At 45.8% G+C, this 54,231-nt stretch carries 44 protein-coding genes, 2 tRNA genes and 4 pseudogenes; 23 read left to right on the plus strand and 27 right to left on the minus strand.

What is annotated here, in order from left to right; genetic code table 11:
- Positions 1–552: 552 nt before the first annotated feature.
- A pseudogene (locus HMPREF9446_RS19360) lies at positions 553–993 on the plus strand (GNAT family N-acetyltransferase); the annotation flags it as partial.
- Between the two features lie 102 nt (positions 994–1,095).
- Positions 1,096–1,479 (plus strand): annotated as a pseudogene (locus HMPREF9446_RS19365) (GNAT family N-acetyltransferase); the annotation flags it as partial.
- 40 nt (positions 1,480–1,519) lie between these two features.
- Here the strand turns inward: HMPREF9446_RS19365 and HMPREF9446_RS06600 are convergent.
- The 3 genes from HMPREF9446_RS06600 to aroB form a co-directional block, all read right to left on the minus strand.
- Positions 1,520–1,593, minus strand: a tRNA-Pro gene (locus HMPREF9446_RS06600).
- Positions 1,594–1,718: 125 nt separating this feature from the next.
- Positions 1,719–2,480: a NigD1/NigD2 family lipoprotein gene (locus HMPREF9446_RS06605; protein WP_009124701.1), complete on the minus strand. Its 762-nt coding sequence runs from the start codon at positions 2,478–2,480 to the stop codon at positions 1,719–1,721.
- A 138-nt stretch (positions 2,481–2,618) separates the two neighbouring features.
- Positions 2,619–3,680, minus strand: coding sequence for a 3-dehydroquinate synthase (gene aroB / locus HMPREF9446_RS06610; RefSeq protein WP_009124702.1), 1,062 nt, complete (start codon positions 3,678–3,680; stop codon positions 2,619–2,621).
- 200 nt (positions 3,681–3,880) lie between these two features.
- On the opposite strand from aroB, the gene HMPREF9446_RS06615 reads away from it, so the two are divergent.
- The 3 genes from HMPREF9446_RS06615 to cls all read left to right on the plus strand — a co-directional run bounded on the left by HMPREF9446_RS06615 (position 3,881) and on the right by cls (position 8,891).
- Positions 3,881–4,288, plus strand: coding sequence for a hypothetical protein (locus HMPREF9446_RS06615; protein ID WP_009124703.1), 408 nt, complete (start codon positions 3,881–3,883; stop codon positions 4,286–4,288).
- A gap of 116 nt (positions 4,289–4,404) precedes the next feature.
- On the plus strand, positions 4,405–7,323 hold the full coding sequence (locus tag HMPREF9446_RS06620; protein WP_009124705.1) for an outer membrane beta-barrel protein: 2,919 nt from the start codon (positions 4,405–4,407) through the stop codon (positions 7,321–7,323).
- A 128-nt stretch (positions 7,324–7,451) separates the two neighbouring features.
- On the plus strand, positions 7,452–8,891 hold the full coding sequence (cls, locus tag HMPREF9446_RS06625) for a cardiolipin synthase (protein ID WP_009124706.1): 1,440 nt from the start codon (positions 7,452–7,454) through the stop codon (positions 8,889–8,891).
- Here cls and rsmD read toward each other — a convergent pair.
- From rsmD to HMPREF9446_RS06640, 3 genes are read right to left on the minus strand one after another with little or no spacing between them, the layout of a single operon-like run.
- Entirely contained in the window at positions 8,888–9,421 is a 534-nt protein-coding gene (rsmD, locus tag HMPREF9446_RS06630) for a 16S rRNA (guanine(966)-N(2))-methyltransferase RsmD (RefSeq protein ID WP_009124707.1), read from the minus strand. The two genes, cls and rsmD, sit on opposite strands and share 4 nt — an antisense overlap.
- Positions 9,412–10,191 carry a DUF3822 family protein gene (locus HMPREF9446_RS06635; RefSeq protein ID WP_009124708.1) on the minus strand — a complete coding sequence of 260 codons (780 nt, stop codon included), beginning with the start codon at positions 10,189–10,191 and terminating at the stop codon, positions 9,412–9,414. Before HMPREF9446_RS06635 ends, rsmD begins: the two co-directional genes overlap by 10 nt.
- A gap of 18 nt (positions 10,192–10,209) precedes the next feature.
- The gene (locus HMPREF9446_RS06640; RefSeq protein ID WP_009124709.1) at positions 10,210–10,896 is read right to left on the minus strand and encodes a hypothetical protein; all 687 of its coding nucleotides are present in this window, start codon (positions 10,894–10,896) and stop codon (positions 10,210–10,212) included.
- 95 nt (positions 10,897–10,991) lie between these two features.
- Here HMPREF9446_RS06640 and HMPREF9446_RS06645 point away from each other — a divergent pair, with 95 nt between their 5' ends.
- From HMPREF9446_RS06645 to HMPREF9446_RS19065, 3 genes are all read left to right on the plus strand, one after another.
- Positions 10,992–12,410, plus strand: coding sequence for an ATP-dependent DNA helicase (locus tag HMPREF9446_RS06645; protein WP_009124710.1), 1,419 nt, complete (start codon positions 10,992–10,994; stop codon positions 12,408–12,410).
- Positions 12,411–12,486: 76 nt separating this feature from the next.
- Positions 12,487–12,675 carry a hypothetical protein gene (locus HMPREF9446_RS19060; RefSeq protein WP_245532249.1) on the plus strand — a complete coding sequence of 63 codons (189 nt, stop codon included), beginning with the start codon at positions 12,487–12,489 and terminating at the stop codon, positions 12,673–12,675.
- Positions 12,665–12,982: a hypothetical protein gene (locus HMPREF9446_RS19065; RefSeq protein ID WP_245532250.1), complete on the plus strand. Its 318-nt coding sequence runs from the start codon at positions 12,665–12,667 to the stop codon at positions 12,980–12,982. Before HMPREF9446_RS19060 ends, HMPREF9446_RS19065 begins: the two co-directional genes overlap by 11 nt.
- Positions 12,983–13,430: 448 nt before the next feature.
- Here HMPREF9446_RS19065 and alaS read toward each other — a convergent pair whose 3' ends face one another.
- Positions 13,431–16,052, minus strand: coding sequence for an alanine--tRNA ligase (gene alaS / locus HMPREF9446_RS06655; RefSeq protein WP_009124713.1), 2,622 nt, complete (start codon positions 16,050–16,052; stop codon positions 13,431–13,433).
- A gap of 232 nt (positions 16,053–16,284) precedes the next feature.
- On the opposite strand from alaS, the gene HMPREF9446_RS06660 reads away from it, so the two are divergent.
- Positions 16,285–17,253, plus strand: coding sequence for a M23 family metallopeptidase (locus HMPREF9446_RS06660; RefSeq protein ID WP_009124714.1), 969 nt, complete (start codon positions 16,285–16,287; stop codon positions 17,251–17,253).
- On the opposite strand, the pseudogene HMPREF9446_RS18665 reads toward HMPREF9446_RS06660, so the two are convergent.
- A pseudogene (locus tag HMPREF9446_RS18665) lies at positions 17,250–19,003 on the minus strand (AAA family ATPase). The gene HMPREF9446_RS06660 and the pseudogene HMPREF9446_RS18665 sit on opposite strands and share 4 nt — an antisense overlap.
- 44 nt (positions 19,004–19,047) lie before the next feature.
- Here HMPREF9446_RS18665 and HMPREF9446_RS19280 point away from each other — a divergent pair.
- Entirely contained in the window at positions 19,048–19,179 is a 132-nt protein-coding gene (locus HMPREF9446_RS19280) for a hypothetical protein (protein WP_009124722.1), read from the plus strand.
- A 330-nt stretch (positions 19,180–19,509) separates the two neighbouring features.
- Here HMPREF9446_RS19280 and HMPREF9446_RS06670 read toward each other — a convergent pair whose 3' ends face one another.
- On the minus strand, positions 19,510–19,719 hold the full coding sequence (locus tag HMPREF9446_RS06670; RefSeq protein WP_009124724.1) for a hypothetical protein: 210 nt from the start codon (positions 19,717–19,719) through the stop codon (positions 19,510–19,512).
- A gap of 264 nt (positions 19,720–19,983) precedes the next feature.
- On the opposite strand from HMPREF9446_RS06670, the pseudogene HMPREF9446_RS18230 reads away from it, so the two are divergent.
- Positions 19,984–20,422: pseudogene (locus tag HMPREF9446_RS18230) on the plus strand (helix-turn-helix domain-containing protein).
- A 47-nt stretch (positions 20,423–20,469) separates the two neighbouring features.
- Here HMPREF9446_RS18230 and HMPREF9446_RS06685 read toward each other — a convergent pair.
- Positions 20,470–22,362, minus strand: coding sequence for a glycoside hydrolase family 97 protein (locus HMPREF9446_RS06685; protein ID WP_009124726.1), 1,893 nt, complete (start codon positions 22,360–22,362; stop codon positions 20,470–20,472).
- 318 nt (positions 22,363–22,680) lie between these two features.
- On the opposite strand from HMPREF9446_RS06685, the gene HMPREF9446_RS06690 reads away from it, so the two are divergent.
- Entirely contained in the window at positions 22,681–23,223 is a 543-nt protein-coding gene (locus HMPREF9446_RS06690) for an LbetaH domain-containing protein (protein ID WP_009124729.1), read from the plus strand.
- Positions 23,224–23,639: 416 nt separating this feature from the next.
- Here the strand turns inward: HMPREF9446_RS06690 and HMPREF9446_RS06695 are convergent, their stop codons facing one another.
- From HMPREF9446_RS06695 to HMPREF9446_RS19285, 3 genes are read right to left on the minus strand one after another with little or no spacing between them, the layout of a single operon-like run.
- The gene (locus HMPREF9446_RS06695; RefSeq protein WP_009124731.1) at positions 23,640–23,891 is read right to left on the minus strand and encodes a hypothetical protein; all 252 of its coding nucleotides are present in this window, start codon (positions 23,889–23,891) and stop codon (positions 23,640–23,642) included.
- A 27-nt stretch (positions 23,892–23,918) separates the two neighbouring features.
- The gene (locus tag HMPREF9446_RS06700; RefSeq protein WP_009124732.1) at positions 23,919–24,665 is read right to left on the minus strand and encodes a helix-turn-helix transcriptional regulator; all 747 of its coding nucleotides are present in this window, start codon (positions 24,663–24,665) and stop codon (positions 23,919–23,921) included.
- An 8-nt stretch (positions 24,666–24,673) separates the two neighbouring features.
- Positions 24,674–24,808, minus strand: a complete 135-nt coding sequence (locus HMPREF9446_RS19285) for a hypothetical protein (protein WP_009124733.1) — start codon at positions 24,806–24,808, stop codon at positions 24,674–24,676.
- A gap of 151 nt (positions 24,809–24,959) precedes the next feature.
- On the opposite strand from HMPREF9446_RS19285, the gene HMPREF9446_RS06705 reads away from it, so the two are divergent.
- Positions 24,960–25,355 carry a MerR family transcriptional regulator gene (locus HMPREF9446_RS06705; protein ID WP_039968711.1) on the plus strand — a complete coding sequence of 132 codons (396 nt, stop codon included), beginning with the start codon at positions 24,960–24,962 and terminating at the stop codon, positions 25,353–25,355.
- 14 nt (positions 25,356–25,369) lie between these two features.
- Here the strand turns inward: HMPREF9446_RS06705 and HMPREF9446_RS06710 are convergent, their stop codons facing one another.
- The 6 genes from HMPREF9446_RS06710 to HMPREF9446_RS06735 form a co-directional block, all read right to left on the minus strand.
- Entirely contained in the window at positions 25,370–27,628 is a 2,259-nt protein-coding gene (locus HMPREF9446_RS06710) for a RelA/SpoT family protein (RefSeq protein WP_009124735.1), read from the minus strand.
- A gap of 74 nt (positions 27,629–27,702) precedes the next feature.
- The gene (locus HMPREF9446_RS06715; RefSeq protein ID WP_009124736.1) at positions 27,703–29,016 is read right to left on the minus strand and encodes a lytic transglycosylase domain-containing protein; all 1,314 of its coding nucleotides are present in this window, start codon (positions 29,014–29,016) and stop codon (positions 27,703–27,705) included.
- Positions 29,017–29,045: 29 nt separating this feature from the next.
- Positions 29,046–29,885, minus strand: coding sequence for a DUF5683 domain-containing protein (locus HMPREF9446_RS06720; RefSeq protein ID WP_009124737.1), 840 nt, complete (start codon positions 29,883–29,885; stop codon positions 29,046–29,048).
- Complete coding sequence (locus HMPREF9446_RS06725; RefSeq protein WP_009124738.1) at positions 29,886–30,770, minus strand: ParB/RepB/Spo0J family partition protein; 885 nt, start codon at positions 30,768–30,770, stop codon at positions 29,886–29,888. It lies immediately after the preceding gene.
- A 116-nt stretch (positions 30,771–30,886) separates the two neighbouring features.
- The gene (locus HMPREF9446_RS06730; protein ID WP_039968740.1) at positions 30,887–31,657 is read right to left on the minus strand and encodes a ParA family protein; all 771 of its coding nucleotides are present in this window, start codon (positions 31,655–31,657) and stop codon (positions 30,887–30,889) included.
- A 485-nt stretch (positions 31,658–32,142) separates the two neighbouring features.
- On the minus strand, positions 32,143–32,616 hold the full coding sequence (locus HMPREF9446_RS06735) for a DUF456 domain-containing protein (RefSeq protein WP_009124746.1): 474 nt from the start codon (positions 32,614–32,616) through the stop codon (positions 32,143–32,145).
- 159 nt (positions 32,617–32,775) lie between these two features.
- Between HMPREF9446_RS06735 and surE the strand changes: the two genes are divergently transcribed.
- The 3 genes from surE (at position 32,776) to HMPREF9446_RS06750 (ending at position 35,531) form a co-directional block, all read left to right on the plus strand.
- Positions 32,776–33,540, plus strand: coding sequence for a 5'/3'-nucleotidase SurE (gene surE / locus HMPREF9446_RS06740; RefSeq protein WP_009124747.1), 765 nt, complete (start codon positions 32,776–32,778; stop codon positions 33,538–33,540).
- A 5-nt stretch (positions 33,541–33,545) separates the two neighbouring features.
- Positions 33,546–34,697, plus strand: coding sequence for a lipid-A-disaccharide synthase (gene lpxB / locus HMPREF9446_RS06745; protein WP_009124748.1), 1,152 nt, complete (start codon positions 33,546–33,548; stop codon positions 34,695–34,697).
- A gap of 96 nt (positions 34,698–34,793) precedes the next feature.
- The gene (locus HMPREF9446_RS06750; protein ID WP_039968741.1) at positions 34,794–35,531 is read left to right on the plus strand and encodes a NigD1/NigD2 family lipoprotein; all 738 of its coding nucleotides are present in this window, start codon (positions 34,794–34,796) and stop codon (positions 35,529–35,531) included.
- An 82-nt stretch (positions 35,532–35,613) separates the two neighbouring features.
- On the opposite strand, the gene HMPREF9446_RS06755 is transcribed toward HMPREF9446_RS06750, so the two are convergent.
- The 3 genes from HMPREF9446_RS06755 to rsfS are packed head-to-tail and all read right to left on the minus strand — an operon-like array spanning position 35,614 to position 38,886.
- Positions 35,614–36,456: a phosphatidate cytidylyltransferase gene (locus tag HMPREF9446_RS06755; RefSeq protein WP_009124750.1), complete on the minus strand. Its 843-nt coding sequence runs from the start codon at positions 36,454–36,456 to the stop codon at positions 35,614–35,616.
- 12 nt (positions 36,457–36,468) lie between these two features.
- Positions 36,469–38,517: an ATP-dependent zinc metalloprotease FtsH gene (gene ftsH / locus HMPREF9446_RS06760; RefSeq protein WP_009124751.1), complete on the minus strand. Its 2,049-nt coding sequence runs from the start codon at positions 38,515–38,517 to the stop codon at positions 36,469–36,471.
- A gap of 9 nt (positions 38,518–38,526) precedes the next feature.
- A complete protein-coding gene (rsfS, locus tag HMPREF9446_RS06765) occupies positions 38,527–38,886 on the minus strand; it encodes a ribosome silencing factor (protein ID WP_009124754.1) in 360 nt (119 codons plus the stop codon).
- Between the two features lie 219 nt (positions 38,887–39,105).
- Here rsfS and HMPREF9446_RS06770 point away from each other — a divergent pair.
- Positions 39,106–39,176: transfer RNA gene (locus HMPREF9446_RS06770), tRNA-Gln, on the plus strand.
- Positions 39,177–39,358: 182 nt separating this feature from the next.
- On the opposite strand, the gene HMPREF9446_RS06775 is transcribed toward HMPREF9446_RS06770, so the two are convergent.
- The 3 genes from HMPREF9446_RS06775 to rsmA all read right to left on the minus strand — a co-directional run bounded on the left by HMPREF9446_RS06775 (position 39,359) and on the right by rsmA (position 43,545).
- Positions 39,359–41,212 carry a DUF349 domain-containing protein gene (locus tag HMPREF9446_RS06775; RefSeq protein ID WP_009124756.1) on the minus strand — a complete coding sequence of 618 codons (1,854 nt, stop codon included), beginning with the start codon at positions 41,210–41,212 and terminating at the stop codon, positions 39,359–39,361.
- Positions 41,213–41,320: 108 nt separating this feature from the next.
- On the minus strand, positions 41,321–42,667 hold the full coding sequence (gene mgtE / locus HMPREF9446_RS06780; protein WP_009124757.1) for a magnesium transporter: 1,347 nt from the start codon (positions 42,665–42,667) through the stop codon (positions 41,321–41,323).
- 83 nt (positions 42,668–42,750) lie between these two features.
- Positions 42,751–43,545 (minus strand): 16S rRNA (adenine(1518)-N(6)/adenine(1519)-N(6))-dimethyltransferase RsmA, encoded by a 795-nt coding sequence (gene rsmA, locus HMPREF9446_RS06785; protein ID WP_009124765.1) that lies wholly within the window; start codon positions 43,543–43,545, stop codon positions 42,751–42,753.
- Positions 43,546–43,696: 151 nt separating this feature from the next.
- Here rsmA and HMPREF9446_RS06790 point away from each other — a divergent pair, with 151 nt between their 5' ends.
- Positions 43,697–44,680, plus strand: coding sequence for a lysylphosphatidylglycerol synthase transmembrane domain-containing protein (locus HMPREF9446_RS06790; RefSeq protein ID WP_009124767.1), 984 nt, complete (start codon positions 43,697–43,699; stop codon positions 44,678–44,680).
- A 382-nt stretch (positions 44,681–45,062) separates the two neighbouring features.
- On the opposite strand, the gene HMPREF9446_RS06795 is transcribed toward HMPREF9446_RS06790, so the two are convergent.
- Together HMPREF9446_RS06795 and HMPREF9446_RS06800 are read right to left on the minus strand one after the other, a co-directional pair.
- Positions 45,063–45,308 carry a hypothetical protein gene (locus tag HMPREF9446_RS06795; protein ID WP_009124770.1) on the minus strand — a complete coding sequence of 82 codons (246 nt, stop codon included), beginning with the start codon at positions 45,306–45,308 and terminating at the stop codon, positions 45,063–45,065.
- A 284-nt stretch (positions 45,309–45,592) separates the two neighbouring features.
- The gene (locus HMPREF9446_RS06800) at positions 45,593–47,458 is read right to left on the minus strand and encodes a tetratricopeptide repeat protein (protein ID WP_009124774.1); all 1,866 of its coding nucleotides are present in this window, start codon (positions 47,456–47,458) and stop codon (positions 45,593–45,595) included.
- Between the two features lie 615 nt (positions 47,459–48,073).
- Between HMPREF9446_RS06800 and HMPREF9446_RS19290 the strand changes: the two genes are divergently transcribed.
- The 5 genes from HMPREF9446_RS19290 to HMPREF9446_RS06815 all read left to right on the plus strand — a co-directional run bounded on the left by HMPREF9446_RS19290 (position 48,074) and on the right by HMPREF9446_RS06815 (position 53,589).
- Positions 48,074–48,205 carry a hypothetical protein gene (locus HMPREF9446_RS19290; RefSeq protein WP_009124775.1) on the plus strand — a complete coding sequence of 44 codons (132 nt, stop codon included), beginning with the start codon at positions 48,074–48,076 and terminating at the stop codon, positions 48,203–48,205.
- Between the two features lie 99 nt (positions 48,206–48,304).
- Positions 48,305–48,427 carry a hypothetical protein gene (locus HMPREF9446_RS19295; protein WP_009124778.1) on the plus strand — a complete coding sequence of 41 codons (123 nt, stop codon included), beginning with the start codon at positions 48,305–48,307 and terminating at the stop codon, positions 48,425–48,427.
- Positions 48,428–48,429: 2 nt separating this feature from the next.
- Positions 48,430–49,653 (plus strand): radical SAM/SPASM domain-containing protein, encoded by a 1,224-nt coding sequence (locus HMPREF9446_RS06805; RefSeq protein WP_216593943.1) that lies wholly within the window; start codon positions 48,430–48,432, stop codon positions 49,651–49,653.
- Positions 49,654–49,673: 20 nt separating this feature from the next.
- The gene (locus HMPREF9446_RS06810; protein WP_009124781.1) at positions 49,674–51,998 is read left to right on the plus strand and encodes an outer membrane beta-barrel family protein; all 2,325 of its coding nucleotides are present in this window, start codon (positions 49,674–49,676) and stop codon (positions 51,996–51,998) included.
- Between the two features lie 130 nt (positions 51,999–52,128).
- A complete protein-coding gene (locus tag HMPREF9446_RS06815) occupies positions 52,129–53,589 on the plus strand; it encodes an aminoacyl-histidine dipeptidase (protein ID WP_039968712.1) in 1,461 nt (486 codons plus the stop codon).
- Positions 53,590–54,231: the final 642 nt, after the last annotated feature.

The raw sequence follows: 54,231 nt of genomic DNA on the forward strand, positions 1-54,231 counted from the left end.
ATTCTTGCATCCGGTGCCGTGCGTGCTCCTTGATGGGTGTGTAGTGTATCCGGATTCATCCTTTAGGGAATAGATGTTTTTTCTTTGCAGGGCTTATACTTAATGCGGAAAGGTATCATGTAGAATGCTTGCAGGCCTTATGTAACACTTCGTCCCACGTACGTGTGCCCGCCGGTTCAGGTACGTGGGCTCGCCGGTTTACATGCCTGAACCGGCGGGCCCACGTACCTGGGACGAAGTGTTGAATTAGCTGTAAGCATAAAATGTATAAGGCAGATAAGGATTTAGGGTTATTCTTTTTATGGAAATGAAGCTAATAAGTCAAGGGGCTAATTCAAAGCTTAAGTGAAGCCGTGTAGGGAACTGTTGCTGAAGTCGGCAGATTCTGTCCGGATTGTTACTAAAAACGAGGAGAGTTTTTTAGTGAGACAATCTGGTGAAAGTTTCCAATAAAAAGTGTATCTTGCCCCTTTTTCTATAGGTGGCATATCATGGTATGGAGTTTGGTAGCTTCCTGATAGGGATAAAATGTACAATAAAACACTTGAATGAATGATAATTTCTTTAATTACGGTTGATAAGAAACGCTACCTGGATTTGTTATTGCTGGGTGATGAACAGGAGTCTATGATAGACCGCTATCTGGAACGTGGCGAACTGTTTGTCCTTGAGGACAATGGTGTAAAGGCTGTTTGTGTGGTGACGGATGAAGGAAACGGAGTTTGTGAACTGAAGAACATAGCTGTGAGCCCTTCTTCACAACGGCAAGGATATGGCAGGAGGATGATAAACTATCTGATGGACTATTATTGGGACAAATATGGCCGGATGATAGTAGGTACGGGTGATGTGCCGGGTACATTGGGGTTTTATAAAAGCTGCGGTTTTGAGCTTTCCCACCGCATTGAAAACTTCTTTACCGATAATTATGACCATCCTATCATTGAAGAGGGGGTACTTTTAAAGGATATGGTATATTTAAAACGAAAGATGAAGACGGATTTTGTAATTAGGGAAGCGCAAAAGTGTGATGCTCCGGAATTGAGAGAATTGTACCGGAATACGGTTCTTACAGTAAATAAGCGTGATTATTCACAGGCTGAGGTTGAAGACTGGGCTTCATGCGGAGATGATCTTGCAAAGTGGGAAGCAATGATAGAAAACCACTATTTCGTGGTGGCGGTGAATTGGCAATTCCGGATAACCGGTTTTTCGTCCGTCACCCCGCAAGGATATTTGCATTCGATGTTTATTCATAAAGATTATCAAAGCCGAGGAATTGCGACTGTGCTTTTGGGAGAAATAGAACGATATGCCATGGAGCATCACATAACGCGGTTGACTTCTGAAGTGAGTCTGACCGCCCGTGGATTCTTTGAAAAACAGGGATATGTAGTGGAAAAGGAACAGAAGCGGAGAGCGAACCAACTGTTACTGACTAATTTCTGGATGACAAAGGACTTGTTTATAAAAAAATAAGGAGTTAAGTTTTATTTCTTAACTCCTTGATGCTCGGTAGTCGGGATGACAAGATTCGAACTTGCGACCACACGCCCCCCAGACGCGTACTCTACCGGGCTGAGCTACATCCCGAATTGCGGTTGCAAAAGTAGTGCTTTATTTTGAAATAGCAAATAAAATCTTTAGTTTTTTCTAAAAAACGCACCTTTCCTTCATTTTAGGAAGAGGTGCGATAAAGATGGAGTGAGGTTGGCGGATCAATTTAAAGACAGGTGTGCGTTACCTCTTGTCGCTGTGAGGGCAGGAGTGGGGGGCGTAACGGACTTCCTTGTACAATAATCAAATTCGGCAGATTTATCACCGCTGAATGATTTCCATTTTAGTTTCAATTTGACGGTTTTGCCTTCCGTATCGGGCAGCCCATCCAGCTTGAACGCTACCAAAGCATCTTGATTTTCTCCGTATGTATCGCCGTTGGCATTGTGGCGGAACTCTACTTCATAAGGATTATCCGGGTTCTGGCTTAATAACAGATTGACGAAATGTGTTTTGAAAGGGTCTCCCCATACGGTTCTGAAGCGAAGAGTCAGATAGCCGTCTTCCGCTATTGTCACCCAATCATTGACTATCTCTACAGGATCTGTGCCATATACTTTATCATTCTCTTCGCCCAAGTCTGCTGCGATAGGCTTTGTCAAGATACTGTCTATCCAGTTCACATGTACGGCCTTACTGTATTTACTGCTGGGGTTTTCTACTTCTGTATAGTTCACCAAGGCTCTCACTTCTTTGTCTCCGAAGGGAGAGGTGCTTAAATTGGTGGGCAATAATGTGGTTTCATCATCCAGTTGCAGGTAGAGAGTGTTGTCTGCATCTGCTTTTACTGTTACAAGTGCATTAGGTATTTTTCCGTAATAATAGTGGTTGTCATCGTCATCCAAGCAAGATTGGAAACTTACGGTGCAGACAACTGCAATGGCAATAAGCAGGCTGTTTTTAAAAAAGGAACTCATCTTCATAGTCTATTTCTTTATTAGTTGAACAATCGGAATAGGTTTTTATTCATAAATGAAATGAATATTCAGTCAAAAACCTGCATGCTATATTGTTAATTAATAATAATGCTTGAGTAGAAAGACGGTTCCCCGCATTCGGAATTATACGCCCATACACTCCCGATAGAAATCGAACATCTCGAAAATCATTTCCTTGTCTGCCGTCTGGTTGAGACAGATATCTCCGACTTCCTTCAATAAAGTGAAGTTAATGGTACCGGCAGTATTCTTTTTATCATGTTTCATCAACTCGTACAGTCGGTCATACTGTTTGCAGTTGAATGAGAATCCACCATAATTCTCCTTGATGAACTGAACGGTTTGGCGCATCTTTTCCTTGGGAAATCCAGTCTTGATATAAGAGAGGTATAATTCACAGACAATCCCCCATGCCACAGCGTAGCCGTGCAAGACCGGACGGCTTTCGGCGAGTGCAAGGCTTTCGAAAGCATGCCCCACGGTATGACCGAGGTTTAAGGCTTTGCGGATGCCGTGTTCCAGAGGGTCTTCTTCTACAATCTTTTCTTTGACCTGTACAGAACGGCCTACCATTGACTTCAATAAGGCATAGTTTATTTTCTCCGTATCAAATGCCAGAAGTTCGGCTAAGTGTTTCGGAGTACTGATGAGCCCGTGTTTTAACATTTCGGCGTAACCGGAGAAAAAGTTGTGGGCATCAAGGCTACGTAGAAACTCGGTTTCCAATAATACGCAGGCGGCAGGGGAAAAAACACCGATTTCATTCTTCAGCCCGTTGAAGTTGATGCCGGTTTTTCCTCCTACGGAAGCGTCCACCATGGCTAAAAGAGTAGTAGGTATATTGATATACGTGATTCCTCTTTTGAAAGTGGAAGCGGCAAACCCACCGAGATCGGTGACCATTCCACCACCTAGATTGATGAGTAACGAGTGGCGGGTAGCTCCTCTTTCACTCAAAGCTTGCCATACGGAAGCCAGTGTTTCCAGGTTCTTGTGTACATCTTCTGCACCTATGATAATTTCTTCAGCCTCTCTGAGGGCAGGGATACCGTCAAGTTGTGGCAGGCAAAGGCGGTGGGTATGCTCGTCGGTGAGAATGAAAAGTTTGTCATGGGGGCATTTATCAATGGCAAGTGTCAGGCTGTTTTCCAACTCTTCGCAAAGGATTACTTCTTGTTTACTCATCTTGTTGATTACGGATTACGAATTACTGATGTTACGGATCATGAAGAAATGGGAGTCTTCTTCATGATATTGTGGCACAAAGATAGCTCTTTTGGCAATAAAACGTTATCTTTGTTCCGTGAAATTCTATGGGTGGTAAGACGTTTCCTTCATCTGCTTCCCATCATTTGTAATTAGTAATTTGTAATTGATTGATAGAAATGAAAGCTTTACTGCCCCTATATTGTCGTCCTTTGGGATATTTTGTGATTGCCTTGGCTTTGTTCCTTCCTTTTATCATGTTGATGATGGGAAGAGTGACAGATGCGAACTTGTTGTTCTATAAGGAGTGTTCCAAGTTGCTGATGATGTTGGGTGCCTTGATGATCATTTTTGCTTTCAGCAAGAACGAAAGCCGTGATACGGAACAGATTCGTAACAAGGCTACCCGTAATGCCATGTTCCTGACGGTACTTTTTATTTTTGGCAGTATGCTCTACAGGGTGGCAAAAGGTGATTTCCTTTCTGTAGATTCTTCCACATTTCTCATTTTTCTGATTTTGAATGTTCTTTGCCTGGAATTTGGTATAAAAAAATCGACAGTTGATCGATTGTTTAAGCGGGATTAGTCGATAAATAAGACAAAACATCTTGTGCGGCATTAAACCTTTTGTCTATAAGTTTGTCAAATGAAACAGTGAATAAAAGACATTGTTCATTTAAAGAATAGACAAAGAATAGACACATGAAGAAAATTATGACAGGGATGGCGTTGTTGTTGCTGACAACGTTATCTGTTTTCTCACAAACTCAAAAGATTACGGTAAAGGGCCGTGTTCTGGAGGACACCAAGGAGCCTGCTATACAAGCTACCGTGCAGTTGCTTTCATTGCCCGACAGTGTTCAGGCATCAGGGGTGGCCACTTCCAGCATGGGATTCTTTTCCTTGCCTCCGGTAAAACCGGGAAAATATGTACTGAAGGTTTCCTATATCGGATTTAAAACTTTGTGGCAGCCCATGCAGCTTTCCGGTTCCACTCCGCAAAAGAATGTGGGGGTACTGACTTTGGAAACGGATGCAATAATGTTGGCGGAAGCCGTGATTACGGCTGAGGCTCCGCAAGTACAGGTCGTGGAAGATACACTGGTTTATAACTCTTCTGCCTATCGTACGCCGGAGGGGGCCATGCTTGAAGAGTTGGTAAAGAAGCTTCCCGGTGCCGAGGTTGATGATGAAGGTAATGTCAAAATCAATGGTAGGGATCTCTCGAAGATTATGGTGAACGGCAAGGAGTTCTTTGGCGGTGACGTGAAGACCGGTTTGAAAAATTTGCCGGTAGATATGATTGAAAAGTTGAAAACTTATGATAAGAAGTCGGACTTGGCACGTATCACGGGCATTGACGACGGTGAAGAGGAGACGGTGCTCGATTTGTCGGTAAAGAAGGGGATGAATCAGGGGTGGTTCGGCAATGCCGATGTTGCCGGTGGCACGGAAGACCGTTACATGGGCCGTCTTATGTTGAACGGCTTCATGGATGATACTCGAGTGTCTTTGATAGCCTCTGCCAATAATGTGAACGACCAGGGCTTTTCCGGGGGAGGAGGCGGACCGCGCTGGCGCCGTAACAATGGTTTGAATGCTTCGAAGGTAATTGGTCTTGACTTTGCCACCCAGACCTCCAAAATAGAGTTGGGAGGTAGCGCACGCTATAACTATAGGGATGCGGATATCATGAGTATCGGTTCTACGGAAGATTTTTTGCCGGACGGTAATTCTTATTCCAACTCAAACAGCAAGCAGCGTAACAGGAATAACAGTTTCAATGCGGATTTCCGTTTGGAATGGAAGCCGGATTCCATGACAAATATTATTTTCCGCCCTGATGTATCGTATGGCAAGACGGATAATCTCTCGAACTCGGAGAGCGGTACGTTCAGTTCCGATCCTTACAGCCTGGTGACCGATCCCAACAACTGGCTGACTTTGGAGAAGATTCTCAATCCGGATGATGATCCTTTGAGAAACATCCGTGTAAATGCCATCAATAGCGGTTCGTTGAGCGACAACAAAAGCCTTTCCACAAATGCGACTTTACAGCTGAACAGGAAGCTGAACAATAAAGGACGTAATATAACTTTCCGGGGCAGATTCGGTTACACGAACAATGACAACAACCAATATACGGAGTCGGAGACCCACTATTTCCAGTTGATGAATTACCTGGGAGGAGACTCTGTATTGATTCGTAACCAGTATATTACGACCCCTACCAAGAATTACAATTACAGTGCGCAGTTAACCTACAGTGAACCGATAGCCCGCGCCACTTTCCTTCAATTCAGCTATCAGTTCCAGTATAAATACAGTGAGAGTGACAAGACCACTTACGACCTGCAGGGGTTCCCGGATTGGGGATTGTCAACTCAGCTTCCTGCAGGTTATGAAGAGCATGCTGTAGATAGCTTGGGCAAGTATGCCGAGTACCGCTATTACAATCATGATGCTTCTGTCTCTTTGCGTTTCATTCGTGAGAAGTATCAGTTGAGTGCGGGAATGTCGTTCCAGCCGCAACATTCGGTGTTGTCTTACAAACGGGGTGATTATATGATTGATACTACCCGCAACGTGTTCAATTTTGCTCCGAACCTGGATTTGCGTGTGCGCTTTTCTAAAGTGAGCCAGTTGCGTCTGACTTATCGGGGACGAAGCAGCCAGCCGAGTATGGAGAACTTGTTGCCGATTGTCGATAACTCCAACCCGCAGAATATCCGTGTCGGTAACCCGGGGCTGAAGCCGGCCTTCACTCATAACATGCGTTTGTTCTACAATACTTATAATGCAGAGAAGCAACGGGGCGTCATGTCTCATTTTAATTTTTCGGCAACGCAGAACAGTATCAGCAACAGTAGGGTCTATAATTCTGAAACCGGTGGATGGACTACAACCCCGAAAAACATCAACGGAAACTGGAATGCTTTCGGTATGTTGGGTTTCAACACGGCGCTCAAGAACAAGAAATATACCATCAACTCTTTCTCGAATGCCAGCTACCAGAACAACGTGGCTTATCTGACGGACAGCAAGACAAAAATGGAGAATAAGAATACCACGACCAATCTCACGTTGGTTGAACGTCTGAATACCTCTTATCGTAATGATTGGTTTGAATTCGGGTTGAACGGAACCATTTCTTACTCCATAGAGAAGGATAAACTTACTCCGGATAACAATCAGGAACCTTATACCTTCTCTTATGGTGCCAATACTACCGTGAATATGCCGTGGAGTATGAGTGTTTCTACTAATATCGCTAATCAGAGCCGTCGTGGCTATACGGACAGCAGTATGAACCGCAATGAACTGATTTGGAACGCACAAATCTCACAAACTTTCTTGAAGGGGGCGGCTACTGTCAGTTTCGAGATGTATGATATCTTGAAGAGACAGAGCAATATCAGCCGTTCTTTGACGGCAAGTGGACGTTCTGTATATGAGTACAATGGTGTGAACAGCTATTGTATGCTGCACTTTATCTATCGTCTGAATATATTCGGAGGCAAGGCAGCCCGTGACAAGATGCAAAATAAGCGTGGATTCGGTGGTCCGGGATTCGGACCGGGCCACAGACCTGGCGGATTCGGAGGGGGAAGACGTTTCTGATAGGTATTAAGTGATTGACATGAAGTGCCTAAAGCGCACTTTATGTTAATCTCTGTAATCTCTGGTGAAAGTTTCTGTGTTTTTCCTACATTTGTTATAAACTTAATATCCCCAAACTTGTAGGAAATATGTTCGATTGGAACTACATAGCCAGCCTGATTGCTACAATAGCATTTGACATTGTTTATTTTGGTGCCATTATTGGAACGATTGTGGTCATTATCCTCGACAACCGCAATCCGGTGAAAACAATGGCATGGATCCTGATACTTATGTTCCTGCCGGTTGTCGGCCTGATATTCTACTTCTTTTTCGGAAGAAGCCACCGCCGTGAACGTATTATAGGAAAGAAGAGTTACAGCCATCTGCTGAAGAAACCGATGGCGGAATATATGGCGCAGAACTCCTGTACCTTGCCTATGGCTTACAGCCGTTTGATTTCTCTGTTCCGGCATACCAACCAAGCTTTTCCTTTTGACGGTAATCGCGTAGAGGTCTATACTTCGGGACTTTCTATGCTGCAATCCCTCTTGCGGGAGTTACAGAAAGCCAGGCGGCATATCCATTTGGAATTTTATATCTTCGAAGATGACGCTATCGGGCGTCTGGTCCGGGATGTCTTGATAGAAAAAGCCCGTGCAGGAGTAGAGGTACGTGTGATATACGATGATGTGGGCTGCTGGCATGTTCCTAACCGCTTTTTTGAAGAAATGCGGGAGGCCGGCGTAGAGGTAAGAAGTTTCTTGAAGGTTCGTTTCCCGCTTTTTACCAGTAAAGTGAATTATCGCAACCACCGGAAAATAGTGATTATCGACGGTCGTATCGGTTTTGTCGGTGGCATGAATCTGGCGGAACGTTATATGCGCGGTTTCTCATGGGGAATCTGGCGGGATACCCATTTGTTGCTGGAAGGCAAAGCGGTGCACGGGCTGCAAACCGCTTTCTTGCTCGACTGGTATTTTGTGGACCGTACTTTGATTACTTCCGCCCGTTATTTCCCGAAAATAGATGCCTGCGGTACTTCCTTGGCGCAAATTGTGACCAGTGAGCCTGTCGGCCCTTGGAAAGAGATTATGCAGGGGCTTGTCATGGCTATCAGTGGTGCGAAGAAGTACTTCTATATACAGACTCCCTATTTTTTGCCTACTGAGGCGGTGCTCATAGCTATGCAAACCGCTGCGTTGTCGGGAGTGGATGTGCGTTTGATGCTACCTTATCGTGCGGATAACTGGCTGACGCATTTGGGATCTTGCTCTTATCTGGCAGATGCCCTTCGTTCGGGCGTCAAAGTTTATTTCTATAAGAAGGGATTCCTGCATTCCAAACTGATGGTCTCGGATGACGAGTTATCTACGGTAGGTTCTACCAACGTGGATTTCCGCAGCTTTGAGCATAACTTTGAGGTGAATGCGTTTATCTATGATACGGAAACGGCACTCCAGATGCGTGAAATCTTCATGCTGGACCAACGGGATTGCGTACAAGTCTTTCTGAAGAACTGGGTCAAGAGACCGTGGTACCGGAAAGCGGCAGAAAGCGTTGTAAGGTTGATGGCACCGTTGCTTTAGCGGAAGAACGAAAAGTTCACGCTGCCATATACCCGTCTTTCCACAAAGTGCGGATTATCCTCAAAGTTGTTTTTCTTACCGTGTTCCAGTACAAACAGTCCGTCTTCTTTCAACAGGTTATTTTCAAAAATGAGGTCGGGAATTGTTTCCAGTCCGGTAAGCTCGTATGGAGGGTCGGCAAAGATAAAGTCAAATTGTTCCCGTCCGCTTTTAAGGTACTTGAATACATCACCGCGGACAGGCAGGCATTTGTCTGTCTTTACTTCCTGCATTATCTTGCAGATAAAAGAATGGTGGTCGCGGTCTTTCTCTATGCTGATGACTTGGTCACAGCCTCTGGAGACAAGTTCGATACTGATACTGCCTGTACCGGCAAAGAGGTCGAGGGCACGTACACCATCTTCAAAGTCCATGTAATTGGATAATACATTGAACAGATTCTCTTTGGCAAAATCCGTAGTCGGACGTGCCTTGAAGGAATGGGGCACATCAAAACGTCTTCTCTTATATATTCCACTGATTACTCGCATACGTTTATGGCTTGTAGGTCAAGATTGGCGGCGGGATTCATGATGAATACCTGCCGGATGAATTTTCTTAGTTCAGGCAATAGCTGCTCCTTATTGGATAGGGTGCCGGTAAGATGCAGTTCGTCGCGCTCCTGTTCAAAACCGAGCTTCTTCCATATATATAATAAGTAGTAGATGCGGTCTGCAGTCGTGTCGCATCCGAAAGAGTTGGCAAGCAGCAGCCGTCCGCGTTCGAATCCGTATATATCTACCGCGTCTTTTCGCAGATGGGCGTATATTTTCCGGCTGTTGCCTAAGCGGCTTTTGGCGGCGAAGAACTCGATAAACGGGCTGGACTGAGAATAAAATTTTACATTAGGGTATTGCTCGCGTAGAAAGGTACAGGCGCTTCTGTCCATTCCGAAGAGTACGACAATATTGTTCTTTTGCAGGATGTTGTACTGAACCAGTTCATTTTCCCGCTTCGGGTGATTGTGATAGAAAACAGTTTCCGCCTGTTCATCTTCAAAGAATTCCAGAGGAATGAAGGTGAAACGCTTGTCGGCCATCAGTATATTTACACGGCGGTAAGGGCGGCTTAACCATTCCATTTCGCGGAAAGTCTGCTTCAGGTTGGCGGTGAGGGAGAGGTTTTCGTCCACTTCATGGTCGTAAAAGGTAAGCTCACCTTCAGCCATAGGATTGAAGACAGAAAAAGAAAATCCATCCGTACTGAGACGGATGGATAATGTATATTGTTCCGATTTATTAAAATCAGTCGTTTCTATCATACGTATTTCATCGGGGGATTATTCCCAGTTACCAGCGTTGTTGTTGGCTGTTTCCAGGCTACCGATCATCAGACCGCAGTACTTGCCAAGTTTGGTTTGTACATCCTTGATGTTAGCAATTTCCTGTTGGTCCAGACCGTTCAGGTAAACTTCATACGGAGTCTTTACTTCGAGCAGACAGAAAGGAGCGCCGGATTTGGCGGTATCGTTTTTGATAGCCATTTCAAACTGTGCACCGTTTCCGAAAGGAACATATCTCATGGAGTCGGCATTGAATCCTCTCGGGAAGATTGTATCCAATACAGCTACCCACAAAGTGTCACGTTTGAAGTTTTCCAATCCCCATTTCTTGACTTCATCATATTTGCCGGTTTTTTTGGCTTTGTTGATGATGTTGACAGCTTTCTTTTCAGTCAGACCGTCTTCCAACTGTTTATCGTTCAGTTCACCTTGTTTGAAGATGAACGGTAATTTCTGGTTCTTGACGAAATCAATCAAAGAGTCAAAGCTGGCGGTGTACTGTTGGTTGTGCAAAGTACGATATTCCAACTGTGCCTTGCGAATGTCCATAAGACGTGCGATAACCGCTGCATCTCTGTGCTTCTTTGCTTTTTCAAAGTTAATAGGCCCCATAATGCTGGCATAGCAGATGTAAACCAAAGCCAGAGCACATAGGCCTAAAATGACATTAAATACTGTTTTCATGATAAATATGTTTTTTAGTTGTTATATTCGCACCGCAAAAATAAAAGAAATAAATTTAAAAACGATAGTTCCCTTTACTTTTTTCTGTTACAAAAATGATAAATAACTATTTAGAAAGGCAAATTAAGGAAAATTTTCCTTATCAACCAACTCCTGAACAAGAAATTGCAGTAAAAACTTTGTCGGAGTTTCTTCTGGCATCCCGTAACGAGAGGGTGTTTCTGCTCCGTGGTTATGCCGGAACGGGTAAAACCTCGTTGGTTGGCGCTTTGGTGCGAACGCTGGATAAGTTACAACAGAAGTCTGTATTGTTGGCTCCGACCGGGCGGGCTGCCAAGGTTTTTTCTGCATACGCGGGACATCCGGCATTTACAATTCATAAAAAAATCTATAGACAGCAATCTTTTTCTAATGAGACAGGTAATTTCTCGGTGAACGATAATTTGACAACCCATACTCTATATATAGTCGATGAGGCTTCGATGATTTCCAACGAGGGGCTGTCTGGAAGCATGTTCGGTACGGGGCGGTTGCTGGATGATTTGGTGCAGTTTGTCTATGCCGGACAGGGGTGCCGGCTTCTGCTGATGGGAGATACGGCCCAGTTGCCTCCGGTGGGGGAGGAGCAGAGCCCCGCGCTTTTTGCGGAGGCATTGAAAGGTTACGGACTGGAAGTGATGGAAGTTGATCTGACTCAGGTGGTACGCCAGGAGCAGCAGTCGGGTATCCTGTGGAACGCTACCCGCTTGCGCCGGCTGATTGCGGAAGATGTCTGCAACAGCCTTCCTAAAATAAAGATAACAGGTTTTGCTGATGTCAAGATGCTGCCTGGCAATGAGCTGATAGAGACTTTGTCTTCTTGTTACGACCATGACGGGATGGAGGATACCATCGTGATTTGCCGTTCCAACAAGCGTGCGAATATATACAACAAAGGTATCCGGGCTCAAATCCTCTGGCAGGAAGATGAATTGAATACGGGTGACTTGCTGATGGTAGCGAAAAATAATTATTTCTGGACAGAGAAGATGAAGGAAATGGACTTTATTGCCAATGGTGAGATAGCGGTGGTACGCCGTGTGCGCCGTACCCGTGAACTGTACGGTTTCCGTTTTGCGGATGTTACCTTGGCTTTTCCGGATTATGATGATTTCGAACTGGAGGTGAATCTTCTGTTGGATACCTTGCACACTGATGCTCCGGCATTGCCTAAAGCGGATAATGACCGCCTCTTTTATGCCGTGCTTGAAGATTATGCCGATATCGGCACTAAGCGTGAACGGATGAAGAAAATGAAGGCGGATCCTTTCTACAATGCCTTGCAGGTAAAATATGCGTATGCCGTTACTTGTCATAAGGCACAGGGCGGGCAGTGGAAAAATGTATTTCTCGACCAGGGGTATATGACGGATGAGTATCTGACACCGGATTATTTCCGTTGGCTCTACACTGCCTTTACCCGTGCCACGGGGACGCTTTATCTGGTCAACTACCCGCAGGAACAAATGTATTGAAAAAGAGATGGATACCGGTGCAGTATTCCGGCGTTTTTTGTATTTTTGTAGATAGAACAACTCAAATCGGACATTTATGAAAAAACTATATGCTCTCTTGGCGCTGACAGTGTTGCTGTTCACGATTTCCGGTTGCGAGGATGATTATCGCAGCATGGTGCTTTTCGAAGGGGCGGAACCTGTTTATGAGATTGGAACGTGTGACAATAGGGTATCCTCCCTGTCGTTCTATCTCTGTCCTTGGTTGGATATTGGTGCCGGATAAGGAATGCTCCAATTTTCTGGAGAAAGGTGTATTGGAAATCTACCGGACAGGAAAAGAAGATAAGCCTCTTGTGGGGCGTTATGACACGGTTCCCGTGGAGGATGAGGACGGAGATACATACGCATTGTGGCAGTTTACTTATAATGGAGAGCAGAGGCTTTTTACACGGACTGTCACAGGGAATGAAGGTAGCAGTGTGATTAAATGTGTACTTGCAGAAAATGTGACACCTTTCTGCTCTTCCGGTTTGCTGCCCGAGGGGGTACTGGTTATTTACCGCGAGCAGTTCACGGTTCGGATGGAGTGATGGTGGTTTAGTGGAAATTTTGTCAAGAGCAGATTTATGGAAGATTAACGGACGGGAGGTGTGGGGCTCCCGTTTTTGTTTCAGTAACGGATGATGTGTTTGCTCCGGATGCATCATCTATTCGCCTTGAACGTATGATGCATCTGTTCCGAACGCATCATCTGTTTCCATGCACTTCATACTCCGGAATTGCGCAGGTTATCTACCGGAATTACGCAGTTTTTTTGTTCAAATGCCAGTTGTTCAGACTGATGAGATGCGTTATTTCAGTATCCGACCTGCCTTGTAGGAGCAGAAAACGTGCGTCGTTTCAAATGGGAAGCTTTGAGGGGAAAAAAGAAACGGAGAAGCATTGCCTCTCCGTTTATCCTAGTTTAAAATTGAAGTATTTATAAATTGACTTTACAAATATACGACTTCTGAAGCGCGATGTCAAGCTTTCCGCCCATTAAATGGCGGCCAGTTCGATTACTTTATCTACCGCAGCCTTTATCCCGTCAGGATTCTTGCCACCGGCAGTTGCGAAGTGGGGCTGACCGCCGCCACCGCCTTGAATCAGCTTGGCGGCTTCTTTTACCAGCGCACCGGCTTTCAGTCCGCCGGCTACCAGATTGTCGCTCAGCATTACAGTCAGCATCGGTTTGCCTTCGAATACAGTTCCGGCAACGAAGAAGAGGTTCTCCGTGATTTCGCCGCGGAGCTGGAAAGCTATATTCTTGACAGCATCGGCCGGAACCATTGCCGAGCAGAACTTGATTACCTTCACTCCGTTGATTTCCTGGACGCTCTGCAATAACTTCTCCTTCAGCTGTGCTTCTTTCTCCTTCATGAAGTCTTCTACCTGCTTCTTCAGTCCGGCATTCTCGTCAATGTATTTGCGGATGGCAGCGGACAAGTCGGGAGCGTTGTTGAAGAGTGCCTTCAAATCGCGCATGGTATCTTGGAAGGTATCCAGCATTTCTTCTACACGTGCACCTGTGTAAGCTTCGATGCGGCGTATACCGGCAGCTACGGAACTTTCAGATACAATCTTCACCATACCGATGTTTCCGGTGGCGGCTACATGGGTACCTCCGCAGAACTCGATGGACGAGCCGAACTGGATGACACGCACATGGTCACCGTACTTTTCACCGAAAAGGGCGATGGCACCCAACTCCTTGGCTTCTTCGATAGGAATGTTGCGGTATTCCTTCAGAGGTATGTTGGCACGGATCTTGGCGTTGACGATGTGTTCCACCTGGCGGATTTCTTCATCGGTCACTTTCTGGAAGTGAGAGAAGTCGAAGCGCAGGGAGTCCGGAGTTACCAGAGAACCCTTCTGTTCCACATGGTCGCCGAGTACTTCGCGGAGTGCGGCGTCCAGCAAGTGGGTACATGAGTGATTGGCTGCACATGCGGCACGCTTGTCGGTGTCCACGCATGCCATCATGGGAGCTTCCAGGTGTTCGGGCAGCTTCTTGGTGATATGGATGGGAAGGTTGTTTTCCTTCTTTGTATCAATTACTTCAACGGTTTCAAACTCGTTTACCAATACCCCGGTGTCGCCCACTTGTCCACCGCTTTCAGCGTAGAACGGGGTCTTGTCCAGTACAATCTGATAAAGCGTCTGGTTTTTCTGTTTTACCTGGCGGTAGCGCAGGATACCGGTTTCGTATTCCGTATAGTCATACCCTACGAACTCGGTAGTGCCTTCTTTCAATGTAATCCAGTCCCCGGTTTCAACGGCAGCGGCGTTGCGGGCGCGTTGTTTCTGCTGCTGCATTTCGGCGTCAAACTCCTTGATGTCGGCAGTCATGCCGTTTTCGCGGAGAATCAGTTCGGTCAAGTCAAGCGGGAAACCGAACGTATCGTATAAAGTAAAGGCGTCTTTACCGCTGATTTCAGTCTTTCCGGCCGCCTTGGCATCTGCCATCGTCTTTTCCAGCAAACGGATGCCGGTTTCCAAAGTGCGGAGGAAGGAGTCTTCTTCTTCCTTGATAACTTTGGCAATCAAGTCCTTTTGGGCAATCAGTTCCGGATATGCACCGCCCATGTTCTCAATCAGTACAGGCAGCAGTTTGTACATGAACGCCTGTTTCTGTCCGAGGAATGTGTAGCCGTAGCGCACGGCACGGCGGAGGATACGGCGGATGACATAGCCAGCCTTGGCATTGCTCGGCAGCTGTCCGTCGGTGATGGAGAAGGCAATGGTACGGATATGGTCGGCAACCACACGCATGGCGATGTCCTGCTGCTGGTTGTTGCCGTAAGTGGTGCCTGCCATGTCGGCGATGGCTTTCAGTATCGGTTGGAATACGTCCGTGTCATAGTTGGAAGTCTTGCCCTGGAGGGTACGTACCAGACGTTCGAAGCCCATGCCTGTGTCAATCACTTTGGCGGGCAGCCCTTCCAGGCTTCCGTCGGCCTTACGGTTGAACTGCATGAACACGAGGTTCCAGATCTCGATTACCTGCGGATGGTCTTTGTTTACTAATTGGGAACCGGGTACTTTAGCTTTCTCTTCTTCCGAACGGGAATCTACATGTATCTCGGAACACGGGCCGCACGGACCCGTATCACCCATTTCCCAGAAGTTGTCGTGCTTGTTCCCGTTCAGGATATGGTCTTTCGGCAAGAATTGTTCCCAGTAGGATGCGGCTTCGTTGTCACGTTCCAGGCCTTCTTCGGGACTGCCTTCGAATACGGTGGCATAAAGGTCTTTAGGGTCCAGCTTCAATACATCTACCAGATATTCCCATGCCCAGGAGATGGCTTCTTTCTTGAAATAATCTCCGAAAGACCAGTTGCCCAGCATCTCGAACATGGTATGGTGATAGGTGTCATGACCTACTTCTTCCAAGTCATTGTGCTTTCCGCTTACGCGGAGGCATTTCTGTGAGTCCGCTACTCTTTTGTATTTCGCCGGGTGATTCCCCAAAATAATATCTTTAAACTGGTTCATTCCCGCGTTGGTAAACATCAGCGTGGGGTCATCCTTAATCACCATCGGAGCCGAGGGCACGATCTGGTGACCTTTGCTTTCAAAGAAACTCTTGAAAGACTCTCTGATTTCATTTGCAGTCAACATACGTCTGTTTATGATTTATGATTTTTTATTTATGATTTATAGCTTGAGACTTATGACCTGCACAATTTATGATTTAAAGAAAAAGCTGTCAGCCTTGTAGGTAATCCCCACCATCATCACTCTTATAAATCATAAATCATAAATCATAAATCTTATAATTCTTGAAAAAACTGCGCAAAGATAGCGTGTTTTTATTACTTTTGTGGCATTGACAAGCGAAATATTTCCTAAGATGCGCAAAGTTTACTACATTTATAATCCGCAGACGCAGACGTACGACCGTATTTATCCTACTGTCCGGCAGCGGGCAGTGAGCATTCTCCGCCGCCTGTTTATCGGCATGGGCTTGGGTGCGGGCAGTTTTATCGTGCTGTTGCTGATCTTCGGCTCACCGTCGGAGAAGGAGTTGCGGAAAGAAAACAGCCAACTTCAGGCGCAGTATAACGTGCTTTCCCGCCGGCTGGACGAGGCGATGGGCCTGTTGCAAGACATACAGCAACGTGATGATAACCTTTACCGGGTGATTTTCATGGCAGATCCCATTCCGTCGGCCATCCGCCAGGCAGGATACGGAGGTACCAACCGCTACGAGCATCTCATGGATATGGCCAACTCTGAACTCGTGATCAATACTACACAGAAACTGGACTTGCTGACCAAACAGCTTTATATCCAGTCCAATTCCTTTGACGATGTAGTGGAAATGTGCAAGGACCACGACGAGATGCTGCGTTGTATTCCTGCCATTCAGCCTATCTCCAACAAGGATTTGAAGAAGACCGCTTCGGGTTACGGAACCCGTATAGATCCTATTTATGGTACCACCAAGTTTCATGCGGGGATGGACTTTTCGGCCAATCCCGGTACGGATGTCTATGCTACGGGTGACGGTACGGTCATAAAGATGGGATGGGAAACCGGCTATGGCAATACGATTATTGTCGATCATGGCTTCGGTTATCAGACTTGGTACGCCCACCTGCGCGATTTCCGTACCAAAGTGGGCAAGCGGGTGGTACGCGGTGAAGTGATTGGCGGGGTAGGCAGTACCGGCAAGAGCACCGGACCGCATTTGCATTACGAGGTACACGTGAAGGGGCAGGTTGTGAACCCCGTCAACTACTACTTCATGGATTTGAGTGCCGAGGATTATGACCGCATGATACAGATTGCGGCGAACCACGGGAAGGTGCTTGATTAATCTGTCACTTCTTCGCAGACTGCCATTTCCATGCCTCGGTATACCACTACTATCCGGTGTAGCGTAGTATTACCTATGTTGTTTCGGACAGTTTCGCTGGCAGTATAGCGATTGGCTTGTTCAATGGCTTCACAGCGTAGTTGTTCCACCCGTTCGTTGCTATCTTTTCCTTTGGCATATTTCAGTTCGATGATGTAGCTGTGCTCCATGTCCTTGTAGATTTCGGTCAGCGGAAGAAGGAAGATGTCTGCATAGCCTGCTTGCGTGTCCTGTTCCGAAATCGGGCGGTAGAAGCGGTTCTGAGATGTCATGGCGAGAATGAAACCGTGTACGTAGGCTTCGCCTTTCTGCTTGTCGCGCTGGGAGGAGTAGCGGTGCAGGCAGTCGGCGATGTAACCGAAGTATGATTGCCAATCATTGTCATACGCAAGGCGAGAGGAAAGTTTACTCATTTCGTAGCTTTCGTATTGCAAATTATTCTCCCGGTAAGTATCCAGCAGGTAGTTGTACAACTGTTCGCGCACCACCTGGTTGGGGATGATTAGTTTTGTAGTACCTTTGTGCGTGCCGTCAATGGTGAGCATACCGAAATAGAACAACAAACTGATGAAATTGTCGGGATGGGTAATCTTTTCGGCAGGGAATCCTGCTTTCAATTCTCCGGTCACGAATCCTTGTTCCACCAGTTTCTGTATGATTGATGCGTCGTGGGAAAACTCCTTATCCTTACGGATGAGTATGCGTAGCTTATTGTAGTCCACACGGATATTTTCTTCCACCATGTTCTTCGGCAGTTTGCCTCCATTGCGTAGGTAGTTATCCACAAAGTAAAGCACCACATTAGAGTTGTACATCGTGGTGTGCCCATAGCTGTCTTCTGCAAAGCAGTAGTTGTCGTACCATGGTTTCATCAATGCTACTAGTTCATCCGTAGTATGGTGGAACTCGCAGGTAGTGGCATAATAGTTTAACATTTGGCGCACATCCTCTTCCGTAAATCCGGTCAGTTCATTGAACTCGGCAGACAGCGAGTAATTGGTTCCGATATTGAAGCCGCTTGTCAGGTCATCCATCGTGACGGGACTTGCACCGGTGACGAAGCAACGTTTGATGGAAGATTCCGTACCCGACTTCACGGTGTCAAAAAACTGCGTAGATAACCTGTGCCATGTGCTTCGCTTTTGTAGTCATTCAGGCAGGTTGGTTCCGATAAGATTTTGTTGGTGAAGTGGTCGTATTCATCAATAAAGAGGTAGATTTGCTGTCCGCATTCGGCGCAGCACTTGTAGAGGAAGTCCAATTGCTCTACGGCTCCATTCTTTTCGTGCATCTTCTCCTGAATGTTAGCAGGTAGACGGTCAGCATATCTCTCGCAAAAAAGGTCGAACTCCGTGCCGCAGTGTGCATCCAGCGATTGACGGTAGCAGCTCAATTCTGCATTAACCACAGCAAAGTTGAGGTAAATGATCAGATAGGAATTTTGTTCCACTGTGGGATGTTGCTCGATGTAAAGTCCACCGTATCACTTCTCGAAGTTATCTTTGTCGCGCACGTCATAATAATGGCGTAGCATGGAGACAGTCAGGCTCTTGCCAAAGCGACGTGGACGTATGTAGAAAAAGTATTTGTTGGCATCTTCTATCATAGGGATAAATACAGTTTTGTCCACGTAGTAGCAGTTGCTTTCGCGGACATCAATGAAGTTCATCATCCCGTATGGGATTCTCTTGCGTTTCGGTCTTTCGTACATGGCTTTTCCTTTTGTCAACACAAATATAGTGCAAAGAGTTCGGAATGAGAAGAGTACTTTTTCTGCTTTTGCAGGTCATTTATAAGCTCCTTGAGATAGAGGGTGAGGTTAAAGTATCTATCGATTACGCCAAACTTGAAGCTAGTGACAATACAGATGGCTTTGCCGCAGAATAGGCAGACTATCAATTGAACTATGCTCATGAAACGGCATCAACGTATTGCACCATTGTTTTCTGATGATTTTGGGGGTACGCATTGACGAAGTCAGGAAAAGCGTCGGCAGATTCTGAAAACATCACGTAGTTTTCAGAATCTGCCGACGCTTTTTTAAAATTTATCACCATCTTTTTCAGAAATGAGTGCATTGGGTTAGGTAGGGTTATTGGTAAATATCTTAAGACTTGACGTGGCTCTTTCCTGATTTTAATCTTTCACTCTTTTCTAAATGAGAACTTTGAAGTTATCCATTCTGTATAAACCTTTTGAATTTTTGACGTACAGTTTCTAAATCTTTTTCAGGATTGCGCATAATCCTTTTTTGCTATCAAAATTGAAATCATTATATGAAAGAATAGCTACTTCTATCCCGTGTTTAGGAAGGATTTTTTTACGACGTTCGTCGTAGATGCGACGTTGAATATCTCTTGTCACTACGCTCTTTTGGAGAGCGATTCTTGCTTTCTCTAATATTGCTTCTACTGTTTTATTGTTCATGATGATTGAATTGTTTATTCGCAATTATTGAAAACTGGTATATTGTGATATGAGTTCATCCAAACAAAACGTGATACTGCTTTTTGAAGAAAATTTAAACAGGGACTAAAACTTACGTTAGCTAAGTTTCATGTGCCCTACTCCATGTTCCTTTTTTACATTATTTCCATCTTTAAGATTGGCGAATGGAAGTATCGGACCTTTTTCTGACAAAGCAATATTCAAATTAAACCGCTAACTTTGCACCCAAAATAAACTGAGAATATGGAACAATTGGATGTTTTCGGCTGCTCGAATGTGTTTATAGCGAGCTATTTCACCAATGACCGTGATTGTGCCCACTACAATCGTGAGCATACCTTGATATATATCCATTCGGGAGAACTGTAAATCACCAAAGGGAGCCGGAAGACTATACTGCGTCCCGGCGATTGCGCGTTTATGAGACGTGACAATCTCATGTGGCTGCAAAAGCGGGTGAAGGAAGGTGAGTCTTTTCAAACGGGATTTCAGCCAGTATTGCGAATTGACGCCACAGAAATGGCTTATCCAACGCCGTCTTAAGGCAGTCCATGAACTTATCCGCAAAGGAGGCAGAACAGTTTCGGAAATATGCTATTCCGTAGGTTTCCGGAATCTGTCGCACTTCTCAAAGGTGTACAAGGAAGCCTTCGGAGTGGCGCCAACGGCACACGCACAGTAACCGCCGCCGGACAGGAATGTGTGCGTGGCGTGCAACAGTACCGTGCCTCACTTCTGTGGAGTAAGGCGGACCAGGAAGCCGCCACCCTGTTCCATACTGAAGGTTATCACGCTTTTGCGTGTATAGCCACCCTCTGTGAGGACGGAGCAGGCCTTCGCGTTACTGGCTGTGGGGCTGTCTGTCACGCGTGCGCATTCATATTTACCCTTGCCCAGGAATGTGAGAGGCACACTGATGTTCTTCTTGGGCTTGTCGGTCAGCGCCGCGATGTACCAGTCCCCGCCCTTGCGGTGCAGATACACCACGCAGTCCCCTATTTCGCTGGGCGGAAGCACCACGGTTTCGTCCCAGGTGGTAGGGATGGTGAGAAAAATATCGTGTGCGGGATGCCTGAGAAAATCCTCGGGGCGTCCGCCATAGCAGCGCAGCGGGCACAGGAAGATGGCACCGACTGCCACCTGATGTGCCTCCGTGGTATTGCCCATCATGGAGAAGGTCGTGGGCGTATAGTCGGCGTGCCCGGCCACAAAGCGGGTGAACGGGGTGACATTGTCCTGGTCTGCCCACGACTGTCCGAACTCCAGTCCCATGATACCCTCGCGTGCCACCTCGTTGGGGAAGGTGCGGTTGAGGCCTGTAGGCTTGTTGGAACCATGGAAGTTGATCATGAGCTGGTAGCGGGCGGCATCCTCAATGGCCTCGGCATAGTATTTGGTCACTGTCTGGCTCTCATTGTCGAAGAAGTCTATCTTCAGTCCGGCAACGCCCATGTCCTTGCACTTCCGGAAAAAACGTTGGCGGCGTTCAGCCGTCTGCAGTCCTTCTATGCCCTTGCGGTCGGGATAGGCCTTCCAGAGCAGAATCTTCACGTTCCGTTCGGCCGAGTAGTCCACCAGTTCCTTCACCATGTCCCAGCAGTCGCGGCCGTTGGCCTTGTCCTCCCAGTGGCTCCATCCCTCGTCCACCAGGTTGTAGGGTATTCCCAGTTCTGCGGCCCAGTCGGTGAAGCGTTTCATGTTTTCGAGCGTCACACTGTATCCGGCCAGCCAGCTCCATGCGCAATTGCCGGGTTTCACCCAGTCGGTATTACCTCCGAAGACTGGGGATAGAGGCGGATTTACGTCGGTGACAATGTCGTTGTTGACGATACTGTTCAGGTCGCCCGCCATTACTATGCGCCAGGGGGTAACAATGTCCCCGCCGAGCAGGGTTTCGCCTTCAAGTCTGGCACGGAAGTTGTCCGGAGAGGTGACCCTAAGGGACATTCCGCCGAAGTCGGCCAGATTGCCCTCGGTGATGCAGGAGTATATGCCCTCGGCATATCTGACGGTGACGGGAGGTCCGGCCACAGCCTTTTCGGGGAGCCTGCCCAGTTCATGGCGTCGGTAGGGAGCCTCGTAGCACTTGATGTTGTCCTGCATCCAGCATTCGGCTCCCGCAGGTATGGTGAAGTCGGTGAAGTCGTCCACCCTGACAGGCGCATTGCCGGCCTGGTATCTGTAGCGGAAAGCCACCCCCGTGTCGTATGCACGCAAGTCCATCCGGTAGGTGGTGCCTCCGGTCTCGGTGACATCCACGGTCACCTCCCTATAGGCGTTGCGTCCCACGGAATGGTTCCCCATGAGGGGATACGATGTTCTGAAGACCTTGGCCTTTGATGCCCTCATGGCTGTCACGTCATCGCCAAGACGTTCGCCGCCGACCTCCCAGAGCATCTGCGAGGGGCTGACCACCTCGGTGCCCTTGCTGGTAACGCTGTAGAGCACCCGGCCTTCATTACAGTCCACATCCAGACGGATGTTCTTCGAAGGTGACACCAGTCCGATGCGACCTTGGGCCCAAGCCCCCGTAGTCGCCGACATCAAGCTGATGCACAAGCAAATATTTTTCAAGTTCATAATGTTATGCATATATAATATGTGTTTAGATAGAAGGAACATGATACAGTGATTGGCAGGGGACGCCATTGCCCTTCACCGCCAAAGGCAGAGACATGCCGTTCACTCAATGAGGCAATCATCATACTCACCGGAACAAAATTACAATTTTCCTCTTTATATCCGATAGCTTTTACCGTTTTTTTCATTACTCGGCAGCAAAAGGAGCCAGATAAGGAAGCGGCGCAGTCATTCCTCCCCGTCAGGCCTACCGCCATTGAACTTTACGGCAAATAACATTGGGCCTCACAGCAAAACAGCTGTGAGGCTTTTGCTTTAACTTTGTACCCGGAAACAGAACACATTAAATTCAGAACAACAATGAATGACATTTTTTCAAAGGACTTGAGCTGTGAAACGGTCTCACCGGATGAACCGGGTTACGAAGCGCTTATCAACGGCACTTTCCACACAATGGAGACCGCACAGGAGCTTGCAGCGGTAAGCGTACGCGACCAGAAACGTGTACATGGACTTATGGACGTGTTTCTCGGCAAGGAACTGCCCGGGAGCACAACGATGCTGCCGCCGCTCTACATTGATTACGGCAAGCCTGTGAGCATCGGAGAGCGGTGCTTCATACAGCAGTGTTGCACCTTCTTCGGCCGCGGCGGCATAGAAATCGGCAACGATGTCTTTATCGGTCCGAAGGTCAACCTCATCATCATCAACCACGATGCCGACCCCGACAACCGCAGTGCCACCTACGGACGGCGCATAGTTATTGAGGGCAATGCATGGATTGGCATCAGCACCACCGTCTTGCCCGGCGTGAGAATCGGATACGGTGCCATCGTAGGTACGGGCAGTGTGGTCAAGAAGGATGTTGAACCGATGACTGTCGTGGCGGGAAATCCGGTCTGAAAACGGCAGCCACACGCTTCCCCACCGCACGCTCGGTAATGCCCGAATACGAATAGACAATATCTCCACACTTGTGATGTGTATAGCTTGAAAAGCATATACAGACAAGTGATGAGTGTGATTGCCGTCCTTCGTATTCTTAAAGTTTACCAGACTTTTTAGTGAAGGATAAAAGCTACACTTTCATCAATAAACTATGTAATGTGTCCTAACCAGTCATGTTGGGACTTTGCAAAGCTACAAAAAGCTTATTGATTATCAAACTCAAAGGGGGGAGATTGTTATTCACTTTTCACAAAACTACGGTATATATACAATGTCAAAATGTTGCTCTATAAAAGCAGTCCAATAAATGAATAATAGAATGTCAATTAGGCAGAAAGGATAATACCATTTGCTGTGTCTTCGTAATAGCCCTAAAAGAAGAATACCCAATATAGGACAAATTTATGAACCGCATTTCCATATGTGGCAGACGGACGTTCTTGCCGAGAAGACTCGTAGCTGAAGTCGCGTTGCGGTGGGGAGGCGTTTTCGTTCAGGCTTCTTTCTAACATGTTTCTGTTCATGGAGTCTTGATAAGTATAATATCCGCAAATGGCAAAGAGGCAAAGTGTACCTATGCCTTTCAGAAGGTTGCTTCTGCTCTTGTAAGGATTGTTGCTCATGGTCTTCTATTTTTAGGTGATTGTTATTTAGGGACGTTTTGCTGTCACGCATTTCTTTGTCAGTGCCTCCTCATAAACCTTCCTCCCCCGTTCCCGCAGGTGTAGCGGTCTGATGACCGTTAGCGAACGGCTTCTTGAAAGCAGTGCCATCACGAAATCGTTGGTGATACGTAGACGGATTCTAATTCTGAATTCAGTCTCGTTGTTTATCAAAATCTCCTGCGAGTGGTGAAGGGGAACCGATTTCAGGAAATTACCGTCCAGTGCATCATAGCTAAGCTCAATCTCTTCAACGGGAATGTCTGCTTGATTCCAGATGCCGTAGCTGTCTTTAAATAGTTCCTCCACATTGATATTCATGTTGCGTTTGAATGTCTCTTCGTAAAGGATTCTGGGATTTTTGATGCAATCTGCACTGAACGTTTTCAGTATTCCGTTATCGTAGGCAAGGAGATACCATCTTTGCTGGTCTTCTTTCAGATAATGAGGCAGGACTTTCTTTTCGCGCATTTTACCGCTTTCGTGTACATAGAGGTAATTGAAAGATACCGGATGGGAAAACTTGATAGCTTTTATCAATAATGGGAGATACTCGCAATTCATCGGGCGGTGATGTTCTGCCAGTACGTATGTGTGCAGGTTGGAAGTGCTGTCGATGGCGTTCAGCAAATCAAAGTTCAGCAGCAGTCGTTCATACTGCTTTTTCTTCTGTTCATCTTCTTCGTCAATATAGTAGCCGTTTCGCTTCTTGTCGAAGCGGATGTGGATGCCCAAAAGAGAATCTATCTCGTTTCTCGCTCTTCCATGCGAAGCGATACGTAGCGTTCAAGTTCTTTGCGCGATACATATCGTTGTAGGCCTTTCAACTTGTTGATGATGACCAACATGCGTTGTAGCCCTTCTATTTTCTTTCCCATATCTTGTTTTGAATTGCATTTTCTGTAGGCAAATATAATGAGGCTGGGCGACAAAACGTGTCGTTCAGTGGAAATCTTGATGATTTATTCTCATCGGTGTATGGCAATTCAAAAAAGAAGCCTATTTTTGCGTAGAAAAGAAAAAAGTGCCATGCTGAATACTGATAAAAACTTGAAATTATATTACTCCATCAGCGAGGTGGCCGCCATGTTCGATGTCAACGAATCGCTGCTTCGCTTTTGGGAGAAGGAGTTTCCGCAACTCAACCCCAAGAAAGGAGGGCGGGGCATACGCCAGTACCGCAAGGAAGATATTGAAACCGTCAAACTCATCTATCATTTGGTCAAGGAGCGCGGCATGACATTACCCGGCGCGCGCCAGCGTATGAAGGATAATAAAGAAGCCACTCTTCGGAATTTCGAGATCGTTGACCGATTGAAGACGATTCGTGAAGAACTGGTGGGGATGCGTGATGCACTCGATGCGTTTACTTACGGACAGGTAGAAACATTGAAGGAGAATCTTGACAATTCTCCTTCCTTATAGTTCGTTCCTTCTGCTTAATCTTCTATTCTCACCACCTGTTTGATGTTCTGTATCTGTTTCAGGTTGTTGCAGATAGTGCGTACATCCTCCACATCATGCACGTAAAGCTGTATCTTTCCTTCAAAGATACCGTCGATGGTCTCGATGGTCAGTTTGCGGATGTTGACATTGAGCTGGCGGGAAATGACTTGGGTTACTTCGTTCAGCAGTCCCATGCAGTCTATACCTTTTATATATATGGTGACGAGGAAAGAAAGATCCTTGTGGGTATCCCATTCAGTGGCAATGATACGGTTGCCGTAACTGCTTTTGAGGCGGGCGGCAACGGGACACTGGCGCTTGTGGATGATTACCCGGTTTTCCTCATCGATATATCCCAGAACATCGTCACCGGGAATAGGGTGGCAACAGTCTGCCATGATATAGTTCTTGGAGATGGTTTCTTCGGTCAGCTTCAGAATCTGTTTGGTATTGATTTTCTCCTGCGGAACTTTTTCTTCCGGCTGCTCTTTGTTTTCTTTATTGTCCTTGTTGCCAAATGAAAAGGTGAGATACTTTTTCCAGTTGCTGCTCTGCTTTTCCTTGAATACATTCTTGTCTGCGTCACCCAATACAACCTTCTTGCTGCCGACGGCTACAAGCAACTCGTCCAAGGTATGGAATTTATGCAGTCTGGTCAGCTTGTCCAATGCGGCATCGTCAATGCGGATGTCTTCATTTTTGAAGAAGTCGGCTATGATGGTTTCACCTTCTTTTTGGTAAGCTTTGGCTTCTTTACGCAGAATAGCAGCTATTTTGGTGCGGGCACGGGCGGTTGTGGCGTATGCTTCCCATTCCGGTTGCACGCGTTGCGACTTCGAGGTCAGGATTTCCACCTGGTCACCGCTTTGCAACTTGTGGCTCAACGGAACCAGTTTATGGTTGACCTGGGCTCCGATGCAATGGCTGCCGATATCCGTATGCAACGAAAAGGCAAAGTCCAGTGCGGTAGAGTTTTGCGGCATTGTCTTGAGGTCACCTTTCGGAGTGAACACGAATATTTCCGATGCAAACAGGTTCAGTTTGATGGTATCGAGGAAGTCGATGGCATCCGGTTGCGGGTCGTCCAGAATTTCCTTGATGGTACGCAGCCATTTCTCCAGTTCGCCTTCATCTTCACTGCCTCCGCCTTCTTTGTATTTCCAGTGGGCGGCAAACCCTTGTTCGGCCACATCATTCATGCGCTCACTGCGGATCTGGACTTCAATCCATTGTCCGTTGTTGCCCATCAGCGTGACGTGAAGAGCCTGGTAACCGTTGGCCTTGGGGTGGCTGACCCAGTCGCGCAGGCGGTCGGGGTGTGGTTTGTATATTTTGGAGATGGAGACATAGATGCCGAAGCAGTCGTTCAGCTCCTCTTCCATATTGCGCGGTTCAAAGATGATGCGTACGGCAAGCAGGTCATAGATTTCTTCGAAAGGCACATGCTTGGTCTGCATCTTGTTCCAGATGGAATAGATGGATTTCACCCGGGCGAGGATACGGTATTTCAGTCCCATCTTATCCAATTGGGCACGTATGGGGGCGGTGAAGTCCTTGAATACCTTGTCGCGCTCAACGGCGGTGGCTTCCAGTTTCTTTTCTATTTCGCGGTATTCCTCGGGATGCTCGTATTTGAAACTCAGATTCTCGAGTTCGGTCTTTATCTTGTATAATCCCAGCCGGTTGGCAAGCGGGGCGTAGATGTAAAGGGTCTCACCGGCTATCTTGAACTGCTTGTTGGGCAGCATGGAGCCAAGCGTGCGCATGTTGTGCAGGCGGTCGGCTATCTTGATAAGGATGACACGGATGTCGTCGGACATGGTAAGCAGCAGCTTCTTGAAGTTCTCTGCCTGTGCGGAAGCCCGGTCTCCGAAGATGCCGCCGGAAATCTTGGTCAGTCCGTCCACGATCTGGGCAATCTTCGGGCCGAAGATATTCTCGATATCTTCCACCGTATAATCGGTATCTTCCACCACATCGTGCAGCAGGGCGGAACAGATGGAAGTAGAACCCAGGCCAATCTCCGTGCAGACAATTCTGGCCACGGCAATGGGGTGGAGTATGTAGGGTTCTCCCGAACGGCGTTTGATACCCTTGTGTGCCTGGTTGGCGAAGTTGAATGCCTTGGTTATGATCTCGACACGTTTGCGGTGTTTGGTTGCCAAATAGTCGTTCAACAGTTCCTGGAATGCCTGTTCAATCATTTCTTCTTCGGCTCTCTCTTTCTCCTTCTGGCTTATATGTTCTTCCATATACTGTTCTCCTTATTTCAATTCACTTTTTGCAAAAATAAGCAAATTTCAACACCGGACAAACGTTTCTGGCTTTATTTATATATCTTCAAGCGCTTTCCTGCCGAGATTCTGGTGCTGCGCAGTCCGTTCCAACTTTTTAACTGATTGACGGTGACGCCATATTTACGGGCAATGCTTCCCAAGTTCTCTCCGCTACGGATTTTATGATAGGTGACATCGCCTGTGGCGGCACTTTTACCGGAACGTGATTTGGAGTAGCGTGTGTCGGAAACGGCTACCGTCCTGCGGTTCTTGAACAGTTCATCGCTGCGGTGTGCATAAATGGTATCTTGCCTGTCGATAAATGTACTGATGTAATTCATTGGGAGGCGTAGCGTCTGCGGCTTGCTGTCTCCCGGAATGATATTCCTTTTGTATTGCGGGTTCAGGCTCTTTATTTCGTCCATGTTGATACCGCAGATATCGGCTATCTGTTCAAAATGGAGATTACGGTTTACCTGTACGGTATCTGTTGCGTCCGGAATATTGGTCTCCATCGGGCAGATATTGTGCTTGCAATAATAAGTCATTACATAATTGGCTGCGATAAAGGCAGGTACGTAGCCGCGGGTTTCTTTGGGCAGGTAATTGTAGATTCCCCAATAGTCCGTTTTACCGCCGGAGCGGCGGATGGCCTTGTTGATAGTGCCCGGTCCGCAGTTGTAGGCGGCAATCACCAAGTTCCAGTCTTTGTAGATTTCGTACATGTCCCGCAGGTAACGGGCTGCTGCCCAAGTTGCTTTAATGGGGTCGCGGCGTTCGTCCACGAGGCTGTTGCTTTCCAGTCCGTAAATCTTGCCTGTACCGATCATGAACTGCCAAAGCCCGGAAGCTCCGGCACGGGATATGGCGGAAGGGTTGAGGGCAGACTCGATGATGGGAAGATATTTCAGTTCGAGCGGCAGATTGTAGGCGTCCAAAGCTTCTTCGAAGATGGGCATATAGAAGTTGCATGCGCTCAGCATGAAGGCTACGTGGTTGCGCAGGCGTCCGGCATACATGTCGATGAACTTGCGTACGATTTCGTTGTATGGCATTTCCATGACGGTCGGCATGCGTGACAGACGGTCTATATAGACGGAATCACTGAACTGGGGGTTCTCGGTGGAAGTGCTGCAGTCTTTTCCCAAGTCAATGTAGTTCTTGGCTTTCCAGTCCGTGAACAGGCTGTCCAGAGGATACGTCATGCTTTTGGGCAGGTCGATGGTTTCCTTGCGCTCCGTTCCGTTTTCATGGATAAGTACATCTACGCTTTCTTGCGCCTGTGTCAGCGGCGCGAGAAAACTGCAGAACAGCAATGAGGAACTTATGATGATTTTCTTCATATAGGCGGGGTTATTGGTCATGAGTAATTATGCTTTAAGTTTGGTTGGTTTTAAAATCTGAAACTGCATTGCACACCTACGGATTTGTTGGAACTGCCGGTCATCTGATTGTTGATAACCGCAGGCTCCACCCTCATGCTGAGATCCGGGGTGATATCGAAATTGGACAATTCCGCATCTACGTAAGCATCTACGACGGACAGCAGATAGACACCGATGAAGGCGAAAATGCTCAAGTCGCGGTAACGGCGGTACGTGTCTTTTCGCTTCCGCAGGGTTTCGGTGAGTTGGGTTTTGGAAACTTTGTCCACGTATCCGGGAGGCAATAAATCGGTGATGCTGCTCGAATCCCATTTCTCATTGACGGCATCCTTATAGGCTTGCGAATAGTCCTTATACATCTTTCCGTTCCAGGTAAGGGCGTAGGCGCAACCGGCAAATCCTCCGTAGAAAATGGGTAATTTCCAATACTTGCGGTTGTAGATCTGTCCTCCACCGGGAATCACGAGTGCGAGCCAGGTTGCCTTGGTGGGATTCGGAACCCATACCTTGGGGTTTATGGCCTTTCTCAACGTATCTGCCGGAACGGGCTGTTCCTTTATTTCCGGACTGGCGGTCATCTCAAGCAATTTTTTCTTGTTCTCGGCCGCAATGCTGTCTGCCAAGGCGATACTGCCCGGTTGGGACTTCGGCGAGATTTCTGCATTCAGACTGTCGGTCTGCGGGTGCAAGGGTTGGCGTGCGGTTACAAGGGTGTCCGGTTGCAGACGGTGTATGCGTTTGGCGGCAGCACGCGGGCGGTTTTGGCCATACATAGCAATCCCTGTCGTCTGTAGGATACAGAGCAACAGGGCTATACTGATCTGGTATATTCTTCTTCTCTTCGTCATTTATTTCTTCAGCGTATCAAGAATACCGATGATACGTTCCAATTCTTCTTCGTTACTGAACGGGATACTGATTTTACCTTTACCTTTCTCCGAGCAAGTGAGCTGTACTTTCGTGTTGAAGAACCCCGAAAGCTGTTGTTTCAGCATATTGAACTCTTCGGGCAGCTTGGCACGCTTGGGGGCGATTTTGCGGCTGCCGCTTTTTACGGTTTCACCTTCGCTGAGGGATTTTACAATCTCTTCCACTTTGCGGACGGAATAACCGTGTTCCAGGATTTCCTCGTATATTTTTACCTGTAGCTTAGGGTCTCCCAAGGTTACCAAGGCACGGGCATGCCCCATGTCTATCTGCTTGTTTTGCAGTCCCATCTGTACGGGCGCAGGCAGTTTCAATAACCGCAGGTAGTTGGCGATGGTGGTGCGCTTCTTGCCCACACGCTCGCTAAGGCGCTCTTGCGTAAGTCCGTATTGCTCCAGCAGGTGCTGGTAGGCGAGGGCTATTTCCACGGAATTCAAGTCTTCGCGCTGTATGTTTTCAATAAGCGCCATTTCCATGACATTTTCGTCATCGGCGGTGCGTATATAGGCAGGGATACTTGTCAGCCCGGCAAGTTGTGAAGCGCGGAAACGGCGTTCTCCTGCGATGATCTGATATTCTTCGTTGTCCAGCTTGCGTAAAGTGATGGGCTGGATAATTCCTATTTCTGCGATAGAGTCGGCAAGTTCCTGCAGCGCCGTCTGGTCGAATTCACGGCGGGGCTGGTTAGGATTGACGATGATTTTCGACAATTCTATTTCATTGATGGAGGAAGAGCCTTCAGTACGGACTTCGTCCATGGAAAACAGGGCATCCAACCCACGTCCTAATGCATTTCTTTGTGCCATCTATTTTATTTACTGTTTATTCCCTACGGTCATGACACATCTCTTATCTTTGACACATAGGTACGTTGACGATTTACAATTTACAATTTGGTTGCACATGAATCATTGGCTGTCAATCACCGCTTTTCATTCCTGCTGATCAGTTCCTTGGCAAGCGCCATGTGATTCTTGGCTCCCGTGGAGTCCGCATCGTAAAGGATGGTAGGCAGGCCATAGCTGGGAGCCTCACTGAGTTTCACGTTACGCTGGATGACGGTACTGAACACCAGCTCCTGGAAGTGGCGTTTCACTTCGTCATAAATCTGGTTGGCCTGTCGCAGGCGTGAGTCGTACATGGTCAGCAGAAAACCTTCGATTTCGAGTGCCGGGTTCAGTTTGGACTTGATGATTTTAATGGTGTTCAACAATTTGCTGATCCCTTCCAATGCAAAATATTCCGCTTGGACAGGGATGATAACGGAGTCGGCGGCGGTCAGTGCATTGACTGTAATCAGCCCTAGCGAGGGAGAGCAGTCTATCAAGATATAATCAAACTCTTCTTTCAGCGGGGCAAGTACTTCTTTCAGTATCTTCTCGCGGTTCTTGAGGTTGAGCATCTCTATTTCGGCGCCTACTAAATTGATGTGGGAGGAGATTACTTTCAGCGTTTCTATCTCCGTGTCATGAAGAGCGTTGCGCACGTCTGCACGGTCGATAATGCACTCATAAATAGTACATTCCGACTGCTTGATGTCCACACCTAAGCCTGACGAAGCATTGGCCTGGGGATCTGCATCTACAACGAGCACTTTCTTTTCAAGCGTGGCGAGTGAGGCTGCGAGGTTGATTGTCGTCGTAGTCTTGCCTACACCACCCTTTTGGTTTGCCATAGCAATTATTTTTCCCATAATTTCCATATTTTATCGGCAGCGAAATAAGTGATAATTCCGTATAGCACCTACTAAAAAAGAGAAAGATTGCAAAAACGGTTGATAAGTCGGCTATTTTGTTAATAACTCCACGGGGTAGTAGCGCGTCGTGTGGCATTATTGTAACCGCTTGGGGCTATCTTCCTCTATATTAGCGGACAAATATACATATTAATATTGAAATGCAGTAGCTTTTTTGCCTCGCTTGCGGAAGATTAAGATTTATTTTCCCTCTCTGCCGGGGGGCTTCCATCATTTATCAAACTCTGTTCACAGGCTGCGAATATATATTCAGAGGTTGCGGATATATGTTCTAAGGTTGTGAATATGTATTCGCAGCCTGTGAACAGAGAATACTCTTAACTCCTACGACCTTTAGTACCTGTAGAAAAAAAGTTTTCTGCCACTACCTTGCAATTTTTCAGTTGATGTCTGGGCCGTCGTTCCGCTATACCGTCGTTCCGCTATACCAGAGTTTCAATGAATAGCCAGCTGAAGTAACCGCATACCACGAATTTGAGTACCGTGCCGAAAAGGAATCCCACCAGGGAGCCGAATCCCGATTTCAACGCTTCCCCGGTTTCTCTGCCACCCAGTAACTCTCCGAAGAAAGCACCGAGGAAAGGTCCGAGGATGATTCCCCAAGGCATGAAGAACAGTCCGGCAACAGTGCCTATGAGGCATCCGCGGGTGCCCCACCGGCTGCCTCCGCTGTATTTGCTGCTCAGCATGGGGATGAAGTAGTCGAGTACCTGCAGAAGAATGACGACGAACAGCCAGGTAAGTAGTTGGGCGGTGGTGAATGAGGCCTTGTCCGTGAAGTGCAGGAGCAGCAGGCCGGCATAGGCTACCGGGGGGCCGGGGATTACCGGCAAGATGCATCCCGCCAGTCCTGCGGCCAGGCAGAGAATGCCAAGGATGATGAGAAGTATATCCATGAGGTTGATATTTTGGTTTGAAAACAAAAATACTGACTATAAGGTTTTATAAGATGAATTATGGTTGAAAATCTGTCTTTATTAACTATTTTTGCCTCAAAAGTGAAGATGGACTGAGGTTTGCGCTATCTTTGCACAACAATAATAAAGAATCATGTTATGGAAAATCAGAGACCTTTGATATTGATTTCCAATGATGACGGCATCATTGCGAAAGGCATTAGCGAGTTGATCAAGTTCCTCCGTCCATTGGGGGAGATTGTGGTAATGGCACCGGATACCCCGCGTTCCGGCAGTGCTTCTGCGCTGACGGTCACGGAACCGATTCATTATCATTTGCTCCGTAAGGATGTGGGGCTGACGGTTTATAAATGTTCCGGTACCCCGGCTGATTGTGTGAAACTGGCTTTTCATACCGTACTTGACCGCAAGCCCGACCTGGTGGTGGGCGGCATCAATCATGGGGACAATTCATCCGTCAACGTACATTATTCCGGTACGATGGGGGTGGTGATTGAAGGCTGTTTGAAAGGGGTACCTTCCATCGGCTTTTCGCTCTGCAGCCATGAACCGAATGCCGACTTCGAACCGGCCGGTCCCTATATCCGCGAGATAGCCCGCCAGGTATTGGAAAAAGGGTTGCCTCCGTTGACTTGCTTGAATGTGAATATTCCGGATACCAAAGAACTGAAAGGTATTAAGGTCTGTGAGCAGACCAAGGGACAATGGATCAATGAATGGGAAAACTTTGCCCATAGGGGAGACGCTCACTATTATTGGTTGACGGGCGAGTTTGAGAACAATGATGCGGAAAACGAGAAGAATGACCATTGGGCGCTTGAAAACGGCTATGTGGCAATCACTCCGACTACTGTGGATGTCACCGCCTATGGTCTGGTGGAAGAACTCAAAACCTGGTTTTAAAGCACATGAAGTATTACTTGATTGTCGGTGAGGCTTCCGGTGATTTGCATGCCTCCCATCTGATGGCCGCCTTGAAAGGGGAAGATCCGCAGGCGGAATTCCGTTTCTTCGGCGGAGATATGATGGCGGCTGTCGGCGGGACGATGGTGAAGCATTACAAGGAGCTGGCCTATATGGGCTTTATTCCTGTGTTGCTGCATCTGCGTACTATTTTTGCCAATATGAAACGTTGCAAGGAGGACATTGTGGCATGGCAGCCGGATGTGCTGATCTTGGTGGATTATCCGGGGTTTAACCTGAATATAGCCAAATTCGTGCATGCCGAAACGCAAATCCCCGTCTTTTATTATATCTCTCCCAAGATATGGGCATGGAAAGAGTACCGCATCAAGAATATCAAACGGGATGTAGATGAATTGTTTTCAATCCTCCCTTTCGAAGTGGAGTTCTTTGAAGGAAAGCACCGGTATCCGATACATTATGTCGGTAATCCGACCATGGATGAAGTGACGGCTTTTCTTTCTTCCGCTCCGGAGGAGGCCTTTGAAGATTTTGTACGGGCTGACGGACTGCCTTCAAAGCCTGTCATTGCCATACTGGCGGGTAGCCGTAAGCAGGAGATCAAGGATAATCTGCCCGACATGCTCCGGGCGGCTTCTGCTTTTACCGGGTATCAGCTGGTGTTGGCGGGCGCTCCGGGTATTGCTCCTGAATATTATGAACAATATATGGGAGGTGCGGACGTGAAAATCATCTTTAACCGGACGTTCCCTTTGTTGCGGCAAGCTACGGCCGCATTGGTCACTTCGGGGACCGCCACGCTGGAAACGGCTCTGTTCCGTGTGCCGCAGGCGGTTTGTTACCATACTCCGATGGGAAAAGTAATCGCTTTTCTGAAGCGCCATGTGCTGAAAGTGAAATACATCTCTTTGGTCAATCTCATTGCCGGCCGGGAGGTGGTGAAGGAGTTGGTTGCCGACACGATGACGGTAGAGCAGGTGCGCTCGGAATTGGGACGTATCTTGTATGATGAGGAGTATCGCAGGCAGATGCTGGAAGGTTATGAATACATGGCATCCCGGCTGGGAGAAGCGGGGGCGCCGAAGCATGCCGCGCACGAAATGGTGACGTTGCTTCGGGAACGTTACGGGAAATAACCGTATTTTAAGAATTTGTTAAAAAGGATAGAGCCGGTGCAGTAAATGCCCGGCTTTTGTATTTTCTATACAGAAATAAACGAAAAGACTTTGATTATGAAAAAACTGCATGGCTTGTTTATGGCAATATGCCTGGCCGTGATACCGGCATTGCAATCGTGTGACGATGTTGAGGGTTATTCCCTTGGGGATATGACGCCTCCTTTATGGGCTACTGTACGTGTAACCGGAAGTGCTTTTTATTTGGATTGTGACGTGTGGGGAACCCTTTGGCCTGTGAATACAAACATGGGCTGGTATAACCCGGCAGACGGACAGCGGGTGATTACCACATTCAATCCTTTGTGGGATAATTACGAGGGTTTTGACCATGCCGTGAAAATTCTTACTTTGGAGCAGGTGCTGACTAAGGAAGTGGAAACTTTGACTCCGGAGAATGACGGGGATTTTGGCAATGATCCTGTCTATGGGGCAAGTATGGGGATAAGCGGTGGATATATGAATCTGTATTTTACTCAGAACTTACCTGCCAAGACCCGGCATCGCATCAGCCTGGTACGTCCGGCTGATGACAAGGAACTGTATGGTGAAGATGGCTATATTCACCTGGAACTGCGTTACAATACTTATGATGATGTGACCGGAATTCCCCAACCTGCTGTCGTGTCGTACAATCTGAATAGTTTGGACATGACTTCCGAGACCAAAGGTATCAAGCTGAAACTGAATTCGGGAGAGGACGGAGAGACGGAAGTTGTCTTCGAACGGGAAAGTCCGGATGATAATACGGAGAAGATGCGCAACCTGGATTTGTCAAAAGTGCAATTGAAATAAGTGTGTTATGTAATAGTAGTGCGGAGGGCATGGATACTTTTGACGGTTCCGTGCCCTCCTTTTATTTTGACGGTCCAAAGTCTTATTGGAATATAGTCAGGATGTACAGGTAAACTACTGCAGCGGGAATTGCCATCAAGGCACTGTCGAAACGGTCGAGCATGCCTCCGTGTCCCGGCAGGATATTGCCGGAATCCTTAATGCCCAGTTGGCGTTTCATCAATGATTCGGTCAAGTCTCCCCAGGTACCGAAGATGACGACGGTTACTGCCAGTCCTGCCCATTGCCATACGGGCATGAATGGGAAGAAATGGGCGAATGCAAAAGAGGAAGCTATGGAAAAAATACCGCCGCCGATACTGCCTTCCCATGATTTCTTAGGTGAGATACGTTCGAAAAGACGATGTTTGCCTATCATTGACCCCACACAATATGCACCTGTATCGCTCAGCCAGATGAACACGAAAATGGAAAGGGGGAGGATCGGATTGTACGTTACGCTGCTGATCTCCGGCGTGTTCTGGAAAGCCAGTACATTCAGCAGGGCAAAGGGCAAGGCTACGTATAGCTGGCTGAGCATGGAGAATGCCCAGTTGCCTATCGGGTTCTTTTTCTTCAGATACAGTTCGGTAATCATCAGATAGAGCAGTAATGCCAGGTAGGGAAGAAATACGCGTGCGTCTGTTGCCTGCGTACAGAATCCCATTAAGGCAAGGAACAGATAGGCGCCTCCCAGGCCGGCGATGGCTTTGTTGATGCTGACTTCTCCGCTTTGGTTCATCAGATGGGTGAATTCATAGACGCTCAGCGCACTGATCAAGGTAAACAATATACCGAATGAAAGGGGGCTGTAAAGAATACAGCCCACCAATACTACTACAAATAACACACCTGTAACGGCGCGTTGGATAAAGTTGTTTTTCACGGTGTTTCCGTTTTAATTTTTAGAATCTTTATGCTCTTTCTCTTCTTTTGTCACCTCTTTCTCTTCGTCCTTCACTTCTTTCTCTGCTTCTGCAGCAATCTTGGCCTCCTTTTCTTCCGCCTTTTTCAGTTCATCGGATACCTTGGTTGCACTGATGATTTCTTCTGAACGGGAAGCCCACGGGCGTTTTCCGAAGATTTGTTCAACGTCCTCTGCGAAGATAACTTCTTTGTCTATCAGCAATTGCGCCAGTTTGTTGTGTCCTTCGCTGTTGTCGGCAAGGATTTGCTTGGCGCGCTGGTATTGTTCATTTACCATCTTCTTCACTTCTTCGTCAATCAGCTCGGCGGTCTTTTCGCTGTACGGACGGTTGAAAGAGTATTCGTCATTGTTATAATAGCAGAGATTGGGCAGTTTTTCGCTCATGCCTAAATAAGCGATCATGCCGTATGCCTGTTTGGTTACGCGTTCCAGGTCGTTCATGGCTCCGGTGGAGATTCGGCCCAGGAATAAGTCTTCGGCTGCGCGTCCGCCTAAAGTGGCGCACATCTCGTCCAGCATTTGTTCCTTAGTGGTGATCTGGCGTTCTTCCGGAAGATACCAGGCAGCGCCTAAGGCACGTCCACGGGGCACGATGGTTACTTTAATCAGCGGATTGGCATATTCCAGCAACCAAGAGATGCTGGCATGGCCCGCCTCATGGATGGCGATGGAACGGCGTTCCTCTTCCGTGGTGATTTTGGTCTTCTTTTCCAGGCCGCCTACAATTCTATCTACAGCATCCAGGAAGTCTTGTTTGCCGACAAATTTCTTGCCGTGGCGTGCCGCGATCAGTGCGGCTTCATTGCAGACGTTTGCGATGTCCGCGCCGGAGAAACCGGGAGTCTGGCGGGCCAGCAAATCAACATCTACCGTATCATCTATCTTGATGGGGCGCAGATGTACGCCGAACACCTCTTTGCGTTCGTTGAGGTCGGGCAGATCCACATGTATCTGGCGGTCAAAACGTCCGGCACGTAACAGGGCCTTGTCCAGAACATCTACACGGTTGGTGGCGGCAAGGATGATTACACCGCTGTTGGAGCCGAATCCGTCCATTTCTGTCAATAGCTGGTTCAGCGTATTTTCACGTTCGTCATTACCACCCATGGCGGCAGCTTTGGCACGGGCACGTCCTACCGCGTCAATTTCGTCAATGAACACGATGCAGGGAGCTTTTTCTTTAGCCTGGCGGAAGAGGTCACGGACACGGGAAGCACCCACGCCGACAAACATTTCCACAAAATCGGAACCGGCCAGTGAAAAGAACGGTACATTGGCTTCTCCGGCTACGGCTTTGGCGAGCAAGGTCTTACCTGTTCCCGGAGGGCCTACGAGCAAGGCTCCCTTAGGTATCTTGCCTCCCAGGTCCGTGTATTTCTGGGGCTCTTTCAGGAACTCTACAATTTCTTCCACTTCTTGTTTGGCACCCGCCAGTCCGGCAACGTCCTTGAACGTGACTCTGACCGGAGAGCCTTTTTCGAACAGCTGGGCCTTGGATTTTCCTACGCTGAAGATACCTCCGCCTCCGCCCATGCCGCCTCCGCTCATACGGCGGGACATGAAAATCCAGAAACCTATAAGGAATGCGAATGGCAAGATTTGCCAGAGGATAGCGGTGAAGTAGTTACGCTTCTTTTCGTAGCTGATGGAACCGTCAAAACGTGCTTCGTCCTTTTCTTTCTGTATGAAGTTGCCTAAACTTTCACGCGAAGGCGCTTCGGTGGTAATGAGAGGATTCTTGCCGACACGGGCGGAATCCTGGCGGAATACATTCTTCACGTATTGCGGTTTGATATACGCTTCCACCGAGTTGTCATCATAACCGATGACTTTACTGACATAGCCATCTTTTACATATTGTTGGAACTCGTCATAAGAGATGTTCTTGGCAGCTGTGCCGTTTTCGTTGGTGAGATACAATCCCAAAAGCATCATGGCTATGATCATATACAGCCAGTTCAGGTTGAACTTGGGCATATTTACTTTATTGGGTTTCTTATTGCTGGTATTATTATCCATATGTCTAAATTAATCAAGGTCGGGGATTTGAGTTAGTTTGGCGTCGGCCCAAAGGTGTTCCAGGTTATAGAATTCCCTTGCTTCCGGCAAGAATACATGCACTAAAACGTCGGAATAGTCCATGGCTACCCATTCGGCGTTGCGCAGCCCGTCAATGGCAAAGGGTTTGCTGTCGGCGCCTTTGCGGGCGAAATCTTTTACGGATTCAACGATGGCTGTCACTTGGCTGGGGGAATTTCCTTGGCAGATGACGAAATAGTTGCATATTGTATCGTCTATTTGGGTGAGATCGGCAATGACGATCTTCTTTCCTTTTTTATCTTGAATACCTTCTGTTATTTGTTGAATAAGTTTTTTTGCGTCGTTCATTATACATTATTATATTAAAACTGTTGACAAATATACGTTGATTTCTCATATCAAACACGTAAAAGAGGAAAAGTCTTTCAATTTTTGATTTTTTTTAGGTATCTAATTCTTTGGAAAACGGTGTCTTATTAGTTTTTTAGAAAAAAAACACTGATTTTTGTTTTGAATTATAGAAAACTTTGTATCTTTGCAACCGCAAAACAGAAATGAACTTGTCATTGGGCTATGGTGTAATGGTAACACTACAGATTCTGGTCCTGTCATTCCTGGTTCGAATCCAGGTAGCCCAACAAACTTACAGTTTATTTAAGTCAAAAACCCACTAAAATCGCAAGTTTTAGTGGGTTTTTTATTCTTTGGGCAAGGCGGGGCTGTACGTGGAGTCAAGGATCAATGTAAAAACTAAATAAAAGAATCCGCCTCTCTAAACAATGTCGTAGAGAGGCGGATTCTTTTTTATGACCCTTGGACGTTATTCTTCGTTCTTGATATTTTCATCAATCACTTTGATTTTCTCTTTTACCAATTCTATATCTGCTTTCAGCTTTTCAACTTTACGGTTAATTTCGGTCAGCAGGCTGTTGCCCTTCTTTGAAGAAGTAGTCAGGAAGCCGAGATTGTTCTCATAGGTCTGTAACTCGTTTTTCATGTTTTCAAAGGCACGGACCAATTTCTCGCGTTCCCTGTAGAGTGCTTGCGGACTACCTTCTTGAATGGAACTGATGGAAGATTTGAAATTACTTAGCTTTTTATTGGAGGCGCTGATATTGAAACGCTCAAACAGTTTGTCCACTTGGCTATGGTATTGCTTGTAAATCTTGTCTTTCTCTTTGAAGGGGACATGGCCTGTGCCGTTCCATTCTTTCATCAGTTCACGTACCAACTGTGTGGCTTCTTCCGTTTCTATATCCTCACTGATGCCGTTCAGTTTTTCGATGATGGCCTTCTTCTTCTCTAAATTCTCCTGCTCGATGGAACGTTGTGAGGAAGTGGCTTTATTCTTTTGTTCAAAGAAATAGTCGCAGGCGGAGATGAAACGTTTCCATACGGCATCTGAATATTTCTTGGCTACCGGACCGACGGTTTTCCATTCTTTTTGCAACTTGGTCAGCTCGTCAGAGGTCGCTTTCCAATCAGTGCTGTCTTTCAGAGCTTCCGCCTTTTCACACAAGGCACGTTTCTTCTCCAGGTTTTCGTTCATGCCTTCTTTCAAGGCCTTGAAGAACTCTCCTTTCTTGCGGAAGAAATCATCGCATGCTTTACGGAAACGTTCGAAGATTTTCACGTTCATTTTCTGCGGTGCGAAACCGATGGTTTTCCATTTGTTCTGCAAGGCTATGATTTCTTGTGTCTTGTTTTCCCAAGAAGCAAAATTGGTCAGTTCACCGTAATCTATGGCTTCAATGATTTCACAAATCACTGTCTTCTGGTCAAGATTATGTTGTTCCGCCTCCTTTAATGCCTCGAAGTGCTGTTGGTGGCGGCGGTTTACGGTAGTGGATGCGGCCTTGAAGCGCGTCCAGATTTCATCCCGTAGTTCCTTGGCTACCGGTCCTGTATCGCGGAACTCCTGGTGCAGTTTCTGTAACTGGTGGAATGCGGATACTACATCCGGCTCATCTGCCAGCTTTTCGGCTGCTTCACAAAGGTGGTTCTTTATTTCCAGATTCTTCTTGAAGTCGTATTCACGGAATTCATTGTTCAGCTTCAAAAGGTCGTAGAACTTCTCTACATACAGCTGGTAATTTTTCCAAAGTTCGTTTACTTTGGCTTGTGGCACAAGTTTCACTTCGTTCCATTGCTGCTGTAGTTTCTTGAATTCCGTGTAGCTTTTGTTGGCGTCATCCGGAGATTCTACCAGCTCTTTCAGTTCCTCAATGATGGAGAGCTTGATTTGCAGGTTCATCTCTTTCTGCTTTTCCAACTCGGCGGTAAGCGTATTTCTTTTATCTTTGATGACGGACATGATATTCTTGAATTCCTCTTCCACACTGTCAGTCTGGGGGATGAATTCTTCTGCGGCGCCTCCATTTTCAATGAATAGCTTCTTGGCCGCTTCCAGCTCAGTATTGTGTAGCTTGTAGAAAGCTTGTTTCAGACCGTCGATTTCAGCTTTGGCTGCATTTTCCACGTCTGCGGCAATTTCTTTCAGCTTGACAAGGATATCTTCCTTGGTGAATTTCTGAGCAGGCTCTACCGGCTTTTCCGAAATTGTTTCCTCAGCCGAAGTTTCTGTTGTTGCCGGTTCAGAAACCTCTGCTGCCTTCTTTTCTTCTTCTAATTCCACCGGCTTTTGGGGGAGATTAGTGTCATGAGTGTCCGTCATTGTATTTACTTTTTAGAAACGGGATACCCCGTTTGGGTTACATTAAGCTACAAATTAATGAAATAAATTAATTACTTCATACTTTTTTCCTGTTTTTTTTCTGTCTACCTAAGATAATAGTACGGTGATGCCCATATACAACATCATGCCTATGATGTCATTGGTAATGGAGATGAACGGGCCGGTTGCAATGGCAGGGTCAACTTTCAGCTTTTCCAGAGTCATGGGCACCAGCGTGCCGAATATGGAAGCAAACATGACTACGGCGAACAAGCTGATGGATACGGAGTAAGTGACAGTGGCCGCACCGCCGAACCGGATAAAATTATAGATATATACCAACAGGGAAATAATGGTGGCATTGATGATCGCTACAACGGATTCCTTGGCTATTTGCTTGAAAGTGTCCTTGGCGTCCAGCGAACTGTTGGCAAGCCCTTGTACGATGATGGCGGAGGATTGTGTCCCCACGTTTCCCCCTGTGCCGCCAATCAGCGGAATGTATAGTGCCATTTCAGGATGTGCGGCAAAGGTTGCGTCGAAATTGCCCAATATCATGGAGTTGCCGATGCCTCCCAGCATTCCGATGAGCAGCCACGGAAGGCGGGCGGAAGTCTGGCGCATTACGTTGTCGTCCGTTTCTACGTCTTGTGACAAACCGGATGCCAATTGGTAGTCGCGTTCCGACTGCTCACGTACTTCATCCATGACGTCGTCCACGGTAATCTGTCCCACCAAGCGCCCGATACTATCAACTACAGGAACGGCTACCAAGTCGTATTTTTCGATAATCTGCGCCACTTCGTCAATAGAAGTATCTACGTGGACGGAGATGGGTTCTTTTCTCATGACATGCTTCACTTTGGAGACGGACGGTGAAGTGATCATCTTTTTCAGTGGAAAAACACCTTGGAGGCGTTCCTCGTCGTCAATGACATATACGTAATAGATCTCGTCCAGTTTCTCGGCTTGCAGGCGCATCTCTTTCAGACATTCCGGCATACTCCAGTTCTCGTTGACGGTCACCATTTCTGTACCCATCAAACCACCGGCAGTGTCTTCGTCGTATTTCAATAGGTCAACGATGTCGCCTGCCTGCTCTATGTCTTCAATATGGGAGAGGATTTCTTCCTGCTTGTCCTCATCGAGCTCACGCATCAGGTCAACGGCATCGTCCGTGTCCATATAGTCCACGAAACGTTTGGCAATGGTTTCGGACGGGAGTATTTCCAGAAACTCTTTCCGGACGTCCTCGTCCATTTCCACCAGTACGTCTGCTGCTGTTTCATTATCGAGGAGACGATAAACGAAGCGGGCTTCTTCCGGATCCAGATCATTGCATAGTTCTGCGATATCCGCCGGGTGAAGGTCTGTCAGAAGTGACTTGACGTTATCTGCGTCCTTTTGCTCAATGAGGCTTTTGACCTTGTCAATGTATTCTTCGTTTATTTCCATATTATAATTGAGTTAAAGCTTCACCCCCGGCCCTCTCCGAAAAGGGGGAGAGATTGGGTTGTGGGGTTATTGTTCGGTACTAATTAGACCGGAAGATTCTTAATGGCCTCTTCCACCCGATTGGTCAAATCAATGAATTCCTGTACCGAAAGTTGTTCGGGACGTTTGTTGAACAGAATGTCTTCCGTCAATGGACAATCTTTACCGAGTATCGGTTTGATGGAATTCCGGAGAGTCTTGCGACGCTGGTTGAAAGTAGTCTTCACTACCTGTTTGAATAATTTCTCGTCGCATCCCAATTGCCGGGTGTCGTTGCGTGTCATGCGGATGACGGCGCTTTTCACCTTGGGGGGCGGATTGAATACGTGTTCGTGGACGGTGAACAGGTATTCCACTTTATACCACGCCTGTATCAGTACGCTCAGTATGCCGTAAGTCTTACTTCCGGGACCGGCGGCGATGCGTTCGGCAACTTCTTTTTGGATCATGCCAGTACAGCAGGGGATAAGATCTTTGTTTTCCAGCATTTTAAAGAATATCTGGCTGGATATGTTATAAGGATAGTTTCCCGTCAGCACGAAAGGGTTTCCGTCGAACAACCGTTGCAGGTTCATTTTGAGGAAATCGTCCTCGATAATCTTGTCTTCCAGTTCGGGATAGGCCTCCCGCAGATAGGCTACCGATTCAAAATCGACTTCCACGACCTTGACGGGGCGTTCTTTCTTTACCAGAAACTGGGTCAATACCCCCATGCCCGGACCTACTTCCAATACGGGAAGTCCGGGACACGCATCTACCGTGTCGGCTATATCCTGTGCCACTTTGAGGTCTTTCAGGAAATGTTGGCCGAGAAACTTTTTAGGTTTAACTAATCTCATGTATCAACTAAATCGTTACTTTTGCAGCGCGAATACGGGTTACCGATGCCTTCCCTCTCCGTTCTGCGGAGCAAAGGTAATTCTTTTCAATGAAGAATGAAGAATGAAGAATGAAGAATTTGGCCGGGTGCCCTGAATAAACCGTGACGGGATGAATAAATTGCTAAAAAAGACACTGAAAATCGTCTTGCCTATTTTTTTAGGTGGCTTTATCCTCTATTGGGTGTATCGTGATTTTGACTTCGCGCGGGCGGAGGAAATATTGCTGCATGGTACAAACTGGGGATGGATGTTGTTGTCGTTGCTTTTCGGTGTGATGAGCCACGTGTTTCGCGGTTGGCGTTGGAAACAGACTCTGAAGCCGTTGGATGCTTATCCTAAAACGAGTGATTGTGTAGATGCCATCTTTGTCTCATACGCCACGAATTTGATATTGCCCCGTGTAGGTGAAGTTTCCCGTTGTGGGGTACTCGCCAAATACGATCATGTTTCTTTTGCCAAATCTTTGGGGACGGTTGTTACCGAACGTCTGGTCGATGCACTTTGTATCCTTCTGATTACAGGGCTCACTTTCCTGATGCAGATGCCTGTATTCCTTCGTTTCTTTGAAGAAACAGGAACCAAGATACCCTCGCTGATGCACTTGCTGGTTTCCCCCTGGTTTTACGTCTCTTTGTTCAGTGTCATCGGGGTGTTGGTACTTCTGTATTATCTTCTGCGCATGCTTTCCTTTTTCGAGAAAGTGAAGGGGGTGGTACTGAATATCTGGGAAGGTGTGATGTCGCTCCGCAATGTAAAGAATGTCCCTTTGTTCATCCTTTATACTTTGCTTATTTGGGCTTGTTATTTTTATCACTTCTATATTACTTTCTATTGCTTCCAGTTTACGGAACACCTCAGTTTCCTTGCCGGTCTGGTCATGTTTGTCGGCGGAACTTTTGCAGTGATAGTTCCCACTCCCAATGGAGCGGGACCTTGGCATTTTGCAGTTATCACCATGATGATGCTCTATGGGGTGGATGCTACGGATGCCGGTGTCTTTGCATTGATTGTGCATGGCATACAGACGCTGTTGGTTATTGTGTTGGGTATCTATGGTTGGTTGCATCTTTCATTGGTGAACCGGTCGAAATAGTGGAACTTACCAGCGGGATAGTGGAATGTTTCCTATTGACAGATGCTCCCTCCATTGGTCTAACTTCCGTTTCCATTTTTTTACTCCAACTATATAACTCTATGAGGTAATTCCAGTTGTTCAGTGTGTCTTTTATATCTTCGGTTATCAATGTTTGGTTACATAGAGGTAGTAGCGTTTGTAAGTCCTGCGGACGATAAACGGCGCAATTATCGGAAAGTACAATCTGCCGTTCCATGATTGGTCAATACTATGAATTGATGTTCTGGATGGTCTATGCTGTACCTTTTTATGACTTTGTATATTTGCGGATAGTAACCCGTACCCGACCTGTTTCCGGCCTTATGTCAAAAAGAAGTTCAAATATTTGCAGAAGTTGGTTTTAGTTGTTGCTCTCTGGGGTTAATCCTAATGCTGTATAGAGATTTGTGCCATCATAATGGTACGTACATTGATATTTGTCATAAAGAATATCTATACCTAAGTCGTAGCGTAAATAAGCAAGGTATTCAAAAAGCACAGAACGGGAGAGTTCCAGCTTTTTTGCAAATTCTACGGGAGTGCCTGTACATCGGTGTTGAATCATGAAGTCCATGCGAAGTACTTTCTTTAAATCAATTCGTTTCATGATAGTTAATTTTAGAGTTGGATTTTGAATCTTACATGCTGAAGTGCCCTTCCAGATGCCTTGTCTTCAAGTCTGTTAATTCTAATAATACACGTACAAGTTGTGTTTTTGTTTCTTTAGTTTTCATAATCTTAATTATTTTTGATTTGTTACGAAGATAGGGCATATTTGAATAATATTTATAGACATAGCATGGACTTGATATAGACATGATAAAAAGGTAATGAATTGTAACACAATTTATTGCCTTTGATGCGAAAATGGAAAAATGGACAAGGTATTCTTTAGAAGTCCCAAATCCATAAATCTAGGGTGTAGCCTTCTTTAAAAACATCAACTTGTTGTGCAATGCGCTCCTTTAACCGATATTTTTGCTTGGATACAGAAGCAGGAGATATACCCAAGGCAGTGGCGATATTTGTATTGCCCATGCTGAGTTTGATTAGGCAGCAAAGATGTAGATCGTATTCAGTGAGTGCAGGTACTTTTTTAGATAGTCTTTCCGTGAAATTGTCGAATATGGCATTGATTGTTTTTTCTATGTCATTCCATTGCGCGGTATCTATGTATTTGGGAGTTATTATGAGATTATTTAATATTTTACTGTTCTTCACCAACTGATTGGATAGCGTTTTTTCCCTATCGTGCAGGCGCTGGCTTTCCTCAGCCAATTCACTCAACTTTTTCAATTCTTCAGATTGTGCGTTGAGCGAAGAAGAGTATTGCTCTATGTTTTCTTGAAGCACTTGATTTTCACTAGTCAACACTTCATTCTGTTGCTGTATTTCTGAATATGTTTTGCTGAGCTCTTTTAGTTGCTCCTGCATATCCTTATTGGCTTCTATTTGTGCCATAAGTTCTCCCATTCGTAGCTGATTGCGCTTGATAAGGAGCTCGTTCTCGCTTATCTTGATTGTATTTCTACGTAAGTCCTCTTCTTTCTTTTGTATAGTACGCTCTTTTTTCATCAATTTGCGTTGATAAATATAGATGAGGGTAGCTATCAGACAAATCAGTATAACAAGTCCTATGAGTGCGTTGCGGGTACTTTTATCTTTCTCTATTTTCAACTGATTCTTTTCATTAATGAGTTTCTGTTGATTATACCTTTCTTGCATTTCGGCTAATTCTTGGCTTCTATACGAACTGTATAATGAATCCAAACCGTTCAACAGTTTGTCACTATAAAACAAAGCTTCTTTGTATTTTTGTTTTTTCTTGCTTAAATTATATAGGATGCGGTAAGCGCTATTTACCGTGCGAGGACTTTTTTCAAATGCTATAACTCGATCCAAATAATAATATGCAGAGTCTGTTTTTCCGGTTCTGCTGTAAATATCTCCGATTACTAAATTTATTTGTCCTTTTATTGATTCTGTACTGTTATATTTAATAGCTTGTTTTACATAGTACAAAGCTTGTTCATAATCTTTGGTTTCTGTATAGATCCCTGCGAGTTCGTTTGAAGCAATTATAATCTTTTTTATATTATGATTCTTTTCTGCAATTTTAATCGTTTTCTTGTAACATTCAATGGCAAGATTAAATTTCTTTTGTATAGAGTAGGTTCTACCAAGATAAATCAGCGAAGAAGTGATATATTCGATATTATTGGATTTAAGTGCATATCGATATGCTTTATTGAATGCATTCAGCGCATATTCTTTATAGGAACGAAACACATATATGTTACCTAATTGGGCATTGACTAAATAGCATAGCTGATAATCGTCGGTTTTTTCTGCATAGTCTGCGGCTTCCAAAAAAAACTTTTGCGCTTCTTCTATTTTCTTACTTTTATGTAGAATTCCTCCTTTTAAATATAGCACCAATGCCTTTCGCTGTGCATTTTCTCGTTTCATGAAATAAGTATATGCTATATTGGCTAGGGAGTCGTTTTGCTTTATAAACATCTTATATTTAGCTTGTGTCATGAGTAATGCCCAAGTTGCATTCTCTAATTTATGCGAAGCTTTCGGAATCTGCATTTTTTGCAGTAGATGCAAGGCGCTGTCAGGGTGTTCGTATATGATTGCTTCTGCCTGTATTAATTCGGGTAGCAATACAGAAGTATTTCCTTTTTTTGAACAAGCTGCAATTGTTATAATAATGATTGCCAATATTACAACTATATAATATGTGTTCCTCATAGCCGTTTGTTGTTAGAATTCTAATATTCGCAAATCTAAAACTTTTCTTGAAAAAAAGAAAGGTTTTGCTTAAATATTGATACAACAGAGCACGACTTTCATTTAAGCTTTGAATTAGCCCCTTGACTTGCTTGCTTCATTTCCATAAAGAGATTAATCCTAAATCCTTGTCTGCCTTATATCTTTTATGCTCACAGCTTATTCTGTACTTCGTCCCAGGTACGTGGGCCCGTCGGTTCAGGTAGGTGGGCTCGTCGGTTTACGTGCCTGAACCGACGGGCCCACGTACCTGGGACGAAGTACAGAATAAGGCCTGCAAGCATTCTGCATGATACTTTTCCGCATTAAGTATAAGTCCTACAAAGAAAAGACACCTGTTTCCTAAAGGATGAATCCGGATGCACTACACGCCAATCAAGGAGTACGCACGGCACCGGATGCAAGAATCAGTCATCAGACAAGGGGTTTTTGAATAGTAAAGTTCCGAATTGGCTTAAAACCGGCGTTAATAAAAGTTATTTTCGTACAATGAAAAATGCAAAATAAACGAATATGTAAATAACTGATTATTATAAAGCTATTATGATATTTATAATAAAATCGGAATAAATAAGCGTGACGGCAAGCAGTTGCCGTCACTTTGCCGTCACGCTTGCCGTCACTACGCAAATGCCGATGGAGAGGGAGTTTCAGGACAGCAGTGACGGAGTGACGGCAAAATATGAAAAAACTCCCTGTAGCGGCTGACCCTTTCTTTTTTATCAGTCTGGAATTGTAGGACTGGCAGTCGTTACATTTGCAATGTGAGATTAATAAAAACATCAGTTAATTTAATTATCTTGAATTATGGAAAAAGAGAATTTAAAAAATGAAATTAAGACTATTAATGAACAAGAAGAAGTTCTTGGTAATGAACAGTTGGAATCTACAACAGGCGGTGCTACTGAACGAACTCTCTTTTTGAAGTGAATGTGAATTTGTATGAACAACTGCAAGCTTGTATTGCAGATAGTGACAACATAAATAATCTGGATGATGAAACTGTAGATTTTTTATATAAGAAGAAAATAATAGTGGAAAAAGATAAGGATGACCTTTTTCTATTAAATTATCAATATGAAACAGATCGTAGTACTTATTCCAAGAATGTTTTAGGGCTTACAATTGCCCCTACACTTGCTTGTAATTTTTCGTGTTCTTATTGTTTTGAAGAGCATAAGCGAAAAATCTCAATGGATGAAAGAACGGAAAATGCTATTATATCTTTTATAAATAATCATCAGGAATCTCGAGAACTTCACTTGAATTGGTATGGCGGGGAGCCTTTGTTGGCCATAGGAACAATTGAACGCTTGCTCGACAAGATAACCAACGGAACGACTTTGAAATTTACCAAGCATAACCTTATCACAAATGGTTTCCTTGTGAATGATAGAGTTATTTCTCTTTTCAAAAAGTACCCTCTAAATGTTGTGCAAATAACTTTGGATGGAAAACGGGAACGTCATAATCTTATAAGGAAAACAAAAGCAGATTTACCGACCTATGATAAAATTATTGACAATATAAACCGTCTTTTAAATGAGTTTGACAATACATGTGTGCACGTACGGGTAAATATTGAAAAATCAAATGTAGGTGATTATTATGAGGTAGCCAATGAACTGCGGAAAATGTATGATGGGAAAAGGCTGGTTGTTTATCCCGGTTTTTTACGTATTGATAATGAGGAAAAAACTGCTTATAGTTGTAGAAGTATGGACCGTAAGGATATTGCTGAACTGATGTTTGACGCTGTGAATAAAAAAGTTATCAATGAATCGCTTTATCCACAATTGTTTTGTTCAAAAACTTGTGCCGCAACTCGTCAATGTGCTTATATTGTGGGACCTGAAGGGGAGGTTTATAAGTGCTGGAATGATGTAGGTAATCCGGAAAGGGTGGTAGGAACCATACACGGCAATAAGATAATTAATAGAACGTTGCTAAACAAATATATTGTTGGAAGTAAATGGTATCATGATGAGGCATGTAGAAAATGCTTCTTTTTGCCGATATGTAATGGAACATGTGCATGGTATGTCTTGCGTAATAAATATGAGAATGGAAAATATGACTTGTGTACATGTATGCAAAAATCTCCGGGAATGCTGGAGAAATGCTTGGAAACTTACTATGAGATGAATGCAGAATAGAAAACAAATACATTATATTTATGAAGTATAGCTTTTTATCTTTTTTATTATTTCTATCATGCCTGTCTGCTCGGGCACAAGTCATAAAAGGCCAGTTGGTGGATGAAAATTCGCAACCGGTGGAGTTTGCGAATATAGTACTCTATTCACTGCCCGATTCGGCTTATGTGCAGGGGGTGGTGAGCGATGCGCAGGGAGCGTTTGCTTTGAACCGTTACGACGGACAAGGGGTACTGCGCATTACGTCTATAGGCTATTTGTCACAATACAGAGAGTATGATGGCAAAAATGTAGGGGTAATCAAATTATTGCCTGATGTGCACATGCTTGGCGAGGTAGTGGTAAAAAGCACTTTGCCAAGGACACGGGTGAAGGGGGATGCGATGCTGACGACTGTGGCGGGAACTGTACTTGAAAAGGCGGGAACTGCCGACAATTTGCTGGATAAGATTCCTAATGTGTCTTCTAATAATGGTTCTGTCAGTGTGTTCGGAAGAGGAACTCCTGAAATATATATCAATAAACGGAAAGTGTACGATTCTTCAGAACTGGACCGCTTGGCAGCCGATAATATCAAGTCGGTAGAAGTGGTCAGTAATCCGGGCGCGCAATATGGCTCTGAAGTGAAAGCGGTTATTCGTATTACTACCAAGAAAGCTCCAGGTGACGGGTTAGGGTTGAACAGCCGGACAATGGCGCGTTATAACAAAGAGTGGTCTTTTCTTGAACAACTCAACTTTAATTACCATACAGGCGGATGGGATATTCAGGGAATGCTTTATGGATGGAGTGGCAAATCTTGGAGTAAAAAGTATTTGGTGCAGCAGACTTATTTGGAACAGTACTGGAAACAAATTTCCGAGACAGACTCGAAGAGTAGCGGAAAGGATGTATCGGGCATGCTTGCCTTGAATTATGCGCTGAATGAAAAACACTCTTTAGGCATACGTTATGACCTTAGCCGGAATCCCGGAAGTGAGTACACTTACCATGTACCTACCACTGTGTATCAAGACGGGTTGTTTAACGAAGAGTCTGATAGCAGGAACAGGGAATATGTACAATCTACCAACCATCAAATGAACTTCTATTACAATGGGGAATGCGGGGAATGGGAAATGGACTTCAACGCTGACTGGCTGTGGAAGAAAAACAACAATAACAGCCGGATAGCAGAAAAAAGCAGGTTCGCCGATGAGCAGATTGAAAACCGCCTGATATCTACCTTTGCAGAGAACGACAATTCGCTGTATGCCGCTAAGATGGTGTTTGCCCATCCTTTGTTCGGAGGAAAACTTTCATTTGGCGGAGAATATGCGTTTACTCGCCGGACGAATCTATATTTAAACCCTGAAGGCATCCTGAATGATGATCATAGTAAAATAGAAGAAGCTGGTGCCTCTTTCTTTGCGGAATATCGCCGTTCGTTTGGAGAAGTAAATGTGCAGGCGGGAGTGCGTTACGAGAATGTAGCTTTCGATTATTTTGAAAAGGATGAGCGAAAGGATGAACAGAGTAAAAAGTACAGCGATTTTTTCCCGTCGGTGGCTGTCTCGTTTCCTGTAGGCAAGGTCCAGTTCATGCTGAATTATGCTTCTGACATCAGCCGTCCTTCTTATAGCCAGTTACGGGGGAATATAACGTATGTGAATCAGTATTCCTATGAAAGCGGAAATCCTTTTCTTAAACCTACTTTGACACATAATTTTATATTGGGAACTGTATATCGGTGGATTAATTTTTCGGGAGGTTTTCAGCATGTTGAAGATGATATGGTATTTACCAGCGGGGCTTATTCGGAAGATGAGCCTAAAATAGCCCTTATCAAACGGGTGAACGTTCCGGCCTACAACAAACTGTTTGCTTCGCTTACATTTTCGCCTGTCATTGGTATTTGGAGACCTATGTTCAGCGGCAGGATAATGAAGCAGTGGTATGAAGCCGATACTCCTCAAGGATACCGTAATTTGGATAACGTTTTGGGAATGTTGTCATGGAAAAACAGTTTGGAACTTCCGGGAGGTTTCGTGTTAAATGCGGACGTGGTATATAGAACACGGGGGGATGTTCAGAATCAGCGGATGATGCAGGATATGTGGCAAATGAGTATGTCTGTTTATAAAGAGTGCTTTAACAAAAAACTTTCTTTCTTGCTTCGTGGCACTGATTTGTTCGACACAGGCAAAAATAAAGTCAAGATGTACGCTGGGGCTGTCCGGATGATGGAGCTGACTGAAGAACCCAACAGCCGTAGCGTTAGCCTCACAGTCCGCTACAAATTCAATAGCACCAAGAGCAAGTACAAGGGTACGGGAGCCGGTGAATCACAAAAGAACCGTATGTAGAATGAACGGAAGTTTGGGGATTGCAATCTGATTTTAATGCATCATCACAGGAAAAGTATTTTAAATATTGGTGAACATGGATTTCTGAAATATATCTGTTATATTTGCGAAAACTAATTTTAAAAACATTATGAGTACAATCTTAAATTTAACCCCGCAGAATGTGTGGAAGCATTTCTATTCGCTGACCCAAATTCCCCGTCCTTCCGGACACATGGAAAAGATTACCGGATTTCTGGTTGATTTCGGTAAAGGGTTGGGCTTGGAATCATTTGTCGATGAAATCGGAAATGTCATTATCCGTAAGCCTGCCACTCCGGGTATGGAAAATCGCAAGGGCGTCATCCTGCAGGCGCACATGGATATGGTGCCTCAAAAAAATAACGATACCGTTCATGACTTTACAAAAGATCCCATCGAAACCTATATTGACGGTGATTGGGTAAAGGCAAAGGGCACTACGTTGGGAGCTGACAATGGTTTGGGGGTCGCTGCTATCATGGCAGTCCTTGAAGACAACGGACTGAAACACGGTCCGCTGGAAGCTCTGATAACCAAGGATGAAGAAACCGGCATGTACGGTGCATTCGGCCTGAAGCCCGGGACATTGAAAGGCGAAATCTTGCTGAACCTTGACTCCGAGGATGAAGGGGAACTTTATATCGGTTGTGCCGGTGGCATTGATATCACTGCCACACTGGAATATAAGGAAGAGGAACCGGTTGATGCTTGGGTGGCACGACGGATTACCTTGAAGGGTTTGCGTGGCGGTCACTCCGGCTTGGAAATAAACCAGGGACGTGGCAATGCCAATAAACTGCTGGCACGGGTGGTGCATGATTTATTGATAGAGTTCGACTCGCAACTGGCAAGCTTTGAGGGTGGAAACATGCGTAATGCCATTCCCCGTGAGGCACATGCTGTAATGATGTTCAATCCGGAAGATATAGAGGGACTGGAAGATTATATCAAAGAGTATGAAGCGCAGCTTAATGCTGAATATGCATCGATAGAGAGTGACATTACGCTGAAAATGGAAGATGTGGCGGTACCTGCCTCGGTAGTTCCGGAAGAAATTCAGGATAATATGATAAACGTCCTGATGGCTTGTCAGAATGGCGTGATGCGTATGATACCCACCGTGCCCGATACAGTGGAGACTTCTTCCAATCTGGCCATTGTTACCATTGCCGGCGGTAAGGCCGACATCCGTATCCTGGCCCGCAGCTCTTGCGATACGATGAAAGATTTTCTGGCAGATAGTTTGTCTGCTTGCTTTGCCATGGCAGGTATGAAGGTGGAATTGAGCGGGGCTTATTCCGGTTGGCAACCCAATGTGGATTCACCGATTCTGCATGCCATGAAGTCATCTTACAAACAACAGTTTGGTGTAGAGCCCGCTGTAAAAGTAATCCATGCCGGATTGGAATGTGGCATTATTGGCGCCAACTGTCCGGGACTTGATATGATTTCTTTCGGTCCTACGCTGCGTTCTCCGCACTCACCGGACGAACGTGCGCTGATTCCTACCGTATCCAAGTTCTATGACTTCCTGGTGGCTACGTTAGAACAGACTCCGGAAAAGAAGTAAGAAGATACTTTATCCAGCTAAGTAAGGCAGGGTGTTTTGGGTAACATCCTGCCTTTTTTGATATATATCAAGAAATATGTTTTAAAACATAAGTTTTCCTTTGTTTCTGCTCCTTGGCTTGAACAAAGGCTCTATTTTTGTGTTGTAAAACATAAAAAAGAATAGATATTAGTCGTTTTTTAAGGATAACAAGATTGATTTTTAGGAGGACAACATTATGAAGAAGAAATTGATGAATTCATTGAGACACATCCTTGCCGAGGTAGGTAGGAATGAAGCATTATCAATGGGATATACCTTGAAGAGGTAAAGAGACCGAGGTATTTAGTTTGATTTTAGGTAACAGTTTAATTTTTAAGATTATGGCAAAAAAGATTGTAAATTCATTTAAACATGCTCTTACCGTAGCCGGTAAGAACTGGATGGAGGCAATGAAGTATTATAGCCTTCAAATGTAAATACACTTACTTGTTATAGTAACAGGGGATATGGCCACGGGGGTATATCCCCTGTTTTTTTTAGGTTGTTGCGTCTGCTTTATGGATTTCACGGATAATATCTTCTTGATTATTTGTTGAAGAATAAGATTTTTTATATTCAAAACTACATTTGTTTGAACTTTATTCGCTTTCTTTGTTATTA

It is taken from the genome of Bacteroides fluxus YIT 12057 (assembly GCF_000195635.1).
Taxonomy (GTDB): domain Bacteria; phylum Bacteroidota; class Bacteroidia; order Bacteroidales; family Bacteroidaceae; genus Bacteroides; species Bacteroides fluxus.

What these genes read in the sequence shown, in the direction of transcription:
- HMPREF9446_RS06605 (WP_009124701.1), bottom strand. Translation starts at nt 2,480, where the DNA reads ATGAAGATGAGTTCCTTTTTTAAAAACAGCCTGCTTATTGCCATTGCA.
- aroB (WP_009124702.1), bottom strand. Translation starts at nt 3,680, where the DNA reads ATGAGTAAACAAGAAGTAATCCTTTGCGAAGAGTTGGAAAACAGCCTG.
- HMPREF9446_RS06615 (WP_009124703.1), top strand. Translation starts at nt 3,881, where the DNA reads ATGAAAGCTTTACTGCCCCTATATTGTCGTCCTTTGGGATATTTTGTG.
- HMPREF9446_RS06620 (WP_009124705.1), top strand. Translation starts at nt 4,405, where the DNA reads ATGAAGAAAATTATGACAGGGATGGCGTTGTTGTTGCTGACAACGTTA.
- cls (WP_009124706.1), top strand. Translation starts at nt 7,452, where the DNA reads ATGTTCGATTGGAACTACATAGCCAGCCTGATTGCTACAATAGCATTT.
- rsmD (WP_009124707.1), bottom strand. Translation starts at nt 9,421, where the DNA reads ATGCGAGTAATCAGTGGAATATATAAGAGAAGACGTTTTGATGTGCCC.
- HMPREF9446_RS06635 (WP_009124708.1), bottom strand. Translation starts at nt 10,191, where the DNA reads ATGATAGAAACGACTGATTTTAATAAATCGGAACAATATACATTATCC.
- HMPREF9446_RS06640 (WP_009124709.1), bottom strand. Translation starts at nt 10,896, where the DNA reads ATGAAAACAGTATTTAATGTCATTTTAGGCCTATGTGCTCTGGCTTTG.
- HMPREF9446_RS06645 (WP_009124710.1), top strand. Translation starts at nt 10,992, where the DNA reads ATGATAAATAACTATTTAGAAAGGCAAATTAAGGAAAATTTTCCTTAT.
- HMPREF9446_RS19060 (WP_245532249.1), top strand. Translation starts at nt 12,487, where the DNA reads ATGAAAAAACTATATGCTCTCTTGGCGCTGACAGTGTTGCTGTTCACG.
- alaS (WP_009124713.1), bottom strand. Translation starts at nt 16,052, where the DNA reads ATGTTGACTGCAAATGAAATCAGAGAGTCTTTCAAGAGTTTCTTTGAA.
- HMPREF9446_RS06660 (WP_009124714.1), top strand. Translation starts at nt 16,285, where the DNA reads ATGCGCAAAGTTTACTACATTTATAATCCGCAGACGCAGACGTACGAC.
- HMPREF9446_RS19280 (WP_009124722.1), top strand. Translation starts at nt 19,048, where the DNA reads ATGAGAAGAGTACTTTTTCTGCTTTTGCAGGTCATTTATAAGCTCCTT.
- HMPREF9446_RS06670 (WP_009124724.1), bottom strand. Translation starts at nt 19,719, where the DNA reads ATGAACAATAAAACAGTAGAAGCAATATTAGAGAAAGCAAGAATCGCT.
- HMPREF9446_RS06685 (WP_009124726.1), bottom strand. Translation starts at nt 22,362, where the DNA reads ATGTTCCTTCTATCTAAACACATATTATATATGCATAACATTATGAAC.
- HMPREF9446_RS06690 (WP_009124729.1), top strand. Translation starts at nt 22,681, where the DNA reads ATGAATGACATTTTTTCAAAGGACTTGAGCTGTGAAACGGTCTCACCG.
- HMPREF9446_RS06695 (WP_009124731.1), bottom strand. Translation starts at nt 23,891, where the DNA reads ATGAGCAACAATCCTTACAAGAGCAGAAGCAACCTTCTGAAAGGCATA.
- HMPREF9446_RS19285 (WP_009124733.1), bottom strand. Translation starts at nt 24,808, where the DNA reads ATGGGAAAGAAAATAGAAGGGCTACAACGCATGTTGGTCATCATCAAC.
- HMPREF9446_RS06705 (WP_039968711.1), top strand. Translation starts at nt 24,960, where the DNA reads ATGCTGAATACTGATAAAAACTTGAAATTATATTACTCCATCAGCGAG.
- HMPREF9446_RS06710 (WP_009124735.1), bottom strand. Translation starts at nt 27,628, where the DNA reads ATGGAAGAACATATAAGCCAGAAGGAGAAAGAGAGAGCCGAAGAAGAA.
- HMPREF9446_RS06715 (WP_009124736.1), bottom strand. Translation starts at nt 29,016, where the DNA reads ATGACCAATAACCCCGCCTATATGAAGAAAATCATCATAAGTTCCTCA.
- HMPREF9446_RS06720 (WP_009124737.1), bottom strand. Translation starts at nt 29,885, where the DNA reads ATGACGAAGAGAAGAAGAATATACCAGATCAGTATAGCCCTGTTGCTC.
- HMPREF9446_RS06725 (WP_009124738.1), bottom strand. Translation starts at nt 30,770, where the DNA reads ATGGCACAAAGAAATGCATTAGGACGTGGGTTGGATGCCCTGTTTTCC.
- HMPREF9446_RS06730 (WP_039968740.1), bottom strand. Translation starts at nt 31,657, where the DNA reads ATGGGAAAAATAATTGCTATGGCAAACCAAAAGGGTGGTGTAGGCAAG.
- HMPREF9446_RS06735 (WP_009124746.1), bottom strand. Translation starts at nt 32,616, where the DNA reads ATGGATATACTTCTCATCATCCTTGGCATTCTCTGCCTGGCCGCAGGA.
- surE (WP_009124747.1), top strand. Translation starts at nt 32,776, where the DNA reads ATGGAAAATCAGAGACCTTTGATATTGATTTCCAATGATGACGGCATC.
- lpxB (WP_009124748.1), top strand. Translation starts at nt 33,546, where the DNA reads ATGAAGTATTACTTGATTGTCGGTGAGGCTTCCGGTGATTTGCATGCC.
- HMPREF9446_RS06750 (WP_039968741.1), top strand. Translation starts at nt 34,794, where the DNA reads ATGAAAAAACTGCATGGCTTGTTTATGGCAATATGCCTGGCCGTGATA.
- ftsH (WP_009124751.1), bottom strand. Translation starts at nt 38,517, where the DNA reads ATGGATAATAATACCAGCAATAAGAAACCCAATAAAGTAAATATGCCC.
- rsfS (WP_009124754.1), bottom strand. Translation starts at nt 38,886, where the DNA reads ATGAACGACGCAAAAAAACTTATTCAACAAATAACAGAAGGTATTCAA.
- HMPREF9446_RS06775 (WP_009124756.1), bottom strand. Translation starts at nt 41,212, where the DNA reads ATGACGGACACTCATGACACTAATCTCCCCCAAAAGCCGGTGGAATTA.
- mgtE (WP_009124757.1), bottom strand. Translation starts at nt 42,667, where the DNA reads ATGGAAATAAACGAAGAATACATTGACAAGGTCAAAAGCCTCATTGAG.
- rsmA (WP_009124765.1), bottom strand. Translation starts at nt 43,545, where the DNA reads ATGAGATTAGTTAAACCTAAAAAGTTTCTCGGCCAACATTTCCTGAAA.
- HMPREF9446_RS06790 (WP_009124767.1), top strand. Translation starts at nt 43,697, where the DNA reads ATGAATAAATTGCTAAAAAAGACACTGAAAATCGTCTTGCCTATTTTT.
- HMPREF9446_RS06795 (WP_009124770.1), bottom strand. Translation starts at nt 45,308, where the DNA reads ATGAAACGAATTGATTTAAAGAAAGTACTTCGCATGGACTTCATGATT.
- HMPREF9446_RS06800 (WP_009124774.1), bottom strand. Translation starts at nt 47,458, where the DNA reads ATGAGGAACACATATTATATAGTTGTAATATTGGCAATCATTATTATA.
- HMPREF9446_RS19295 (WP_009124778.1), top strand. Translation starts at nt 48,305, where the DNA reads ATGGAAAAAGAGAATTTAAAAAATGAAATTAAGACTATTAATGAACAA.
- HMPREF9446_RS06810 (WP_009124781.1), top strand. Translation starts at nt 49,674, where the DNA reads ATGAAGTATAGCTTTTTATCTTTTTTATTATTTCTATCATGCCTGTCT.
- HMPREF9446_RS06815 (WP_039968712.1), top strand. Translation starts at nt 52,129, where the DNA reads ATGAGTACAATCTTAAATTTAACCCCGCAGAATGTGTGGAAGCATTTC.